We start from the raw sequence: 57671 nt of genomic DNA, 5'->3' as shown, positions 1-57671 counted from the left end.
GGTCGCGGCGATCTGTTGGCACTGAGCCGATTCCACGGCTAAACCACGGCGGTCACCACCTTGTCCAAGGCTCCGTCCTTGACGTCCGCGACGAGAACTTTCAGCTGTGCCAAGCTCATCTGCACTCGCTGCCCGAAGTCGTCGGTCAGGACGACGCGACGCTCCGGCGGGGCTGCGTCGTCGAGGAACAGCTCCGGGCAGCCGCAGTCGCAGTTGCCGCAGAACGTGGTCACGTGCCGCAGATCTCCTGATGCGGCAAAGGTTTCGGACATTTTCGCTCCTGTCTGATCGGGTCGGGTCGGGAACTGCCACCATCCGGATAGTCGTCGGGGAAGGGCGAAAGGTTCCCAAGTCACCCGAAGGAGTGGCGACGGAAAACCAGGCGTACGATGGAAATCAGTCCGCCTTCCCGGCGTCGGCACTGCCACCGCCTTTGTGCCCGTCCTGGAATCCGGAGAACCATGTCCACGCAGACCGCCGCCCCCGCGGCGACCCCGACCCGTCACCTCGATCTCGCAGTCGGCGGGATGACCTGTGCCGCTTGCGCGGCGCGCGTCGAGCGTTCCCTCGGCAAGCTCGACGGCGTGCGCGCCACGGTGAACTACGCGACCGAACGCGCGACCGTCCACTATCCGCCCGACCTTGACCCCGCCTCGCTGATCGCGACGATCGAGCGGGCGGGCTACACCGCGGCTGTCCGCGGCGAAACAAGCCCGGAAAACCGCGACGCGCGGGTTCGCGACCTGCGCCGCAGGTTGATCGTCACCGCTGTGCTGGCTGTCCCATTGGGCAACCTGTCGATCACGCTGGCGCTGGTGCCGTCGTTGCGATTCCCGTTGTGGGAGCTGGTGTGCCTGCTGCTCGCGACGCCGGTCGTGTTCTGGTCGGCCGCACCGTTCCATCGCGCCGCACTGCGCAATCTGCGGCATCGATCGTCCAGTATGGACACTCTCGTCTCCTTGGGCGTGCTGGCGTCCTACCTGTGGTCGGCGGCTTCGGTGCTGATCGGCTCGGGCGGAGAGGCGGGCTACTGGATCGGGTTCGGCGCCACCGCGCCGGGCGCGGATTCGGTGTACCTCGATGTCGCGGCCGGAGTGACGACGTTCCTGCTCGCTGGCAGGTACTTCGAGGCACGGTCCCGGCGAGGCGCGGCGGACCTGCTCGGTGCGCTGGACGCGCTGGCGGCTAAGGATGTGCGGATTCTCCGCGCGGACGGCGAAGTGCTGGTCGGGATCGGCGAGCTGGCGGCCGGCGACCGGTTCGTGGTCCGGCCGGGGGAGAAGATCGCCGCTGACGGAACCGTCGACGATGGTCTGTCCACAGTGGATGTCAGCGCCATCACCGGAGAACCGGTTCCGGCGGGGGTCGGGCGGGGAAACCGGGTGATCGGCGGGAGCATCAACCTGAACGGCCGGCTGGTGGTGCGTGCCGAGGCCGTCGGAGCGCGGTCGCAGCTGGCACAGATGAGCGCGCTGGCCGAGCGGGCGCAGGAGCGGAAAGCGGCGGTGCAGCGGCTGGCCGACCGGGTGTGCGCGGTGTTCGTCCCGGTGGTTTCGGCGCTCGCGGTGCTCACGCTGGCGGGGTGGTTGCTCACCGGGAACCCGGTGCGGGACGCGTTCGGGGCGGCGGTGTCGGTGCTGATCATCGCGTGTCCGTGCGCGTTGGGGCTCGCGACGCCGACTGCGTTGATGGTCGGCGTCGGAAGGGGTGCGCAGCTGGGGATTTTGGTGAAGGGTCCGGATGCGCTCGAGGCGAGTCGTACAGTCGACACCGTCGTCTTGGACAAGACCGGGACGGTGACTCAGGGGCGGATGACTCTCGTCGAGGCTCGGGCGTTCGGGTCGTTCTCGTCGGCGGAAGTGCTTCGCCTGGCGGCCGCGGTGGAAGCTTCGTCAGAACACCCGATTGCCGCAGCGATTGTCGCCGGCGGGCCGGAGGTGATTCCGGCCGCTGCGGACTTCGAGGCATTGCCGGGGCTGGGTGCGCGCGGCGTGGTCGAGGGAACGGCGGTGGTGGTCGGGCGACCGAGGTTGCTGGTCGACGGAGGTGTTTCGGTTGGCCCGGAGGTCGAGGCTGCGGTGGCGTCGGCGGAGGCTGACGGAGCGACGGTCGTGGTCGTGTCGGTGGCCGACGAGGTCGCGGGGATGCTCGTAGTGCGGGACGAGGTGAAGCCGTCGGCGCGGGCGGCGGTCGCGCAGTTGCATCGGCTGGGGTTGAAAACGGTGCTGCTGACCGGCGACAACGAGGTGACGGCCCAGGCGGTAGCCGCGGAGGTCGGGATTCCTGAAGTGCTCGCCGGAGTGTTGCCGAGCGAGAAGGCGGCGGCCGTGTCTGCGTTGCAGCGCAAGGGACATCGGGTGGCGATGGTCGGCGACGGGGTGAACGACGCTCCGGCGCTGGCGACCGCTGATCTCGGGCTGGCCGTCGCGGAGGGAACCGACCTCGCCTTGCGCTCGGCCGACATCATCCTGGTCCGCGACGATCTGTCGGTGCTGCCGGACGCGATCCGTCTCGCGCAGCGGACGTTGCGCACGATCCGCGGCAATCTGGTCTGGGCGTTCGGATACAACGTGGCCGCGTTGCCGCTCGCCGCGTGCGGACTGCTGAACCCGCTGATCGCCGGGGCGGCAATGTCGCTGTCGTCGGTGCTGGTGGTGGCCAACAGCTTGCGGTTGCGGAACTTCGAGCCCGGCCGCTGAGCCGGAGGTGGTCGGGATCACCCTGGCCGTCGCTCACTCGATTAGGTTAGGTTTGCCTAATCAGTCGGCGACGGAGGGTGAGGTGTGCGGTGACGCGGGACGCGGAAGCCGGGATCGAAGGGCGGGTCGCGCTGGTCACCGGCGGCGCCCGCGGGATCGGGGCGGCCGTCGTGGAGGCGCTCGCCCGGGCCGGTGCCGTGGTGGCCGCGGTCGACATTGACGAGGAGGGGTTGCGGGACGTCGCCGCGCGGGACTACGGCGCGGGGATGGCTCGGGCGGATGCCGTGGGTGCTTCGGGTGGCGAGACGCTTGGCGTTGCCGCGCGTACGTCTGCGGCGGGGCTGGCCGGGGGTGTTCCGGACGGTGGGATGCTTGGCGGTGTCGCGCGCACGTCGGGAGCGGACTCCGGGGGTGCCCTGGATGACGAGGTGCTTGGCGATGCCGCGCCCACCTCCGGACCGGAGTTGGCAGGGGCGGATGCCGGGGGAGCTTCGGACAGCGCGGCGTTTGGCGATGCCGCGCGCGCGTCGGGAGGGGGGCTGGCTGAGGTGGACGCCCGGGGTGCTTCCGACAACGGGGCGTTTGGCGATGCCGCGCGCGGTTCTGCCGTGGCGGGAAAAACGGATGAGCGACTTTCGGGATCTGCTGCGGCGGGGAATCTCGTGCGCGGCGGCGTCGCGGGAAGCTCGGCGGAGGAGAGCGCGCCAGAGGGCGCTTTTGGCGCGCAGGCTTCGGGGAGCGCGTCGGAAGGAGACTCCTCAACCGGCGATGTCGCGCGAGCTTCGGCTGATGTGCCAACGGATGGGTCCGCACGCGGTGATGTCGCAGGACAGTCGGCGGCTGGCGCGCTCGGGGGCAGTGGTGCCGCGTCGGCAACGAACGGTGCTGATGTGGCGCGGGCTCGTTCGGGTGGCGACGTCGGACTGCCAGGCGGCAGGGCCGGGCGGGTGGTGCCGTTCGTGGCGGATGTCGGGGACCCGGAGGCGATCGCCCGGGTAGTGGCGGACGTCGAGCGAGAGTTGGGGCCGATCGGGATCGGGGTGTCGGTCGCGGGGGTGTTGCGGCCCGGGTCGGTCGGCGAGACCAGCGACGAGGACTGGGCGGCGACGTTCGCGGTCAACTCGACCGGGGTTTTCACTGTGCTGCGCGAGATCTCCCGGCGCATGCAGCCGCGGGGGAGCGGGGCGCTCGTCACGGTGGGGTCGAATGCGGCTGGTGTCCCGCGGACCGGGATGGCTGCTTATGCGGCTTCGAAGGCGGCGGCGACCATGCTTACCCGCTGTCTCGGGCTGGAACTCGCGGGTTCGGGGATTCGGTGCAACATCGTCTCGCCAGGATCGACCGACACGGACATGCAGCGTCTACTGTGGACGGACGATTCCGGTGAAGCTCGCGTGATCGCGGGGAATCCGGAGCAGTTCCGCGTCGGGATTCCGCTGGGGCGGATCGCCGACCCGGCGGATATCGCGGACGCCGTCTTGTTCCTCGCGTCCGATCGGGCGCGGCACATCACCATGCAGAACCTCTACGTCGACGGCGGGGCCACGCTTCGCGCGTGACCCGAGTCGACCCGCCGGGCGGCTTTTCCTTTTCGTCCGGATACGTTAGTGTCCATTAGGTTAGGCTAACCGAACAGTCAAGGTCTGGACCTTGTGCAAGGAACGGACAGGGCGGCTCGGCCGCCTGCGCGTGTGCGAAAGGGAATTCACCTCGTGTCCTCACCTGCTCCGGCCCGTCCGCGACCGGTCCACCGGGCGGCGGATCTCCTGGCCGCGTACCTGCCGGGGTCGTTCTACTACTCGTCGGCCCGCGGGGTGTTGCTCGCCGACGGGGTGCATTCACATGTCCGCGGCGTACCTGGCAACCGGGCCTCGGCGGCGGCTGAGGCGTTGGAAGCCGCGGTGCTGGCGGGGGTTGCCGATCCGGTTGTGGTGGGAGCTATCGGTTTTCGGCCGGATTCTGGGTGCAGCTTGATCGTCCCTGCGGTGGTGCGCCGGGCCGAGGCTCCGGGTGACGGGGACGCGCTGGCCGCGGAGGCGGGCGTGGGCAGTCGCACGGAGTTGGCTGGCGGGGTTTCCGGCCCTGCTGAAGGGAATCGCGCGCCGAGGTCCGTCGGGGGCTCGGGTTTCGCCGGGGGCGAGGCTGGCGATCAAGCGGGGCTGAACGGTGATCTGGGGCCGGGCGGTGGGGTGGAGTCCGCCGGAAACCAGGACGACCAGCGCGGCAGTTCTCATCCAGCCGACACCGAAACGTCAAGCTCCTGGACCGTAGTGCCCCAACCAGCCCCCGAGGTCTACGCCGAAAGTGTCCGCCGGGCGGTCGACCTCATCGCCGACGGGGATCTCCAGAAGGTCGTCCTTGCTCGGGCGTTGGATCTTGTTGGGGAGCAAGGCGTCTCCGTCCAGCAACTGCTCCGCAACCTCGTCGTGGCTGACCCCGCGGCACACGCCTTTGCCGTCGACGTCAGCGCGCCGGGAGACGCGGCGCCGCGGACGCTCGTCGGGGCCAGTCCGGAGTTGCTGGTGTCCCGCAAGGGCGACGTCGTGACCGCGAATCCGCTTGCCGGGTCGCGGCGGCGGACGGGGGACCCCGCGCAGGACGGGCAAGCGATTGCCGGGCTGCGAGTGTCCGAAAAGGACCTCAACGAACATGCCCTCGTCGCGGCGCAGGTCGCGGAGGTGCTGGGCCGGTACTGCACTGAACTGGACGTTCCGGAAGAGCCGGAAGTGATTGGCACGCCTACGATGTGGCACCTCTCCACCCGGATCACCGGACGGGTCGGTCCGGGCGGGCCGTCGTCGCTGGAGTTGGCCGAGGCATTGCATCCGACGCCTGCGGTGTGCGGCGTGCCGGTCGATCTGGCGCGCGACACGATCGCGCAGCTCGAGCCTGAGGACCGCGGGTATTACGCGGGGCTCGTCGGCTGGACCGACCTCGCGGGGGACGGCGAATGGGTCGTCACGATCCGGTGCGCCGAGGTGGCCGACAAGACTGCGCGGCTGTTCGCGGGGGCGGGCATCGTCGCTGGGTCTGATCCGGCCGCGGAATTGGCCGAGACCAGCGCGAAGTTCGGGACGCTCCTGCGTGCGCTGGGTGCGGAGGGGATCGCGTGAGCCGGTGGCCGGAAGAAACCGCGGCTAGGTATCGGGCCAGCGGGTATTGGCGGGGGCAGACATTCGGGGCCCTGCTGACGTCGCTCAAGGCGGCGTACGCGGACCGGACGGCGGTTGTCGGCGATGAGCAACGCTGGACGTTCGCCGAGTTGGACGAGCGGGCGCATCGGCTGGCGGCGGGGTTCGTCGCGAACGGAATCAAACCCGGCGACCGGATCGTCGTGCAATTGCCGAATATTCCGGAGTTCGTGTCTGTCGTTTTTGGACTGTGGCGGGCCGGCGCGGTGCCGGTGTTCGCGTTGCCCGCGCATCGGGAAAGCGAGTTGCGGCACTTCGCGGAACAGAGCGAAGCAAAGGCGATCCTCGCCGTAAAAGAGCACGCTGGGCACGATCACGCGAAGATGGCGCGCGAGGTCGTGCAGCAGCAGCGGAAAGTCTTCGTCGTCGGGGAGCCGGAGTTCGAGGAGCTGGCAGCGACCGCACCGCAGGAGCTGCCGGATCCGGACCCGGAGGACGTAGCGTTCCTGCAGCTGTCCGGCGGAAGTACGGGCTTGCCGAAGCTGATTCCCCGTACGCACGACGATTATCTGTACAGCGTCCGGGAGAGCGCGCGGATCTGCGGACTAAAGAAGGAAAGCGTATATCTCGCGGCGTTGCCCGTCGCGCACAATTTCCCGCTCAGCTCACCAGGATTGCTCGGTGCATTGCACGCGGGAGCGGCCACGGTGCTGGCGCCGCGACCGGACGCCGACACCGCGTTCCGGCTGATCGAGACCGAAGGGGTCACGATCAGCGGGGTAGTCCCGCCGTTGGCGGCGGCCTGGGTGCAGGCGGCGGTGCGTACCGAGCGGGATCTGTCCTCTTTGGACGTACTGCTGGTCGGCGGCGCGAAATGCGGCCGGGAACTCGCGGAACGCATCGGTCCAGCGCTCGGCTGCCGGCTGCAGCAGGTGTTCGGCATGGCCGAGGGCCTCGTTTGCTACACCCGGCTGGACGATCCGGAAGACCTCGTCCTGAGCACGCAGGGACGGCCGATCTCGCCGGACGACGAGGTGCGCGTCGTGAATCCGGACGATCCGCTGGCGAAGTCGGACGACCTCGTCGAGCCCGGCGAAATCGGTGCGCTGCTCACCCGCGGGCCGTACACGATCCGCGGGTACTACAACGCGGCCGAGCACAACAAGACCGCGTTCACCGAGGACGGGTTTTACCGCACTGGCGATTTGGTGCGGCAAAGGGAATCCGGGCATCTCGAAGTCGTCGGGCGGGCGAAGGAGCAGATCAACCGCGGCGGCGAAAAGGTCGCGGCGGAAGAGGTCGAGAACCACCTGATGGCGCATCCGGGCGTGCTCGACGCGGCGGTCGTCGCGGTGCCCGACGAGTACCTGGGCGAGCGGACCTGCGCGTACGTCGTGCCAGTCGACGGGGAGCAGCCGAGCGCGGCGGAACTGCGCCGGTTCGTGCGCGGGCGCGGGATAGCCGCGTTCAAGGTGCCGGATCTGGTGGAGGTGGTCGGGGAGTTCCCGGTCACCGGCGTGGGCAAGACCAGCAAACGCGAACTGCGGGCGGCGCTGGCCGCCCTGGCGAAGGAGAGGTGAGGCGTGTCCCTGCCGAAGATCCGGGCGTACCCGCTGCCGACGGCGGCGGACCTGCCCGCGGGGCGGGTCGGCTGGCGGCCCGACCCGGCGCGGGCGGCTCTGCTCGTGCACGACGTCCAGCGGTATTTCCTTGCCCCGTATGAGGGTTCGCCGATTCCGGAGATGGTGGCGAACATCGCGAAGCTCGCCGGGCAGGCCCGTCAAAACGGCGTCCCGGTGTTCTACACCGCGCAGCCGGGCAAGCAGCCCGCCGCCGATCGCGGGCTGCTGACCGAGTTCTGGGGCGACGGCATCGGCGCGGTGATCGACGACGACCCGCGCGCCGCGGACATCGTCGACGAGCTGGCCCCGCGACCGGGCGACACCGTGCTGGACAAATGGCGGTACAGCGCCTTCCAGCGCAGCACTTTCCGCGAGCAGCTCGGCGACCGCGACCAGCTGCTGATCACCGGCGTCTACGCGCATATCGGCTGCCAGACCACCGCGGTCGAGGCGTTCATGCGCGACGTTCGGCCGTTCCTGATCAGCGACGCGGTCGCCGACTTCGACCGCTCCCGGCACGACCAGGCGTGCGAGTACGTCGCGCAACGCTGCGGCGTCGTCACCACCACTGCCGACGCGCTCGCCGCGCTGTCGGCGCCGATTCCCGCAGGAGCACCTCGATGAGCACTCCCGGACTGACTGCCGGCCAGGTCAACGCGGACGTCGCCGAACTGCTCGGCTGCGGCCTCGACGAGCTGACCCCGGACACCGATCTCGCCGACCTCGGCCTCGATTCGATGCGGATCATGAGCCTGGTCGAGAAGTGGCGCGGCGCGGGCGCGGCGCAGCTGGAGTTCGCCGACCTGGCCGAAGACCCGCGGCTCGGGCACTGGACGAAGCTGCTCACCGGCGGCGCGCAGTGAGCCGGGACGCGCACCGGCACCGCCACACCGCCCGGATCGCGGAGGTCCGCGCGGGCCGCCAGGCCGAGAAAGTGCCGTACCCCATCCGGATCCGGCGCGCGGAGGTCGTGCGGACAAGCGCGGTCGGTGCCGGGCTGCTGCGCGTGACGCTCGGCGGGCCGGGCACGGCCGGGTTCGAGGCGCATTCGCCGGACGAGCACGTGAAGATCCTCTTCCCGGACGCGGACGGCGAGTTGCGGCTGCCCGAAGCGAACGGTGACCTGCTCCGCTGGCCGAAGCCTTCGCCGGTTTCGCGCGAGTACACCGTCCGCCGCTACGACCCGGCGTCCGGCGAGCTGGACCTCGACGTCGCCCTGCACGACGGCGGTCTCGGCTCGGACTGGGCGCGCGCGGTGCGGCCGGGCGAGGCCGTGCACGTCGCCGGTCCGCCGGGCGGGCTGATCGTGCCGCACAACTACGACCGCTACCTGCTCGCCGGCGACATCACTGCGTTGCCCGCATTGGCGCGTTGGCTGGAGGAACTGCCGCGGACCGCGGTGGGCTGGGCGTTCGCCGAGGTCGCCGATGCGAGCGAGCAGATCGACCTCGACGCTCCGGAGGGCGTCGAAGTCCACTGGCTGCATCGCGGCCCTGGCAACCCGCCCGGCAGCGTCGAGCTTCTCGCCGACGCCGTGCGTGAAGTCAAAGTGCCCGACGGCGAACGGCTTTACGCGTGGATCGCCGGAGAAGCGGGCGCGATCAAGCCGTTGCGGCGCTGGCTGCGCGACGACCTCGGGCTCGCCTGCGAGGACTACGACGTGACCGGCTACTGGAAACGCGGCGTCGCGGACTTCGACGACGAGCACGACCACTAACGCCTCGTGAGTGTTTATGCCGGTTAGAACCGGCATAAACACTCACGACCCCCCACCTGCCCGCACCGATCCGCACTACCTGAGGACCCTCGCATGACCACCAGAAAGACCCGTCTCGCCGCCGCCGCGCTCGCGGTCGCCCTCACCGTCACCGGCTGCGGTTCCGGCGACGCGCAGAGCGGCGGCGGGAGCGACGCCCCGACCCGTGCGTTCGCCGCCGACAACGGCGAGATCAAGATCCCGGTCAAGCCGAAGCGCGTGATCGCGACCGGTTACGCCGTCCCCGCGCTGCTCGAGGCGAAGGCTCCGCTCGTCGGGATCTCGACGTGGAAGCGCGGTCTGCCGATGATGACCACCGAGGACCGCAAGAAGTACGACGAATTGCCGAAGGTCGCGGGCGAGCAGGCCGCCGAGACGAACTACGAGGCCATCGCGCAGGCCGATCCGGACCTGATCGTGATCGGCGTGCCGAAGCCGGTGCTCGCGGACATCGACGTCAAGCGGCTGCAGGAGATCGCGCCGGTCGTGGCGATCGGGCCGTCGGTGCCGTCGGCGTGGCGGGAGCTTTCGCGCAAGCAGTCCGATGCGGCGGGCGCGCTGGCCGGGTTCGACGCCGCGCGCCAGGAGTACGAGACGAAGGCGAAGCAGCTCGCGGACAAGTACAAAACCGTTCTGCCGCAGCTGAAACTGGGCCACGTCGGTGCGTACGGCGAGGTCGCGAAGGGCAACTTCCAGCGCGAGTTCGACAATTCCTGGGGCACCAACATCGCCCAGGACCTCGGCGCGAAGTACTACGGCCAGGTGAAGGTCAAAGGCGGCGGCTCGAAGGACGTCAGCGAGTACCCGTCGATCGAGGAGCTGCCGACCGCGTTCGCGCAGGCAGACGCGATCACGTACTCGGTGAAGCCGGACGGCTCGATTCCGCCCGCGGTGAAGTACGTGCTCGATTCGCCGCTGTGGAAGGAACTTCCCGCGGTGAAGGCGGGCAAGACGTTCGCCTTCCGCTACACCGAAGCGGCCACCTACCGGGCGGCGATGAAGACGCTGGACGCGGTGGACCAGGCGTTCGCGCCGCTGCTGAAGAAGTGACCGTGCGCAGCCGGACCGCGCTGCTGGCCGCCGCCGTCGTCCTGCTGGCGGCGGTGGCCGTGGTCAGCGTGGGCGTCGGCGCGCACGGCATCGCGCCGGCGGAGGTCCTCCAAGCCATTTTCGGCCACGGTGATCCGGCCGATCAGGCGGTGGTGCGCGACGTGCGGGCACCGCGTGCGCTGCTGGCGGTCGGCGTCGGCGCGGCGCTGGCGGTTGCCGGGGTGCTCGTCCAGGTGTTGTCGCGCAACCCGTTGGCCGAACCCGGTGTGCTCGGCGTGACCGCTGGGGCCGGGTTCGCCATCACCATCGGTTCCGCGCTCGGCATCGCAGTCTCCGAATCGGGGGAGCTGCTGTTCGCGGTCCTCGGTGCGGTGCTGGCGACCCTGCTGGTTTATGCGGTCGGCCGGCGGTCACCGTTGCGGATGGTGCTGACCGGCACCGCGCTGACCTTCGTGCTCAGCGGCGTTTCGCTCGGCCTGCGGCTGCTGTTGCCGGACACCTTCGACCGGTACCGGTTCTGGGCGGTCGGTTCGCTGGCCGGACGGGAACAGGCTCCGCTGACGGTTCCGTTGGTCGTGATCGCGGTGAGCGTGATCGCCGCATTCCTGTTGAGCCGTCAGCTGAACGCACTCGCGCTGGGTGACACCGTCGCGCACACTCTCGGCGCGCGCGTGGCCCGAATCCGTGCGGTGACCCTGTTGCTGATCACTTTGCTGGCCGGAGCGGCGACAGCGGTGGCCGGGCCGATTCTGTTCGTCGGCCTGATCGTGCCGCATCTCGCTCGGCGCGCGGCGGGTGCTTCGGTGCCGTGGCTGACCGCGTTCGCGGTGGTGCTGGGCCCGATTCTGCTGCTGGTGTCGGACATCGGCTCGCGCGTGCTGCTGCCGACCGGTGAGGTGCCGGTCGCGATCGTGACGGCGTTCGTCGGCGGTCCGGTGCTGATCTGGGCGGTCCGCAAGTACGGGACGGCCGCGCTGTGACCGCGTTCGTGTTCCGCCGCGGGCGGGTTTCGCTGCGGGTCGAACGTCGGACGGTCGTCCTCGTCGCCGTGCTCGGCGTCGTTCTCGCCGGGCTCGCGTTGCTGGGGCTTTGCTACGGCGCGGCCTGGGCGAGCCCGGCGCGGGTGTTCGCCGCGCTCGGCGGATCCGGCGGCGGGCCGGGCGTGGTGATCCGCGAATGGCGGCTGCCGCGCGTGGCGGCCGGGCTCGTGTTCGGTGCCGCGCTCGGGCTGGCCGGGGCGATTTTCCAGAACGTCACGCGGAATCCGCTCGGCAGCCCGGACGTGATCGGCCTCGATTCCGGGGCCTACACCGGCGCGTTGATCGCGATGACGGTGCTGTCCGGGTCTCCGGCGCAGCTGACGTTCGCGTCGGTGCTCGGCGGGCTGGTCACCGCGGCCGCGGTCTACCTGCTGTCGATGGGCGGCAGCCGGTCCGGGTTGCGGCTGATCGTCATCGGGATCGCGATCAACGCGATGCTGACCGCGTTGAACTCGTGGATCGTGCTGCGCGCCGACCTGGAAGTGGCGATCGCCGCGGTCGGCTGGAGTGCCGGTTCGCTCAACGGCATCGGCTGGAGCGACGTCGCGGTGCCGTTCGGCGTGCTGGCCGTGCTGTTCGCGGTGCTGCTGACTCGTGCGCCCGCGCTGCACCAAGCGGCGCTCGGCACGGAACTCGCGGTGACGACGGGCGTCCGGCACGAATCCCTGCGGCTGCAGCTGGTCGTGATCGGCGTCGCCTGCACGGCGACGGTCACCGCGGTGGCCGGGCCGATCGCGTTCGTCGCGCTCGCCGCCCCGCAGATCGGTCGCCGGCTCGCCCGTGCGCCCGGCATTCCGCTGCTGCCCGCCGCGCTGACCGGCGCGGTGCTGCTCGCGGGGGCCGATCTCGCCGCGCAGATGCTGCTCGCCCCGGTGTCGCTGCCGGTCGGCGTGGTCAGCACGGCGATCGGCGGCTGCTACCTGATCTGGCTGCTCACCAAGGAGGTGCGGCGGAAGTGACCGCCCGCTTGACCGCGCGGGACCTCACCCTGCGCTACGGCGACCGCGTCGTCTCGACGCAGTTGCAGCTCGACGTGCCCGACCGCGCGTTCACCGCGGTGGTCGGCCCGAACGCGTGCGGCAAATCGACATTGCTGCGCGCCTTCGTCCGGCTGCTCCGTCCGTCCGGTGGCGGAGTGACCTTCGACGGCCGCGAGGTCGGGGCGTATCCGGCCAAGGCGCTGGCGCGGGAACTCGGCTTCCTGCCGCAGGATCCGTCCGCGCCGGAGGACGTCCGCGTCCGGCAGCTGGTCGCGCGCGGCCGGTTCCCGCACCAGTCGCTGCTGTCGTCGTGGTCGGCCGACGACGAGACGGCGGTGGTCGGCGCGATGACCGCGGCCGGGGTCGCCGGGCTGGCCGACCGTCCGGTGCAGGAGCTGTCCGGCGGGCAGCGGCAGCGGGTGTGGATCGCGGTCGTGCTCGCGCAGCGCACGCCGTACCTGCTGCTCGACGAGCCGACGTCGTTCCTCGACATCGCGCACCAGTACCAGGTGCTGGAACTGCTGAAACGGCTGCGCGACGAGGGCACCACGGTGATCGCGGTGCTGCACGACATCAATCAGGCCTGCCGCTACGCCGACCACGTGGTCGCCCTGCGCGACGGCCGGATCGTCGCCGAGGGCGCGCCCGGCGACGTCGTGGACGCCGCGCTGATCAAGGAAGTCTTCGACCTGCCGAGCGTCGTGGTGCCCGATCCGGTCACCGGGACGCCGATGGTCGTGCCGTCGCTCTGACCCCAGGAGTCACCTGTTGAGCACCGCACTTGCCACCCTCGAGCTGACCAGCGCCCAGCTGGGCATCTGGAACGCGCAGCGGCTGGAACCAGACTCGCCGTATTACGTGGTCGGGGACGTTATCGAGATCTTCGGCGGCGAGCCGGTCGACCTCGCGGCGCTCGCCGAGGCGATCCGGGCGACCACCGAGGAGGCCGAAAGCCTGCGCCTGCGGGTGCTCGTCACTCCGGACGGCCCTCGGCAAACCGTGTCCACCGAGCCGGTTCCGTTGCCGGAAGTCGTTGACCTGCAAGGGGAAGCGGATCCAGTGGCGGCCGCGCACGCGCGGGTCGCGGCGGAGCGGCAGCGGGTGGCCGAGGCGTGCCGCGGGATGCTGGACCGGGCGTTGTTCTCGCACGTGATCCTCCGGCTTTCCGACACCGAGGTGTGGTTTACCCAGCTGGGCCACCATTTGGTGTTCGACGGGTACACCGCGGCGATGCTCGCCCGGCGCACGGCCGCCCGCTACACCGCGGCGGTGCGGGGCGAAGAGGTGCCGCCGTCGACGTTCGGCCGGTTCGCGGATCTGGTGGACGCCGACCGCGCGTACCGGATGAGCGAGCGGTTCGCGCAGGACCGCGAGTACTGGTGCGATCGGTTCACCCCGATGCCGGAGCTGGCCGAGGACGCGAGCGCGGCCGGGCTGCCCGAAGCGACGTTCACCGCGCGCGCCGAACTCACCGCGGACGAGGTTGCCGGGCTCCGCGAGCTGGGTTCCCGGGCGAAGACGACCTGGGGTGACGCGCTGATCGCGTGTTACGCGGCGTTTCTGCATCGGGTGCTCGGGACGGCGGACGTCGTGTTCGCGGTGCCGTTGATGTGCCGGGTGGGTGCGGCGTTGCGTACTCCGGCGATGGCGGTCAACGTGCTGCCGTTGCGGGTTCGCGTGCAGCCGGGCGACCGTCCGGAGGAGCTGACCGCGCGGGTCGCGGAGGCGCTGCGGGAAATGCGCGCGCACCAGCGGTACCGAGGCGAGAACCTGCCGCAGGATCTGGCGGTGCCCGGCGCGGGTGCGTTGCTGCACGGCCGTGGGATCAACCTCAAGGCGTTCGACTTGGAGCTGACGTTCGGCGAGGCGCGCGGGACGATGCGGAACGTCGCGGGCGGGCCGCCGGAGGACATGGGGCTCAGCGTCCTGCCGACGGCTGGCGGCGGGCTGTTGCTCGGGTTCGAGGTCGACGCCCGGTCGCAGGATCAGGCTGGTGTCGATGCGCAGCTCGCGGCGTTGAAGGCGTTGCTCTCGGCGTTCACCGGGGCGGACGCTCCGGTGGTCGGCGGGGTGGACCTGGTTCCGGACGTCGACGCCTTGCTCGCCGAGTGGTCGACTCCCGCCATTGCCGCGCCAGAGGTCCGTGAAGGGCTCCTTGAGGGAATCAGATTCCCTCAAGGAGTCCTTCACGGACAGACTGCACTGGTCTGCGGCGACGAGCGGCTCACCGGCGACGAGGTGCTGGGCCGGGTGCACCGGCTGGCGCGGGCGTTGCGGGCGCGGGGCGTCGGCGCGGACGACGTGGTGGCGCTGGCGTTGCCCCGGTCGGTCGATCTGGTGGTGGCGCTCCTGGCGGTTCTCGACGCTGGGGCCGCGTTCTTGCCACTGGACTTGGCGCATCCGGCGGAACGGTTGCGCTCGCTGGTCGCCGAGGTGACCCCGAAGCTCGTCGTGACGGACTCGGATCTGCTCCCGGACGTACCGCAGCTTCGGTTGGACGATCCGGCGGTACGGGACGAGATCGCCGGGTACTCGGCGGCGGATCTGTCCGATGTGGACCGTCATCCGGAACACCTCGCGTACGTCATCTTCACCTCAGGTTCTACCGGGCGGCCCAAGGGAGTGCTGGTCCGGTCCGGCGGGCTGGAGACGTTGCTGCGGAACCATCGCGCGACCACCGTCGCCGAGACTGCGCAGGGGCGGCGGCTCCGGGTGGCGCACACATACTCGTTCGCCTTCGACTCGGCGATCGAGCAGTTGCTGTGGATGCTGTGCGGGCACGAATTGCACGTCTACGACACGGAAACCGCGCGCGATGTCGACGCGCTGCATGCCGCTTTCCTGCGCGACCGGATCGACGTCATCGACACGACGCCGTCGATGGCCGCGCCGTTGCTGGACGCGGGTTCGCTCGACCCGGCGTTGCTGGTGCTCGGCGGCGAGGCGACGCCTCCGGCGTTATGGCAGCGGATCGCGTCGTCCGGCATCCGGGCGCGCAACATTTACGGCCCGACTGAGGCCACTGTGGACGGTGCGAGCGCGGTGATCACCGGGGACGAACCGGTGATCGGGTTCGCGGTGCCGGGCACGCGGGCGTACGTGCTCGACGCCGCGCTGCGGCCGGTGCTGCCGGGCAGTCGCGGGGAGTTGTACCTCGCCGGGCCGCATCTGGCTCGCGGTTACCTCGGCCGTCCGGGCGGAACGGCGGAACGCTTCGTCGCCGATCCGTTCGGGCCGCCGGGGGAGCGGATGTATCGCACCGGCGACGTCGTGCGCTGGGCGCCCGGTCGTGGGCTGGAGTATCTGGGGCGGCGCGACGGGCAGGTCAAGATTCGCGGCCACCGGGTCGAATTGGGCGAGGTCGAGGGTGCGCTCGGCGCGGTGCCGGGAGTGCGGGCTGCTGCCGCGGCGGTGCGCGGGCCGCGGCTGATCGGGTATGTCGTCGGCGCTGGGCTGGTGGCGGATGACGTCCGCGCGACACTCGCGCAGCGGTTGCCGGAGGCGATGGTTCCAGCGGCAGTCGTGGTGCTGGACGAACTTCCGGTGACCAGCAACGGGAAACTCGACCGGGCCGCGCTGCCCGCACCTGCGGCGGCAGACGGCGGACGCGAGCCGCGGACCGAGCGGGAACGGTTGCTGTGCGCCGCGATCGGCGAGGTAATCGGCGTGGAGCGAGTCGCGGTCGACGACGATTTCTTCGCTCTGGGCGGTGACAGCATCACAGCGATCAGCGTGAGCAGTCGCTTGCGGACGCACGGGTTGGATCTGCGGCCGCGGGATTTGCTGGCGCGGCGCAGTTTCGCGGCCTTGGCGGCGGCGAGCCGGGATCTGTCCGAACCGGACAGTGAACCGGACGAGCCGATCGGCGAGGTTCCGGCACCGCCGATCGTGCGGACGTTGTTCGACCTGAATCCCGATCTGGACGCGATCGCCGGCTATGCACAGTGGACAGTGCTTCGAGTCGGCGGCCCGGTGCCCGGCTTGGTCGAAGGCGTTCAGACGATTCTCGATCACCACGACGTGTTGCGGCTTCGCGTCGAATCCGATGGCTCGTTGGTGATCCGCCCGCGCGGAGCAGTCGCGGCGTCGGTCAGCGAGGCGACCGGGAATCCGGCCGAGGTGGCGGAGCGGCTGGCGTCCGAATTGGACCCACGCGCCGGTGCGATGCTGAGGGTCGCGCTGGTGGGGGACCAGTTGGTGATCGTCGTGCACCACCTGGCGATCGACGGGGTTTCGTGGCGGATCCTGCTGCCTGATCTGCAGACGGCGTGCGAGGGCGGGGTGCTCGAACCCGTGCGCAATTCCTGGCGACGGCATGCCCTGGCGCTCGCCGAACAGGGCGCGAACGGTGCGCGGCGCGGCGAACTCGAATACTGGCGGTCGACGCAGAAGAGCAAGCTCGACCCGATGCGAGATACCGTTGCCACTGCACAACGTTCGGTCACCGTCGCCACCGAAGAGGAAAGCACGGCGATCCTCACGACGCTGCCCGCCGCCTACCGCGCAGGTGTCGACGAGGTGCTGCTCGCCGCCCTCGTGCTGACGCTGCGCGGCAACGAGGACGCGATGACCGTCACGATGGAAGGCCACGGCCGCGAAGGCTTGGACCTTGCCCGCACCGTCGGCTGGTTCACCGCCGAATACCCGGTCCGCATCGAACTGTCTGGAGTGGACACTCTCGATCGGTTGCTGCGCACGGTAAAGGAAGCGCGCCGAGCAGTGCCGGACGGCGGGATCGGCTTCGGCGTCCTCCGGTATCTCGACCCCGGTGCTGAGTTCGTGCCCGAAATGCCGGACGTTCTCCTCAACTACCTCGGCCGGTTCACCCCGCTGTCCGGCGGCTGGCAGCTGCCGGACGAGGATCCGTTCGCGGTCATCGAGCCGCCCGCGAAGGCGCTGGAACAGGTCCTGGCGCTGAACTGTTTCGTCCGCGAGGAAGGCGTCCCGCGGATCACCGTCGAATGGACCGCCGCGAGCCGGGTACTGCCGCCGGAAGAGGTCGAGCGTCTGCAAGAAGCGTGGACCGCTGCGCTGGCTACGTTGGCAGTGCATGCGCGGGAGAACGTCGGCGGGCTCACCCCGTCGGACCTTCCGCTGGTCACCATCACCCAGGACGACATCGACGCCCTCGAAAAGCAAGGTCCGATCGCCGATGTCCTGCCCGCGACACCGCTGCAGGCCGGGCTGTCGTTCCACACACTGACTCGCGGCGGGCCGGACGTCTACACCGTGCAGGCGGTCACCCGGCTGGAAGGGAAGCTCGATCCGGACCGGATGCGAGCCGCCGCCGAAGAGTTGCTGCGGCGGCACCCGGCGCTGCGCGTCCACCTGCACACCACGGCGGCAGGCGACGTCGTGCAGGTCGTGCCTGCCAACGTGCATCTCGACTGGCGGTACGTCGAACACCCGGTGAACGCCGACGACGAATGCGCGGCCGAGCTGGCCCGGCCGTTCGACCCAGCGGTGCCGCCGCTGATCCGGTTTCTGCTGCTCACCCTTGGCCTGGCCGAACACCGGCTGGTGCTGACAATCCATCACGCACTGCTCGACGGCTGGTCGATGCCGCTCGTCGGCCGTGCCCTGCTGGCCACCTACGCCGAGCTGAACGGTGGACCAGCCGCTCCGGTCGCGCCGCCGCTCGCCGAGTATCACCGCGTGCTGGCCGCTCGCGATCACGACGCCGCAGTCGAGGCATGGCAGACCGCGTTGGCTGGGCTGGAAGAAGGGACTCGTCTCGCCCCGTCGACCACGGAGTCCACTTCAGACCGTCCACAACGGACCTGGGTGGGACTCGGCGCGGAGTTCAGCGAACAGTTGCGCCTTTTCGCCCGGGAACGCGGTGTGACGTCGACGGCGGTGTTCCAGACCGCGTGGGGCGTTCTGCTGGCTCGGCTCACCGGACGCCAGGACGTGGTGTTCGGCTGCCCGGTGTCCGGCCGTCCGTCCGACGTTCCGGGCGTGGAAGCGATGATCGGCCAGTTCGGCACGACCATCCCGGTGCGGGTGTCCTTCGCTCTGTCCGATCCGGCCGCCGCAGTGCTGGCGCGAGTGCAGGACGAGAACGCACGGCTCACCGACCACCATCATCTCGGCCTGCCGGACATCCAGCGCGCGGCGGGCGTCGGCGATCTGTTCGACACGATGCTGGTCATGGAGAACTTCCCGCTCTCCAGCCGGAACCGCGAACCGCTCGCGCCTGGGCTCGACCTCGCTGGCGTCGACATCACCGACGCGACTCATTACCCGCTGACGGTGATCGTGCTGCCCGGCGACGAGATCTCGATCGGCCTCGGCTATCAGCCGCACGCCTTCGACGAGTCGACGGTGAAGGCTTACGGCCGCTGGCTGACGACGCTGCTGCACGAGATCGTGGCGAATCCGCAGCAACCGGTCGCGCGGCTGCGTTCTCTTGGCACAGAAGAGGAAGCAGCTCTGCTTCAGCAAGGAGCCGGGCCTGAGCCTCGGCGGGAAGCCGGTACCTGCCTGGCGGAATTCGCCCGTTGGGTGCGGGAAACTCCGGACGCCGAAGCCGTGGTGTGCCGGGATCGTCGGCTGACCTACGCGGAACTGGACCGGAAGGCGAACCAGCTCGCCCACGCGTTGCGCGCCGCTGGCGTGCACGAGCAGGACCCGGTCGCGGTGCTGCTGGAACGGGACATCGATCTGGTCGTCGCGCTGTTCGGCGTGCTCAAGGCCGGGGCGGTGCACGTGCCGATGGACCCGACCTACCCGGCGGAACGCCTGGCGCATCTGGTGCAAGACAGCGCGCCTGCTGCCGTGGTGTCCACTTCGGACCCGGGCTTCGGCATTCCGGTGATCGATCCATTTGTCCTGAGTGGACGGTCTACTTGGGACGACATAGACCCGTCGCCGGAATCGCTGGCCTATGTCATCTACACATCCGGCACCACCGGAAAACCCAAGGGCGTCGCGATCACGCACCGCGGCATTCCGAGTCTGGTGGCGCTGCAGGAGGACATCGTCGGCATCCGGCACGGCGAGCGGTACCTGCACTTCGCGTCCACGAGCTTCGACGTGTCGTACTGGCAGTTCTTCCTGCCGCTGCTGTCCGGCGGCACCTCGGTGATCGCGCCGGAGGAGGTCCGCGGTTCCGGCGACGACCTGCTCGCCTACGCTGCCGAACACCGCGTCACCGGGCTGAACCTGCTGCCGTCGTTCCTGTCCGCGATGCCGGACGACGCGATGGTGGACCCGGAGGTGTTCTTCGTGGTCGGCGCCGAACGGCTCGACCCGGAGCTGGCGCACCGCTGGGGCGACCGGCGGGCGCTGTTCAACGCTTACGGCCCGACCGAGGTCACGATCAACTCCGTGACCTGGGCGTACTCCGCCGACGACCCCGGGCCGCTGCCGATCGGCCGGCCGGACCCGCAGGTGCGGGCGTATGTGCTGGACGCGGGACTGCGGCCGGTCGGGAGCGGCGTCACCGGCGAGCTGTATCTCGCCGGCCCGAAGCTCGCGCGCGGCTATGTGAACCGGCCGGGGCAGACCGCGGAGCGGTTCGTGGCCGACCCGTTCGGCGCGCCCGGCGACCGGATGTACCGCACCGGCGACCTCGTGCGCTGGCGGCCGGACGGGCAGTTGGTGTTCCTCGGCCGCGCCGACCAGCAGGTCAAACTGCGCGGGTTCCGGATCGAGCCGGGCGAGATCGAATCGGCGCTGGCACGGCATCCGGACGTGCGGGCCGCGGTCGTGCTCGTGCGCGAGGACCGGCCGAGGGGCCGGCGGCTCGTCGGCTACGTCGTGCCGGTCGACGGCGCGGACCCGGATCCGGCCGCGCTGCGCGAGTATCTGGCCGCTGAGCTGCCTGCGCACATGGTGCCGTCGGCGGTGCTCTCGCTGGAGCGGCTGCCGCTCGGGCCCAGCGGCAAGCTCGATCGGGCCGCGTTGCCCGCGCCCGGTCCGCGCACCGTCGCGGCGGCTCGCCAACCGGCCCCGGGGGCGGAAACCTTGCTGCTGCAAGTGGTTCGAGAGCTGCTCGGCCCGGACGTCACGATCGACGACGGGTTCCTCGACGCTGGCGGCGACAGCATCGCGTCGCTCCGGCTGGTCGCGCGCGCTCGACGGGAGGGGCTGCACCTGACCGCGCGGGATGTGTTCGAGGGCGGCACGATCGCTGGGATCGCTGCCCGCTGCGGTGACAGGACCGTGGTGGTGTCGCCGGATCTCACGCCAGCGGTCGGCGATGCGCCGCTGACGCCCGTCATGCGTGAGCTGCTGGAACGCGCTGGTTCGGACGCGGACGGGTTCTGCCAGTGGGTCGAGGTGTGCGTGCCGTCCGGCGGCGACGTGCCGAAGTGGCGGACGGCGCTCGACGCGGTGCTTGAACGGCACGACATGCTGCGTTCGCACTTGGCGGGCGAGGTGCTGCGCGTCCCGGAACCTGGCGCGGTGACCGGGGCGGACGTGCTGATGGTCGTCCCGGCGGGCGAGGACGCGGATCTTCGGGCGCTCCTGGACGACCAGATCGCGGCGGTCCGGTCTGCGATGAACCCGCGGACCGGACCGATGCTGCGTGCGGTGTGGGTGGATGCCGGGCCCGCGCGTCCGGGGCGGCTCGCGCTGGTCGCACACCATCTCGTCGTGGACGCGGTGTCGTGGCGGATCCTGCTCGACGACCTTGAGCAGGCTTATCTCGGCCACCAGCTGCCGGAACGCGGGCCGTCGTTCCTCGGCTGGGCTCGCGCGTTGGCGGCTGCTAAACCGGCGCGGCAGGCGGAAAGTCCACACTGGCAACGGGTTTCGGCATCCTCCCGTCCGGTTAGCGGGACCGCGCGGCACCACGAGATCGAGGTGTCGGAGGAGATCACGCAGGCGGTGCTGACGACGTTGCCGGGCGCGTACCGGACCGGCCCCGATGCCGTGCTGCTTACCGCTTTCGCACGGGCTTGGCGCGGCTCGGAGTTGCTCGTCGCGTTGGAGAGCCACGGCCGTCCGGATCACACGCCGGACTTCGCCGGAGCGGTCGACCTGTCGCGGACGGTCGGCTGGTTCACCGCGATGTACCCGGCGCGGATCACCTCGCCAGAAGGGGAGACGGCGATCGCCTCCGTCCGCGATCAGCTCCGCGCCGCTGGCGACGGGCTCGGGTACGGAATCCTCGGCGGAACCTCGACGGGGGCAGACGTCAGCTGGAACTACCTCGGCCGGTTCGAGGCGGCACCGCAGGCGGAGACGCCGTGGCAGCGCCCGCCGGACGCCGATCCGCTCGGCTCCGCCGGAGCACCGCCCGGGCACGCGCTGATGGTGAACGCGATGGTGCGCGACGACCGACTGGCGGTGCGGTTCACCTGGCCGTCCTCGGAGTTCAGTGCGGACGAGGTCGCCGCGTTGGGTGCGGCGTTCCAGGAGGAACTCGCTGCGCTGGCCGCGTCGGTACCGGCTGGCGAGCTGCTGCCGTTGACGCCGCTACAGGAGCTGATCCTGCGCGAGTCGCGGGCGGCGGATGAGGATCCGTACCCGGTTCAGGCGGCGTTTTCGCTGGCCGGAGCACTGGACGTACGCGCGTTGGCGGCTGCGGCGAACGCCTTGGTGCGGCGGCATCCAAACCTGAGCGCGGTCTTCCCGGCCGGGCACGAGGTGCAGGTGCTGCCCACGGAACCTCAGGTCGGCTTCCGTGTGCGCGAAGTTGCCGAGGACGTCGAGCGGTTGCTCGCGGAAGACCTCGCCGAGCCGTTCGATCTCAGTGCGGGTCCGTTGCTGCGGGTCACTGTGCTCCGGCACGGCCCGGACCGGCATGAACTCGTGCTGACCAGCCATCACCTGCTGTCGGACGGCTGGTCTGCACCGCGGATCCTGGCCGAGTTGTTCGCGGGGTATTCCGGCGAGTCGCTGCCGGAGGCCGTGCCGGTGTCGCGGTACACGCGGTGGCTCGCGGCGCGGGACCACGCGGTCAGCGGGCATGCTTGGCGAACGGAATTGGCCGATCTGCCGTCGCGGAAACTCCTGAGTGGACAGCCCGCGGCGGTCGAGCCGGAACTGTTCACTGTGGACGCTCCGCTGGTCGCCGAGCTGACTCAAGCTGGTGCCAAACACGGCGTCACGGCGGGGACATTGCTGCAGGGCGCGTGGGCGGCGGTGCTCGCGGCTCGGGCCGGGGTCGACGATGTCGCTTTCGGGGCGATGGTGTCCGGGCGGACGTCCGAAGTGGACGGTGTCGAGGAAATCCTCGGCCTGCTCGCCAATACTGTTCCGGTGCGGGTCCGGTTTGCCGGAACGGTGGGGGAGACCATGAGGAAAACTCAAGCGCGGCAACAGGAACTGCTCACGCATCAGCACGTCGGCCTCGCTGAACTGGCCGCACTGACTGGGCGAGAGCGGCTGTTCGACAGCCTCGTCGTGTTCGAGAACTACCCGGTGGACCCGGCGAAACTGCGCGAACCGGCCCCGGGGCTGACAACCACCGGGACCCGGTTCCGCGAGCGCACGCACTACCCGATGACGGTGACCGTAGTGCCCGAACTCGCAGGCGGCTGGTCCGGCGTATTCGGTTACCAGGCCGGGGTTCTGACGGCTGCGGAAGCCCGGTCGCTGGTCGCGGACCTGCTGCGATTCCTGGCCGAGCTTCCCTCGCGATTGGACGAGGACGCGGGCGAGTGGCTGCGGTGAGCCTGTGGCGGACCGCGTTCGTGCTCGTGCTGGGCACGTTCATGGCGACGCTCGACAGCACGATCGTCTCGGTCGGCGTCGAGACGCTGACGCAGCGGTTCGACGCGTCTGTCACTGAGGTCCAATGGGTCACCACGGCATACCTGCTCGCGGTGGTGGCCGCGGTGCCCGCGTCGGGCTGGCTGGCCGCACGGTTCGGCGGACGGCGGACCTGGCTGACCGCGGTGGTCGGGTTCGTGCTGGCGTCGCTGTTGTGCGGGCTGGCGAGTTCACTGCCGATGCTGGTCGCGTTCCGCGTGCTGCAGGGGCTCGCTGGCGGGTTGCTGCCGCCTACCGGGCAGGCGTTGCTGGCGCGGGCCGCCGGGCCGGAGCGGATCGGACGGCTGATCAGCGTCGTCGGCGTGGTGCCGTTGCTGTCGCCGGTGCTGGGTCCGCTGGCGAGCGGGGCGATTCTCAACCTCGCGGACTGGCCCTGGCTGTTTTATGTCAACTTGCCGGTCGGCGTGGTCGCGGTGCTGCTCGGACTGCGGTATGTCACGGCGGACCAGCCGACGGACCCGCGCGAGCCGTTCGATTTCCGTGGTGCGGCTTTGCTTTCGCCAGGCCTGGCCGCGGTGGTGTTCGGGCTCACCGGCTTCTCCGACGGATCTCCGAAGCTGGCTTCCTCGGCGGCCGTCGTGGTGGGTTTGCTGATGCTGGCCGCGTTTGTCCGGCACGGGCTGCGAGTGCGGGCACCGTTGTTGGATCCGCGATTGTTCACTCGACCACCTTTCGGCGCTGCCGCGTTGGCGCTGGTGGTACTGGGTGCGTCGGTATTCGGGACGATGTTCCTGCTGCCGCTGTATCTGCGTCGCGGTGCCGGATTGGATGCGTGGGACACCGGGTTGCTCTTGGTGCCACAGGGAATCGGCGCGGCTGCGGGATCGGTGCTGGTGCATCGCATAGTGGATCGGGTGGCGCCGCGGACGCTGGTGTTGTCCGGGATCGGGCTGGTCGCGCTGGGAACGGCGGCGTTCACTCGGCTGGGCCCGGAACTTCCGGATGTCGTGTTGGTCGTTTCGTTGTTGCTGCGGGGATTCGGGGCGGCGATGATCAGTGCGCCGGTGCTGGCATTGGTGTATCGCAGCCTGGAGAAAACGCAGCTGCCGAAAGCGGCTGGCGCGCTGAATTTGCTGAACACGCTCGGTGGTTCGGTTGGGACCGCTGTACTTGCGTTGGTGTTGCAAAACCGGTTGGCCGCAAGGGGTGTCGACGTCGCGGCGGCCTTCGCGGACACGTTCTGGTGGGTGCTCGGACTGGTCGTGGTGGCGGCTGCCGGGGCGGCGAAGCTGCCTAAGGAAAGGAGCCGTTAGATGCAGGACACGTTGCCCAGCCCGGTGGAGGTGACCGCGGGGCTCGCGCCCGACATCGCGCGGCACCGCGAAACGGCCTCGGCGGTGCTGGCCCGGCGCGATCCGCGGCTGCTGGTGATCGCGGGACCGTGCTCGGTGCACGATCCGGAGGCGGCGCTGGAGTACGCTGGGCTGCTGGCCGGTGCGGCGGCTCGATATTCCGACGATCTTGTACTGGTTTTGCGGGCCTACTTGGAAAAACCGCGTTCGGTCACCGGTTGGACCGGGTTCCTGCCGGACCCGACGCTGGACGGCAAAGGCGACCTCGCCACGGGCGTCCGGCTGGGCCGCCAGTTCCTGCTCGACGCGGCGGCGACGGGACTGCCGCTGGCGTACGAGTTCGTGCATCCGGTGCTGGCGCCGTATGTCGCGGACACGGTGAGCTGGGGCGCCATCGGCGCGCGGACGGTGGCCAGCCAGCCGCACCGGCAGCTGGCGTCGTGGCTGCCGATGCCGGTGGGGATGAAGAATTGCGTGTCCGGACGGCTGGGACCCGCGGTGGACGCGATCCGCGCGGCCGGGGCGGCGCACGCGTTTCCGGGGCTCGGCGTGGACGGGCGGATGAAAACCTTGCGCAGCAGCGGGAATCCGGACGCGCACCTGGTTCTTCGCGGGGGCCCGGTGCCGAATTACGACGCGGCGTCGGTCGCCGAGGCGATGGCGGTGCTGGGGGAGGCCGGGTTGCCGCGAAGAGCGGTGGTCGATGCCTCGCACGGGAACAGCGGGAAGGACCACAACCGGCAGCCGGGGGTGATCGCCGACGTGGCGGGGCAGATTCGCGACGGGGCCGCGGTCGCCGGGGTGATGATCGAGTCGTATTTGCGTGACGGGGCACAGGATCCGGAGCGGGTGCCCGCTGATCCGGCGGTGAGCCGGACGGATCCTTGTCTCGGGTGGGAGCGGACTGTTCCGTTGCTGGAGTCGCTGGCGCTGGCCAGCCGGGCGCGGGGTGCTCGGGTCGCGGGCAGGTCGTGAGGGGAACCCTGAGGGACTCTGAGTCCGTGAAGGTTCCCCTCACGGACGGCTAAGGCAGCAGGTTTGCGCGGCGGGCGGCGTTGACCGCTTGGAGGCGGGTCTTCGCGTCCAGCTTCCGCATCGCGTTGCGCAGGTAGCTCTTCACCGTTTCCGGACCCACCCCGAGCGCCTCCGCGATGTCCGCGTTGGTCTGCCCGGCTGCCGCGCCGGCCAGGACGTCCAGTTCGCGCGCCGACAGCGTCGGTTGCGGACCTTCGGGAGTGCCGCCAGCCAGTGAGCGGCAGACGGCGTCGAGGCGATCGCGCAGGTCCGGGTCGTCGAGCGCCGCGGCGATGCGGCGGAGTTCGGCGTGGCTTTCCCGCACCGTTTCGCGGTCGGCCGGGTCGCCGGGTGCAGCCTCGGGGGCGGGCGCGAGCAGCTCTAGCCGACGGCGTACCTCGGCGCGGATCGCCAGCTCCTGCTCCAGATCACGGGCCACTTCGACCATCGCGGTGACCGAGCGGTCGCCGAACCGGACATGTTCGCGGACGGCCCCGTAGAGGACCGCCCGGACGGTGCGGGACACGATCACCGGCACCGCCATCACCGAGCGCACGCCCTCGGCCTGCACGGCACGGTCGAAGTGGTGGCTGATCGCTTCGCTGGTGTAGTAGTCCGGCAGCACCACCGGTTTCCGCACGCCGATCGCGCGCCCGCCCAGGCCTTTGCCCTCCGCGACGACGAGGCCGAGCAGTGACGTCGTCGAGTTCCCGACCAGTTCGGTCATCCGCAGATGGCGACCGTCCGTGACCACGCCGCCGAAGGACAGCGGGACCTGCGCGGCTCCGCGCAGCCGGACCAGCGCGCGACGGATCTCCGCGACGTCCTCGGCCGGGCCGGGATCGGTGACGGGCATCGGGCGTCACCCCTTTTCGGGGGTAGTGGGCCTGCTGACGTGCGGTGATAGTACCGCCGACACCGGCCAACGACGACCGTGGAGCACGCTGTGAGCCCTGAGCGGACCACCTTCGACCTGCTGCAGACCTACGCCGCGCCGGACGCGGACGCGACCCGTTTGCTGTGCGGACGCCATCCGGCCGACGCCGTCGCGTTCACTCTCGTAGAGGCCGACCTCAGCAGCCGCGACCTCACGTACGGCCAGCTCGAGGCCGCTTCCGCCCGGTTCGCCGCCGCGCTGGCCGCGCACGGCGTGCGCCCTGGCGACCGGGTCGCGACGCTCATGGGCAAGTCCGCTGAGTTGGTCACCGCGTTGCTCGCGATCTGGCGGCTCGGCGCGGTCCATGTGCCGTTGTTCACCGCGTTCGCGCCGCCCGCGATCGCCCAGCGGATCGTCGGCAACGGAACGCGCGTGGTCGTGGTCGACGCTGGTCAGCGCGCCAAGCTCGACCCCAGCGAGGACCTGCCCGCCGACCCGTCGCGGATCATCGTGACGACCGGCGAAACGTCCGGCACCGACCTGTCGTTCGAGGCGTTGCTGGACGAGCCGCACCCGCTGCCCGACCCGGTCGCGGTCGGCGGCGACGGCACGCTGGTCGAGATCTTCACCTCCGGCACCACTGGCACCCCGAAGGCCGTGCCGGTGCCGCTGCGCGGACTCGCCGGGATCCACTCCTACCAGCAGTTCGGCCTCGACCAGACCGACGAAGACGTCTTCTGGAACGCCGCCGACCCGGGCTGGGCGTACGGGCTGTACTTCGCCTTGCTCGGCCCGCTCGCGACCGGACGGCGCAGCCTGCTGCTGCACGCCGGGTTCAGCCCCGAACTGACCTGGCAGGTGCTCGAACGCTTCGGCGTCACCAACTTCACCGCCGGTCCCACGGTGTACCGCGCGCTGCGCAGTTCGGGCCTGCCGGTGCCGACCGGCCTGCGGCTGCGGCACTGCTCGTCGGCGGGCGAGCCGCTGACGCCGGACGTCGTGACCTGGGCCGAGGAGGTGCTCGGCTGCCCGGTGCGCGACCACTACGGCCAGACCGAAACCGGCATGGTCGTCGGCAATGCCTGGCATCCAGCCCTGATCGCGCCGGTCAAGACCGGTTCGATGGGACGGCCGCTGCCCGGGTTCGCCGTCGAGGTCCTGAAGGCGGGCAGCGACGAACTCGCGGAGATCGGCGAGACCGGCCGCGTCGCGATCGACGTGCCGGCCAGCCCGCTGATGCCGTTCTCCGGCTACCGCGACGCCCCCGAGCGGACCGCGGAACGCTTCAGCGCCGACGGCCGCTGGTACTACACCGGCGACATCGCCGCCCGTGACCGCGACGGCTACCTGACTTTCGGTTCCCGGGACGACGACGTCATTCTGATGGCGGGCTACCGGATCGGCCCGTTCGAGGTGGAAAGCGCGCTGACGCAGCACGAGGCCGTCGCGGAAGCCGCGGTGATCGGCGCGCCGGACGAACTGCGCGGGGAGCTGGTGGTGGCCTACGTCGTGCTGAACCCCGGCGTCGAGGGGTCGGACGAGCTGGTGGACGAGCTGAAGCAGACCGTCAAAACCCGCCTGGCCGCGCATGTTTATCCGCGCCGGGTCCACTTCGTGGCGGAACTGCCGAAGACCCCGAGCGGCAAGATCCAGCGCTTCGCGTTGCGGGGACGGGAACTGAGCACCGCTTCGAGCTGAGATTTCCCGCGGCCGGTGCCACACTGGCCCGATGCCGCCTGATCTGCACGACCGGGTCGCCCTCGTCGCGGGGGCGACCCGGGGCGCCGGGCGGGGCATCGCCGCCGCGCTCGGCGAGGCCGGGGCGACGGTGATCTGTACTGGACGCAGCAGCCCGAGTGGAGTTCGACGTTCGGACTACGACCGGCCGGAGACTGTCGAGGAGACCGCTTCGCTGGTCTCCCGGTTGGGCGGTGTCGGAGTTCCGTTCGTTGCTGACCATTTGGACCATGACGATGTCCGTCGGCTGGCATCGTTCGTTGAGTCTGCATACGGTCGGCTTCACTTGCTGGTTAACGACATCTGGGGTGCGGAGCGGCTCAAAGGCGGCCCGGCGGACTGGAATACGCCGGTGTGGGAGCATGACCTTGATGCCGGGTTGCGGATTCTTCGGCTGGGTGTGGAGACGCATCTTGTCACGTCGCATTTCCTGCTGCCGTTGGTGATTTGCGAGCCTGGCGGGTTGGTGGTCGAGGTTACCGACGGGACTTTGGCGCATAATGCGTCGCGCTATCGGATTTCGGTGTTTTACGACCTGGCCAAGGCTTCGGTGAATCGGCTGGCGTTTTCGCAGGGGCATGAGCTTGCCGCATATGGAGGCACGGCGGTTGCGGTGACGCCGGGGTGGCTGCGGTCGGAGATGATGCTCGACGCTTACGGGGTTAGGGAGGAGAATTGGCGCTCGGCGTTGGAATCCGGGGCTCCGCCGGGGTTCGCTGAGTCGGAGTCGCCGCGGTACGTGGGTCGCGGAGTGGCGGCGATGGCGGCGGATCCGTTGCGGGACAGGTGGAATCAGCGGTCGGTGAGTTCGGCGGAGTTGGCGCGGGAGTACGGGGTGACGGATGTGGACGGGCGGCAGCCGGACAGCTGGCGCTAGCGGTATTCCTTGTGGGGGAGCCATTTCCCGTCTCCCAGGTGGGTCGACGGCACCCGGAAGTTCGGCTCCTCGTAATCAAGGTCCATGCGGAGGATGTTGTTCGCGCCGGTGTGGTTGAGAACTTCCCAGATGACCTCGACCATTCCGCCGGGGTGTTCGTTCCACTCGGACATGCCGCGATCCCAGAAGACCACCGGCCAGTGGTTCGGGTCTTCGGGACTGGTTCGCCAGAAGAACACGCCGCCGCCGGTGTCGTTGGCCCAGGGGAGGAGACCGCCGGGTTCGGGGAACAGCCGGTAGTCCGTGCCTTCGAGCTTGCCGCTCCGGGAGCCGGAGAAGGACTCGAGCACGCTGTGGATTTCGTCCCGGACGAACTTGGCCAGGTCGACGCGAGCGTCTATGGGATTGTCGAAGTTGACGGCGCCGCGGAAGCAGCCTGACGGGAACCGGGTCATCAGGTCTTTGCAGTCGTCGGGGAAGCGGATGCCGACGGCCTGTTCGACCTCGGCCCAGTCCCGGCCTCGGCGGATTCCTCCGGTCCAGCCGGAAGCTTGGGCGATCTCCTCGATCGATCGTCGTGCGGTCACCGGTACTCCGCGTGCGGGATCCAGCCGCGCGGTTCGCCGGCGTACGTGGACGGGACGCGGAAGATCGGTTCTTCGCCGTCCAGGTCGCGGCGGAGGAGATTGTCGCCGCCGGGCCGCGTCAGGACTTCCCAGATCATTTCGACGACCCCGCCGTCGTATTCGAACCATTCGCGGAAGTCCGCGCTGTAGTAGGCGATCAGCCGCTGGTTCGGGTCGGCGGGCTCGGTCAGCCAGCAGAACATGCCGCCCTGATGGTCCCCACCCCAGGGGAGCAGCCCGGCAGGCTCGGGGAACGAGGCGTAGCCGGTGTCGCGCAGGTATCCCAGACTCTCGTCGCCGAGGGTCGCGATGACTCTCCATACCTTGTCGCGGGCGAATGCCTCCAGGTCGACGCGGGCGTCGATCGGGTTTTCGAAGGAGACGGCGTCGCGGAAGAAGCCTGACGGGAAGCGGGAGAGCATCGCCTTGTAGTCGTCGGGGAGGGTGACGCCGAGTTTTCGTTCGACGTCGGCCCATTCTCGGCCTTGGCGGATTCCTCCGGTCCATCCGGAGGCTTGGGCGAGTTCGTCGATCGAGTGTCTGTTCATGGCGTCTTCCCGGATGAAGTCACTGGTATTCCTTGTGGGGCAGCCATCGCCCGTTTCCCAGGTGGGTCGACGGGACCCGGAAGATGCGCGGCAGGTCTTCGGGCGGCCGCCTGAAGATGTTGCCTTCGCCAGTGGTGGTCAGGGCTTCCCGGAGGATTTCGGTGATCGGGCCGGGCGTTCGCGCCATTCGTCCGTACTCTGGCTGTGGTCGGCGATTCGCACTGATTCGGGTCTGCCGGTTCGGTGATCCAGCAGAACATCCCGCCTTGCCCGCCGCCCTAGGGCCGGATTCCGAAGACGTGCTCCCGGAGGAACTTCGGTAGTCCGTGCGCGCGTCGATCGGATTGGCCACTACGATCGCGTCGCGGAATGCCCCGGACGGGAATCGGGAGAACAATTCCTTGTAGTCGTCCGGAAGCACCGTGCCGAGATCCTGTTCGACGGTACTCCAGTCCCGGCCCGGCTGGATGCCGCCGGTCCATCCGGTGATTTCGACGATCTCCTCGATCGGTAGGCTCACCTGCGCATCCTATCGGAATTCGATCACCGGCAGGACTGCGCTGAACGGAGCAATCAAGAACCCTCGAGCTGAGGCAGGCGACGCACCACCGCCGCGTACTCCGCCGCGATCCGCGAGACGATCTCCGCTGCCGGAAGGACTTCCGTGATCAGCCCAGCCGACTGACCGGCCTCGACCTTTCCCGAAACGACATCACCGTGCAGGGCGGCGTCCTTCAACGACGATGCCTGGAAAACCTTCTGCCGCAAGGTCTCCTCGGCTCCGGAAGCTTCCAGTTCCGCCATTCGCGCGGTGAATTCGTTCGACAGCGCACGGATCACCCCCAACCCACGCCCCACAGTCCGGGTGTCGTCAACCTCCGCGGCAACCACTGCCTCCTGATAGGACGGATGCACGGTCGCTTCGGAACTCGCCAGGAATCGCGTTCCGAATTGAGCCGCACCAGCGCCCAAGGCCAGCATCGCGGCCAACCCGGCGCCATCGGCGACCCCGCCTGAAGCGATCGCCGGAACATTCGGCACTGCGGAGACCACGGCACGGACTAAGACCTGCGTGGTGACCATCCCGGGCGGCGGATGTCCGCCAGCCTCGGCGCCGACTACCACCAAGCCGTCGACACCGGCGGCAGCAGCTTTCAAGGCGTGCGAGACTCCGGCGACAACGTGCAGGCACCGGGTCCCGACCGCGTGGAATCGGTCCAGGTATCGGCGTGGGCCGCCTTGGGAGGCGATCAGCACCGGCGGGCGGCGGGAGAGCAGGAGGTCGATGACCTCGTCCGCGCCAGCCCGGTACAGGGGCAGGTTCACGGCCCATGGACGGTCGGTTCCGGTGGCCATTTCGTCCAGCACCCGGGATAGGTCGGGCAGGCGCATCGGGCCTGCGGCGACGACGCCAAGGCCGCCAGAATTGCTGACGGCCAAAGGCAAAGCGGACGACGACGAAGCCCACGACATTCCGGCTTGGATGATGGGCAGGTCCAGGCCCAGCAAATCGGTGACAGAAGTACGCAGCCGCGTCATGAGTTCTCCAGCAGAGCCCGGGCGTAGCGAGCCAGGTGGTTCTTCTGCACCTTGGCACTGGCGGTCATGCCGATGGCCTCGAAGCCGTCCACGATGCGCAGGTGTCGCGGGACTTTGAACCCGGCCAACCGCTCTTTCGCCCACAAGAGCAGGTCTTCTTCCGAAATGCCCGGCGAAGTTAGGACGACAAAGGCGAAGGGCACTTCGATCAAGCGCTCGTCGGGGACTCCGACGACCGCGGCTTGGCGGACGGCGGGGTGCCGGTGCAGCACATCCTCGACATCCGCGGGCGCGACATTTTCCCCGCCGACCCGGATGATTTCCTTGGTGCGGCCGGTGAAATGGAACCGGCCGGAGTCGTCCAGCAGGCCGACGTCTCCGGTGGACAGCCAGCCGTCGGCGTCGACGGTTTCGGCGGTGCGGTCCGGATCGTCGAGGTAGCCTTGCATGACGTTCCACCCCCGGACCAGCACTGAACCCGGTTCGCCGGGGGCGCAGTCGCGGGTGTCGTCCAGGGAGCGGATCCGGATTTCCACGCCTGGTTCGGGAGCCATGGCTCCCGAAGCGCGGATCTCTTCCGGTTCCCACCAAGCGGATTGGGCGACGTTGGGGGAGGCTTCGGAAAGTCCGTACCCGGCAACGCATTCGCGCGCGCCGAGTTCGTCGATGACCCGGCGCACGACGGTCGGGGACGCGGCGACCCACGCACCGCGCAGGGAGAGGCGGCGGTGCGGGCGGTCGGGGTGGTTGAGCAGGAGGAGGGCGATGGTGTCGTTGCCGGAGAAGTGCGTGCACCGCTCGATCTCTAAGAGCCGCAACGCTTCCGCAGGTTCGAACTTCGGCATCGTCACCAGGGTGGTGGCGTGTTGCAGGGAGGACAACACAGACAGGGTGCTTCCGGCGACGTGGAAGAACGGGCGCGCCGAGTGGAACCGGTCGCCGGGGCGTAAACCTAGGCGGGCGCCGGAAAAGAAGGCGTCGGCGCACATGCTGCGGTGGGTCAGAAGGACGCCCTTCGGACGTGACGTCGTGCCGGAGGTGTATTGCACGAGAAGGAGATCGTCCGGAGTGGCAATGGGTTCGGCAGGAGAACCGGCGGCCAGGAAATCAGTCCAGCTGTCTTGGCCCAGGATGATGGTCCGCTTCAAAGAAGGCAGAGTCGCGCAGCCGGGTTCGATACCGGCCTGGGAAAACAGCGCGGGGAAATCGACGTTCAGCACCCGTTCGGCGGCGAACAGCGTGCTGACGCCAGCGTGAGCGAGCGTGTAGTGCACCTCGTCCGCGGTGAAACGGGTGTTGACGGGGACGACCAGCGCGCCCAGGGAGCCCAAAGCCAGGAAAAGCGTTACCCACTCGGGGGTGTTGCCCAGGCAGAGCCCGACCCGGGAGCCCCGGCCGATCCCCGAAGCGGCCAGGGCTCCGCGTACTCGGGCGACGTCGGAAGCCAGCTCCCGGTAGGTGATCCGGGCGTCGGCGGTGACGACGGCCTCGACGTCGGGAGCCAGCAGGGCAGCCCGGGCGAGGGCGTCCTGCACGGTGAGCGGGCAGGCGGTGCGCAGGTCGGTCATCGGGTCTCTCCAGTGAACCGGGCGACGCCGTCGCGCCAGCTGCCGTCGGCGAGGTTCTGCTCGATGGCGGACATTTCGATCCGGATGCCGCGGTCCAGGTCGGTTTCCGAACCCAGGTCGACAGCCCGTTTGGTCAGGGCGATCGCGCCGGGCGGGGCGGCGGCGACGGCGGTGGCGACCTCGGTTCCGGCGGCGGCCAGGTCGGGGACGACGCGGTTGACCAGGCCGAGCGAGGCGGCGTCGACAGCGGACAACGGCGTGTTGGTGAACAGCAGTTCCTTGGCCCGGCGTTTCCCGATGGCTCGCTGAAGCCGTTGGGTAGCGCCGACGGTGCCCCAATGTGGTTCAGGGAAGCGAAAAACGGTGCCCGAGGCGGCAAGAGCGAAGTCGGCGGCGAGAGTGATTTCCCCGCCGGAGCCGACGACGGTTCCGTGCACCAACGCGACGACCGGACAGCGGCAGGCCTCGATCGCCGCGTAGGCCGCGAAGGACGCGACTCGGCGGCGGCGGACCCAGGCGGCGTCCTTGCCGGTCCGTTCCTTCAGATCGGCACCGGCGCAGAAGACCGGCCCGGCACCGCTGAGCAGCACAACCCGGGCGTCTGAGATATCAACGGCGTCGAAGGCTTCCTTCAGGGCATGGCACATCGCGAGGTCCACGGCATTGCGCGCGGACGGGCGGGCCAGTTCGACGCGGGCGATTCCGTCGGTGACGTCCAGCGTCACGCGTTCGTTCATCAGAGCACTCCCGCGGCCCGCAGGCCCTCGATCTCGCTGTCCGACAGTCCCGCCAGGTCGCGCAGCACGGCGTCAGTGTCCGCGCCCAGCACTGGAGGTGTACCCGGTGCTGGAGCTTCTCCGGCAGTCTCGCGCAACGGAGTGCGCAGCGCTGGGAACGAGCCTTCGACGGGATGCGTGAACTCGCCGACGACGCCTCGCGCGATGGCGTGCGGATCGGCCAGCGCCTCCCGGACAGAACGCACCGCGCCAGCGGGTACATCGGCCGCCTGCAGTTCTTTGACCAGTTGGTCCCGGTCGTGCTGGGCGATGGCACCGCGCAATGCCTTCATGACGCGGGCGCGGTGTTCGACGCGCCCCGCGTTGTGCTGCAGCGAAGGGTCAGCGGACAAAGTGGACAATCCGAGCACGGTGCACAGCGGCCCCCAGTGCTGGTCGCTGCCGCTGATGTGCAGCCATTCGCCGTCCCCGGCCTGGAACGCGGCCGACGGCACCCGGCCGGGATGTTCGGTCCCGGTGCGGACGGGGTCCTCGCCGAGCGCGAACAGCCGGGCTGCGTTCAAGGCGTGCAGGCTGAGCTGGACGTCCATCATCGCCACGTCCAGGTGCCTTCCGCGACCGTCCGCGGAGCGCCCGGCGAGCCCGGTCAGCACCGCGATCACCACCCACAGCCCGGACGTCAGGTCCGCCACCGGCACCCCGGTTTTCGCGGGCGGACCAGCGGGATCGCCGGTCATCGCCATCACGCCGGACAGCGCCTGGAACACCGTGTCGTAGCCCTTGCGGTGCGCGTCCGGCCCGGTCTGGCCGAAGCCGGTCGCGGACACCAGCACGAGGCCCGGGTTGTCCGCGGACAGTTCGGCGTAGCCGAGCCCGAGGCGATCGAGCGTGCCGGGCAGGAAGTTCTCCACGACGACGTCGGCGCGCGCGGCCAGCTTCCGGACGACGTCGCGGCCGCGCGGGTCCTTCAAATCCACAGTGACCGATTGCTTGCCGCGGTTGAAGGCGAAGAAGTACGCGCTTTCCCCGTGCGGCAGCCGGGGTTCGAAGCTGCGGGTCTCGTCGCCGGAGCCGGGGCGTTCGACCTTGATCACCGTCGCGCCGAGTTCGGCGAGGATCTGGGTGGCCAGCGGCGCGGCGAGGACCCGGGAAAGGTCCAGCACCGTGACCCCGGCGAGCGGGCCGGTCATGAGCGGAACCCGCGCATCAGGGCGTTGACGTCCTGACCGGCACGCATCGCGGCGTCCGTCGGCAGATCCGCGACGCGGTAGAAGAGGTCCTTGGCAGCGGCGAGCGCGCGGGGCTCCACCGAGGCCCAGCGCTGCGCGATCGCGAGCGCGGCGGGCACGATCTCGGAAGGTTCGACCACCTGATTCACCAATCCAGAAGACGAGGCTTCCGCGGCGGTGAGCAGCCGACCGGTGCTGACCAGCTCGAACGCGAGCTTGCGGCCGAGATGCCGGACCAGTCCGGTCATCACTAGCGCGGGAACGATCGAATGCTTCAGCTCGGGGTAGCCGAACTTCAGATCCGACCCGGCGACCACCAGGTCCGCCCCGATCGCCAGCCCGGCACCGCCGCCGACAGCCGCCCCGCGCACCGCGCTGACCACCGGCACCGGCAGCTGCTGCATGCGCGTCTGAAGCCGGGCGGTGAGCGCGGCGCGTTCGAGAACGGCCTCCGGCTGGTCCGGGGTGAGCGACGAGAACTCGTTCAAATCGGCCCCGGCGCAGAACCCACGCCCAGCCCCGGTCAAAACGACGGCACGGACGCTCGGGTCTCGGCCAGCTTCATCGAGAGCGGTGTCGAGCGCGCGGGTGAGCGCGGTGTCGAGCGCGTTGAGTTTGTCCGGTCGGTTCAGCGTAAGAACGCGCACGGCGTCGTGGTTTTCGGTCAGCAGCACAGGTTTCTCCCCAAAGAAAGGTCAGGCGGGCGCGAAGCCGGCGCGGGCGACCATGCTGTACAGCGGTCGGCCGAGCGCTTCTTCGCAGGCCGCGGACGCCGCGGCGAGCTGGTCGAGATCGAGGCCGGTGTCGACGCCCATCGCGGCGAACAAGCTGGCCAAGTCCTCTGTGCACACGTTGCCGGTGAGCCCGGCCCCGTAGCCGATTTTCGCGGGATGCCCGCCGACGCCGCCCATCGCGGAATCGAAATGCCGGCACCCGGCTTCCAAAGCGGCGACGGCGTTCGCGATCCCGGTTCCGCGCGTGTTGTGCAGGTGCGCGACCAGTGACAGGTTCGGGTTTTCGCGGGACAGCCGGGTGTACAGCGCGCGCACCGAGCCAGGGGTCGCGACGCCGGTGGTGTCGCCGAGAGTCACCAGGCTCGCGCCGAGATCGGCGAAGCGCGCGACGTCTTCGGCCACCCGGCCCGGGTCGACCTTGCCCTCGAACGGGCAGCCGAACGCTACCGACACCACGCCGACCAGGCGAAACCGTCCGTCGGCGAGCTTGACCATCTCGGTCACGCGCTCCCATTGCCCGGCGCGCGTGGTGCGCAGGTTCCGTTCGGTGTGCGCCTCGGTGGCCGACACCAGCAGGCTCAGTTCCTCGGCCCCATGTCCGGCTTCGCGGTCGGCGAGCGCGCGTTCGACGGCGCGCGGGTTCGGGCAGGTCGCCTTGAACGCGACGCCCGGGCTCCGGTCGATCCCGGCGAGCACCTCGGAGGCGTCGGAGAACCCGGGCACCCGCGCGGGGTGGCTGTAGCTGGTCGCCTCGATCCGGCGGAAACCGGTGCGCGCGAAGGAGTTCAGCAGCGCGATCTTCGTCGCGGTCGGCACGGGCTCCGGCTCGTGCTGCAGCCCGTCGCGGGCGAAGCACTCGCAGATCGTGACGGCGTCGGGCATCCTGGTCCCACCTCCTCGTCGGTGGTTCCAGAACTACGCGAGAGTGTTGATAAAGTCAACACTACTCGGCGGCCGGGTGAGCCCGCTCACTCTCCTCGACGGCCAGCGCGTGCTCGGCCAGTTTGTCCAGTGCGCGGTCCAGCACCCGGGCCTCTTCGCCGGTGAGGGTGGCGAGGAAGTCCGCGTCGCGTTCGTTGGCGGCGGTGATCAGGCCGCGGTACACCCGGGTGCCCTCGGCGGTCAACGCCAGCTGCGACGTGCGCCCGGACCCGGCCGTGCGGTTCACCAGCCCGCGGTCGGTCAGCCTGCTGACCACACGGCTCATCTGCGCTTTGTCCAGTCCGGCGCGGCGGGCGAGCCGGTTGAGCGTGAGCGTCGGGTCGGCAGCGATGAGCGCGATCGCGCGCCATTCGCCGAGGCTCACGTCGAAGTCGCGGCGGTAGCGCACCGCGGCGCTGCGCGACATCGCCGACGACGTGCGCGAGAGCCGGTAGGACAGCAGTCCGGAGATGGGGACCAGGTCGTGTCCGTCTGCGCGTTCGGCCATGGCCGGACATCGTAGCCGTTACCCGAGGGGTGTTGACAAACTCAACACTCGATGCGGAGACTGCCACTCGCCCGATCCGGACGAAGGAGTCTCAGCCGTGGCCGAACCATCCGCTGTCACCGGCGCTCCGGCAGCCGCCGCCGTCGACCGCAAAGCGACCTACCGCACGATCGCCCGGCGCGTCATGCCGTTGCTGGTGCTGTGTTACGTCGTGAGCTACATCGACCGCACCAACATCGGGATCGCGCAGCAGGGCCTCAAACGCGATCTCGGCTTCGGTCCCGCGGTGTACGGGCTCGGCGTCACGCTGTTCTTCGTCGGCTTCATTCTCTTCGAAGTCCCGAGCAACGCGCTGCTCGCTCGCATCGGCGCGCGCAAGACGCTCGCGCGGATCATGGCCACCTGGGGCGTGATGACCGTGGTGACCCTGTTCGTGCACAACGAAATCATGTTCTACGCCGCGCGCTTCCTGCTCGGGGTCGCCGAAGCCGGGTTCTTCCCCGGCGCGCTGTATCTGCTGTCGCTGTGGTTCCCGTCGTCGCGGCGGACGCGGATGACGGCGGTGTTCTTCGTCGGCATCCCGGTTTCCGGTGCGCTCGGTTCCGTGATGTCGGGCTGGATCATGCACTCGCTCGGCGGCGTCGGCGGGCTCGCGGACTGGCAGTGGCTGTTCCTGATCGAGGGCATCCCGCCGATCCTGCTGGCCGGGCTCGTGTGGTTCTTCGTCACCGACGGCCCGGACCAGGCGAAGTGGCTCACCGCGGAACAGAAGGCGGCGGTGCGCGCCGACCTCGAAGCGGACCGGCGCGACAAGGGCCCGGCGACGGAGAAGCACGGCGGCCTGCTGCTCGCCCTGCGCGACCCGAAGGTCTGGATTCTCGGGCTCTGCGCGTGCGGCGCGTACACGCTGGCGAACGCGGTCTCGTACTGGACGCCGCGGATCATCGCCAACGCCGGCGTCGGCAACGTGCTGAACCTCGGCTTCTTCTCGGCGATCCCGCCGCTGCTCGGCATCGTGGTGATGCTGCTGGTCGGCCGGCACTCCGACCGCACCCTGGAGCGCCGCTGGCACGCGGCGACGAGCTGGATCGTGGCGGCGTTCGCGATGCTGGCGATCTCGGTGTCCGGCGGCAGCGTCGTGGTGGTCATCCTGCTGCTCGCGGTGATGGCGGCTGCGCACTATTCGGGGCTGACGGTGTTCTATTCGATCCCGTCGATCTACCTGAACGACCGGGCGGCGGCCACCGGGATCGCGGTCGTGACGTCGATGGGTTCGTTCGCCGCCGCCGCTTCGCCGTCGTTGCTCGGGTTCATCGAATCCTCGACCGGAAGCCTGTCGCTGGGTCTGCAGATCAGCGCGGGCATCGTCCTGCTGGCCGTCGTGGTGCTGCTCGTCGGCGTCCGGCCCGGCGATCTTCGCGAACGGCGGCGCTGACCCTCCAAAGTGTGCTGTTGCGCACGCGCTCGCCCGTTTGACCTCGGCGGACTGCCCGGCCGGTCTTCTCTCTCATCGCTCTCACAGGGAACCCGGAGTAGACCGGGTGCCGCCGGAGGGAGGAGCGGTGATCGATGGAGCGCGCGAACGGGCACTGGGCCGAGCGGATCGGCGTGGTCGCGCTGGTCGCGGTCCTGCTGGGCGGGGCCGTTTACGGATGGGCCGAGCTGCGCGCGCTGCTGTCCGGGGTCACGACGTCCACCGCTCTCGACGGGCAGGCCCGGCCGGGCGGGGACACGAACATCCTCGTCATGGGTCTCGATTCGCGGCTCGACGAGCGGGGCGAACCGCTGCCCGCCGAGCTGTACGAGCAGCTGCACGCGGGAGACCAGCACGTCGGCGGCTACCACACCGACGTACTGATGCTGCTGCACGTCCCGGCCGACGGGGGACATCCGACGGTCATCTCCATTCCGCGCGACGACTACACCGATCTCGCCGGCTGTCCGGACGGGGTGTGCAAGGGCAAGATCAAGGAGGCTTACGGGTACGCGTTCGCCGCGGAGTCCCAACGCCTTGCCGCGCAAGGCGTCACCGGGAAGGCGGCTCGCGAACAGAGGTCCCGGGACGCCGGCCGCGCGGCAGAAGTCGCGACGGTGCGCCAGTTCCTCGGAGGGGTCGCGGTGGACCATTTCGTCGAGGTCACCCTCGTCGCGTTCTTCCAGCTCGCCCAGGTCGTGCAGCCGATCACGGTCTGTTTGACCGGGAACACGCACGACAGCTACTCGGGAGCGGATTTCCCGGGCGGGCAGCAGCAGATTTCCGCGGAGCAGGCGCTGGCGTTCGTGCGGCAGCGGCGCGATCCGCGGCACGAGTTCACCGACCTGGACCGGGAACGGCGCCAGCAAGCGTTTCTCGTTTCGCTGGCGCATCAGCTGAAAGAAGGCCGGGTGTTCGGCGACCCGGTGAAGCTCGGCAGGCTGGTTTCGGTCGCGAAGCAGAACGTCGCGATCGATTCCGGGCTCGATCTCAATGCCCTCGCGCGGCAGGCGGAAACATTCGCCGGCGGGGATCTGACGTTGGCGTCGCTTCCGGTCGAAAAGTTCGAAAGAGACGCACGGGGCGAAGACGTCAACATTGTCGATCCGGTGAAAATCCGCGCCGCCGCGGCCCGGTTGCTTGGCCGGACGGTCCCGCCGCCGCCCACCGCGACGGCCGGGCCCGCAGTCGACGTGGTGAACGCGAGCGGCCGCGAGGGCGCGGCCGCTCGGGTGCTGAAGACGCTCCCGTCGCGGGGATACCGCGCCGGGCGCACGTCCAACGCACGGCACACGCATCGAACTGTAGTCCGCTATGGGCGCGGGGATTCCGCGTCCGCGGCGAAGCTCGTCGCCTCGCTCGGCGGCGGGTACGGCGTGGGCTACGACGGCGCGCTGGCCGCGGGGGAGCTGAAACTGGTGCTCGGCACTGATTTCCGGGAAAAGGCCGACCAGGTGGACCCGGTCCCGGTCGCCCCGGTTTCGCCCGCCGACGAATTGTCCGGAGGCGGGGTGCCCTGCGTGCGGTGAACGGGAGAAGCGCAACGATCCTGTGAACCCGTTGAGAACTAATTCCGAAATTAACTCTCCCGAGTGACATCGGCGGTGATGTGCCCGCTAATGTCCGGGATCGGGTGACGAGCCGCACAGCCGCGGCTGGGGGATTGCCCGAAATCTGATCTTGTTCCGATTCCAGTGTCCGATAACGGCGCTGGTGCTTCAACCCGGTCTCACGCCGCCCATTGTTGAGTGGCGAACGGCCGGTTTCGTGAGTCCTGTTCTTCTGGAAAGAGGTTTTCCTGTGACGCTGGACGCGGATCGGGCGCGCACAGTCGCGCCCGAGAGGCTCGCCGAAGAGGCGACGGCGGTTTACCGGGCGGGTCCGACACCTGCCGCGCGCACGCTTTACGACGTTTTCGCCGAAACGGTGCGCCGGCATCCGGACGCGCTCGCGCTGGACGACGGCACCACGCGGGCGACATACCGCGATTTCGCCGCGCAGGTCGAAGAACTCGCCGGACGCCTTCGCGCGGCTGGGGTCGTGCCGGGCGACCGGGTCGGCATCCGGATGACTTCCGGCACAGCGGCGCTGTACCGCAGCATTCTCGCCGTTCTTTCCACTGGCGCGGCCTACGTTCCGGTCGACGCCGACGATCCGGCCGACCGCGCCGAAACGGTGTGGGCCGAGGCGCAAGTGAGCCTGGTCCTGAGCGACGCGGGCTTGCCGCCCTCGCGCGGACCGCAGTGGCCGCGAGTCCGTCCGCAGCCGCAGGATGACGCCTGGATCATCTTCACTTCTGGCTCCACTGGCAAGCCGAAGGGCGTCGCGGTCACGCATCGCGCCGCCGCGGCCTTTGTGGACGCTGAGGCCCGGTTGTTCTGCCGGGCACGGCCGCTTGGTCCGGGCGACCGCGTGCTGGCCGGGCTGAGTGTCGCGTTTGACGCGTCGTGCGAGGAAATGTGGCTGGCCTGGCGGCACGGCGCGTGCCTCGTCCCGGCTCCGCGCTCGCTCGTCCGCGCGGGTGCCGACCTCGGGCCGTGGCTGGTCGAACGCGGCGTCACGGTCGTGTCGACGGTGCCGACGCTCGCCGCACTGTGGCCAGTGGACACTCTGGCCGGCGTCCGGCTGCTCATCCTCGGTGGCGAAGCGTGCCCGCCGGAAGTCGTGACGCGCTTCGACGACGGCAAAAGGGAAATCTGGAACACTTACGGCCCAACGGAAACCACGGTCGTCGCGTGCGCGCAACGGCTGCGCGCTGGCGAACCGGTGCGGATCGGGCTGCCGCTCGACGGCTGGGAACTCGCGGTCGTCGACCCGGAGGACCCGGCGGGCATCCCGGTGCCGTGGGGCCGCAGCGGCGAGCTGGTGATCGGCGGCGTCGGGCTCGCCCGGTACCTGGACGCGGCGAAGGACGCGCAGAAGTTCGTGCCGCTGCCGGGCCTCGGGTGGAGCCGCGCTTATCGCAGTGGCGACCTGGTGCGCGCGGTGCCGGAGGGGCTGGAGTTCGTCGGCCGCGCGGACGGCCAGGTCAAGATCGGCGGACGGCGCGTCGAACTGGGCGAGATCGACGCCGCGCTGCGTGCGCTGCCGGGTGTCGCCGCAGCCGCGACGGTGGTGCGTCGCACGGACAGCGGTGCGCAGGTGCTGGTCGGTTACGTGGTGCCGGAAGGCGAGAGCCTCGATCGCACGGCCGCGCGCAGTCTTCTGCGAGACCGGCTCCCGGCGGCTTTGGTGCCACGACTGGCGTTGGTGCCGGATCTGCCGGTGCGCGCGTCGGGCAAGCTCGACCGTGACGCGTTGCCGTGGCCGCTGGAGGAACCGACCGCCGCGCCGGTGGTGCCGTCCGATCCGAAGCTGGCGTGGCTGTTGCAGGTGTGGAGCGAACACCTCGGCACCGCCGCTGGGCCGGACGACGACTTCTTCGACCTCGGCGGGTCGAGCGTGACCGCCGCGCGGCTGGTTTCCGTGCTGCGCGAGCGGTATCCGACCGCGGCAGTGTCCGATGTGTACTCCTGCCCGACGCCGCGCGAGCTGTACGAACGCGTCGCCGGAGCGCAGGTCGAAACTGTTGCCGTGGAGGAGCCGCAGGTTCCCGCGGCCCGGGGCAGCGGATGGTGGCAGGCCGGGGTGCAGCTGGTTTTGCTGGCTCTGTCCGGAATGCGGTGGCTGCTGTCGGTGTCGCTGCTCGGCTCGCTCGTTGCTCTGGTGCTGCCGTTGCAGTGGTTGCCGCGGATGTCGTGGTGGGTCCTCGTGCCCGCGTGGCTGGTCCTGCTGAGCCCGCCGGGACGGATGCTGCTCGCCGCGGGCGGCGTGCGATTGCTGCGCGGAAAGCTCGCGCCAGGGGAGTACCGGCGCGGCGGCATCGTCCACATGCGACTGTGGACCGCCGAACGGTTCGCTGGCGTGGTCGGTCCGCCGGGAGTCGCCGGAACGCCGCTTGCCGCGCCTTATGCCCGGCTGCTCGGCAATCGGGTCGGCCGGGGAGTGGATCTGCACTCGCCGCCGCCGGTGGGCGGTCTGGCGGACTTCGGCGACGGATGCGCGATCGAGCCCGAGGCCGACCTGGCCGGGTGGTGGCTGGACGGTGCGGTGCTGCGGATCGGCCGCGTCCGGGTCGGCGCCGGCGCCCGGGTCGGCGGTCGCAGCACGCTGCTGCCGGGCACGGATCTCGGCACTGGATCGGTGCTCCTGCCGGGTTCGACACTCGACACTCGCGTGCCGGACGGCGCGGTCTGGGGCGGTTCTCCGGCCGGACCTTCGGGTGAGCGCCCGCCGCGGCCGACCGTGGCGGCACCGCGGGCGAAGCGGTACTCGCTGGCCTTCGCACTCGGTGGCACGCTGCGGTCGCTGTTCATGTTCGTGTCCGCGATTCCGCTGATCGTGGTCGCGCTGCTGCGGGTCCCGGCGGCGGACGACCCGCGCACCGCCGCGCTGGCGATCCTGCCGTGGACGCCGTTGCTCGTCTTCGCCGGAATCGTGTTGTACGCCTTGACGATCGTCCTGCTCGTGCGGCTGGCCAGCCTGGCCGTGCGGTCGGGTACCTATCCGGTGCTCAGCCGTGCGGGCTGGGCGGCCTGGTTCGTGCACGAACTGCTGGAAATCGCGCGGCGGCAGTTGTTCCCGCTCTATGCCGCGCTGGCGACTCCAGTCTGGATGCGACTGCTGGGCGCGCGGATCGGTCGCGGCGTCGAACTGTCCACTGTGCTCAGTCTGCCGTCGCTGCTTCGGGTGCGGGACGGCGCTTTCCTTGCCGACGACGTCCTCGCTGCACCGTACGAACTCGACCGCGGCTGGGTCCGGCTGGGCGTTTCGGAGGTCGGGGAACGCGCGTTCGTCGGCAACTCCGCAGTCGTCGGCCCGGACCGGACGCTCGGCTCAGGCGCGCTCGTCGGCGTCCTGTCCGATACCCCGGCGGACGTCCCCGATGGCACGTCCTGGCTCGGCCGGCCCGCGCTGGAGCTGCGGCGGACGGCCGACACCGTCGACCCCGCCCGCACTTTCGCGCCTCCGCGCCGATTGATGCTGGCGCGCGCGTTGGTCGAGTCCTGCCGGATCGCGCCGCTGCTGATCGCGGGCCTTCTCGGACTCGCCGTGTCCACAGTGCTGGCCGGAGTGGACATCGCGGACGGTTTCTGGGTCGCCGCCGCCATCGCGCCCGCGGTGTTCGTCTCGGCCGGTCTCTTCGCCGCGCTGCTGACGACGCTGATGAAATGGACGCTGGTCGGCCGATTCCGCCCGGGCCGGCATCCATTGTGGAGCGCGTTCGTGTGGCGGAACGAGCTGTACGACACGTTCGTCGAGACGCTTGCGGTGCCGTGGTTCGCCGGGTCGTTCCTCGGCACGCCGGTGCTGAACTGGTGGCTGCGGACCCTCGGCGCCCGCATCGGCCGCGGGGTCTGGTGCGAGAGCTACTGGCTTCCGGAAACGGACCTCATCCAGCTCGGCGACGGCGCCGTGGTGAACCGCGGCTGCGTGCTGCAGACGCACCTGTTCCACGACCGCGTCATGCGACTGGACCCGGTTCGCCTCGGCCCCGGCGCGACGCTCGGCCCGCGCGCGTTCCAGCTGCCGGGCAGCGGGGTTTCCGACGGCGCGACGGTGGGCTCGGGGTCGCTGGTGATGGCGGGGGAGACGGTTCCGCCGCGCACCCGCTGGCGCGGCACGCCGGTCCGTCCCTGGCGGTGAAGCCCGGTGGGCGGTTCTGCCGAGCAGAGCCGCCCACTAGCCTGGGTGCACTATGGACTACCGGAAACTGTTCGGCGACATCCGCCTGCGCCCGGGTCTCTACGGACTGGACGGCAGTTATCACGACTACTGCACGTTCCTCCACGGCGTCGACTTCGGCAACGACAGGCAGCTGCTCACCGGCTTCAGGGAGTCGCTCGTCGTGCGCGCCGGCGCCGGCGACAACCTCACCTGGGACTCGCTGGTGCTGCACCTCGCGTTCCCGGATCGCACCGAAGGCTGGCGCGACGAAGCCGCCGGGGCTGGTCGGCAGACCGTGAACGACCTGCTCTTCTCCCTGCTGGACGAATTCCTCGAGAAGCGGTCCGAGCGCGGCGGCACGGCGGCGATCTTCGACGAATACCTGACCTGGCTCAAAGCTCAGCCCTGGCATCATCGGTGAGCCCCCGCGACCCCGAACCGTCGTAACTCAGCCAGACCCCGGCGGCCGGACCTGGTTATGCCGGAGAAGTTGCGTACCCGCCGCCCCGCTGGCGAGCGCGTCCTCGACCTCCGCGGCGGTAAGCCCAGCCGCGGCAAGAACCTCCCGCGTATCTGCTCCCGGAGACCGAGGCGACTCAGCGGCACAACCAGGCGTACGGCCGAGCTTCACCGGCACCCCGACGCCGCGGTACCCGTCTCGCTCGACCACCATTTCCCGGTGCCGCACCTGCGGAGCGTTCATCGCCTCCGCGATGTCGTGCACCGGAGACGCCGGAACTCCCCTCGCCAGCAACAACTCGGCCAACGAATCCCGCTTATACTGTCCGATCAGGACACCAAGCTCGGCCCGCAACGCACCCACATTGCGGACCCGGTCCGCATTCGAAGCAAACCGCGGATCGGAAGCCAGTCCAGGTGCACCCAGCACCTCGACAAGCGCCGCGAACTGCCGGTCATTCCCCGCGCCGACAAAGAAGAGCCCGTCCGCCGTCGAAAAAGTCTCGTACGGCGCGATCGACGGATGCGCCGAACCAGTCCGCTGCGGCACCGCGCCGTCAGCGAGCCAGGCCGCGGAATGCGGATGCAGCAAGCTGATCACGGTGTCCAGCAACGAACAATCGACCAGCTGCCCGAGCCCGGACCGCTCCCGTTCGTGCAAGGCCAGCAGAATCCCGGAAAACCCGAGCACTCCGGTCACCACGTCGACGACCGGCACTCCGATCCGCAACGGCGGCCCGTCGGCCTCGCCGTTCACGCTCATCAACCCGCCGTATGCCTGCAGCACCGCGTCATACCCCGGCAGCCCGCCGAGCGGTCCGTCGGTACCGAAACCCGTGATGCGGCAATGGATCAACGCCGGATACTCCGCCCGGATCGTCTCGTCCGGCCAGCCCCAGCGCGCGAGCGTGCCCGCTTTGAAGTTCTCCACCACGACGTCCGCGCCAGCGAGCAGCGTTCCGAGCAGGGAACGACCGTCCGAACCGGACAGATCCAGCACGATGTTCTTCTTGCCCCGGTTGAGATTCGCGTAGTAGGCACTGGTGCCTTCCGAAAGGAACGGCGGCCCCCAGCCCCGGGTCTCGTCCCCGGCGGGCGATTCGACCTTGATCACCTCGGCGCCGTGGTCGGCCAGCATCTGCGTGCAGTACGGCCCGGCCAGCACCCGCGACAGGTCCAGCACCCGCAGCCCGTCGAGCGCGCCCATCAGTACGACCTCGGCAGCCCGAGCACGTGCTGGGACACGTAGTTCAGCACCATTTCCTGGCTGATCGGCGCGAGCCGCAGCAGCCGCGCCTCCCGGAAGTAGCGCTCCACGTGGTACTCCCGCGCGTAGCCCATTCCGCCGTGCGTTTGGATCGCCTGGTCGGCGGCCTGGAACCCGGCGTCCGCGCACAGCCATTTCGCCATGTTCGCCTCCTTGCCGCAGGACAGGCCGTTGTCGTAGCGCCAGGCGGCGTTGCGCGCCATCAGTTCCGCCGCGTCGAGCCGGGTCGCGGCCTCGGCCAGCGGGAACGCCAGTCCCTGATTCTGCCCGATCGGACGGCCGAACACCTGCCGTTCCCCGGCATAGCGAACTGCCCGCCGCAGTGCCGCCCGCCCGATGCCGAGCGCCTCGTGCGCGAGCAGGATGCGTTCCGGGTTGAGCCCGTCGAGCAGGTACCGGAAGCCCTTGCCCTCCTCGCCGACGCGCGCCGATTCCGGCACCCGCAGGCCGTCGATCAGCACCTCGTAGGACGACACCGCGTTGCGGCCGAGCTTGGGGATCGCGCGCAATTGCACCGCGTCGGATTCGATGTCCACGACGAACAGGGACATGCCGTCGGTCGGCTTCTCCACCTCGTCGCGCGGCGTGGTGCGGGCGATCAGCACCATCTTCTGCGACTGGCCCGCCTTGGTGATCCAGACCTTCCGGCCGTTCACCACGTAGGAATCGCCGTCGCGGCGGGCGAAGGTGGAGATGCGGGTGGTGTCGGTGCCCGCGTCCGGTTCGGTCACGCCGAAGCAGACGTGCAGCGAACCGTCGACCGCGCCGGGCAGGATCTCCTGGCGCATTTCCTCGCTGCCGTGCTTGACGATCGTGTTGAGCCCGAAGATCGTCAGGTGCATCGTGCTGCACCCGTTCATCCCGGCCCCGGACGCGGCCACTTCTTCCAGCAGCAACGCGGCTTCGAGGATGCCGAGCCCGCCGCCGCCGTACTGCTCCGGGATCGCCATGCCGAGCCAGCCCGCCGAGGCGAACGCGTCGTAGAACTCGCGCGGGAACTCCGAACGTTCGTCTCGTTCGGCCCAGTACTCGTCGGGGAACCGGGCGGCCAGCTCGCGCACGGCGCGCCGGATGTCCTCCTGGTCTCGGGTCAGCTGGAAGTCCACAGTGCTGCTCTCCATCATGCGCATATAAGAACGCCGAGTTCGGATATACGTTCAACGTAAGGCGACGCTCGCCTCGGGTCAAGCGTCGTTCTGGGTGGATGTCGCGATAGGGTTCGTATCTACGAACGCAGGGGAGGCTGCCGTGACCGAGTCGACTGCCAAGGCGCACCGGACGGTCGGGCGCGTCACCAGCATCCTGGAGTGCGTCGCGCGGCAGCCCGGGATGCGGCTGCACGAGCTGTCGGTGGCCCTCGACGCGCCGAAATCCTCGGTGTTCGGCCTGGTCAAGGGGTTGGTGTCGACCGGCTACCTGATCGAGGCCGACGGCGCCTATCAGCTCGGTCCCGCGCTGGGGAACCTGCTCACCGGCGGCCTGCCCGGCATCGCGACCGCGGCCCGGCCCGCGCTGGAGGAACTGCGCCGCCGGTTCGGCGAGACGGTCATGCTCGGCGCCGCGGTCGGGGATTCGCTGATCTACGTGGACGCGGTCGAATCCGAGCAGCCCATCCGCTACTCCGCGCCGCTGCGCACCCGACGGCCGCTGTATCCGCCGAGCGCGGGCAAGATCTTCCTCGCGCACTGGCCGGCGCGCAGGCGCGAGGCGTACCTCAAGTCGGTGCTCCCCGATACCGATCGCGTGCAGGCCGCGCTGGAAGAACTCGACACCGTCCGCGCCAAGGGCGTCGCGCTCAACCGCGGCGAAACGCTGCCCGACGTGAGCGCGGCGGCGCGGCCGATCCTGGTCGACGGAGAGGTCGTCGCGGCGATCGCGGTCGCGGGTCCGACCACGCGGATTTCCGAACGACTGCCCGAGATCGGCGACGCGCTGGCCGACATCACGGCGGCAGTCGTGAAGCGCTGGGAAGCCTCGCGCCAAAGCTGACTGCTCGTGAGTGTTTATGCCGGTTCTAACCGGCATAAACACTCACGAGACCCGGCCCCGTCCCCCTTGACCGGTGTGTTCGCGGTCTCCTGACATCCGGATATACGCATCAAGCGTTCCCAAATACGCACGCAACGGCGCGCGCCGGCTGGCTTCCGCTCGCCCGTGCCCCAGTTCCGGAGAGCAGGACCATGCCCAGTGTTGTGGACGACAGCGTCGGAACGACCCGGAAAGCCCCGCGCGGAGTCGGGGTGGCGGTGGTCGTCGGCTCCGCGCTCGAGTGGTTCGACTTCTACCTCTACGCGTCGATGGCCGCGTTGGTGTTCGGCCACGTGTTCTTCCCGCCCGGCGACGACGCCGCCGCGACGATGGCCTCGGTCGCGACCTTCGCGGTCGGCTTCCTGGCCCGGCCGATCGGCGGCATCGTGTTCGGCGCGCTCGGCGACCGGATCGGCCGGAAGAAGGTGCTGTCGTGGACCTTCGTGCTGATGGGCGTTTCCTCGGCGGGGATTGGCTTGCTGCCCAGTTACGCGAGCGCCGGGCTTCTCGCGCCGGTACTGCTCGTGGTGCTGCGGCTGTTGCAAGGACTGGGTGCCGGGGCGGAATTCGGCGGCGCGATCGCGGTCGCCTACGAGCACGCTGACCCGCGCAAACGCGGTCGCCAAGGTTCGTGGCCCGCGCTGGGCGTGAACGTGGGGCTGCTCGTCTCCTCGCTCGCCGTCGCCGGACTGACCACTTTGGACAAAGAATTCCTGCACGGTTTCGGCTGGCGGATTCCGTTCCTGGCCAGCTTCCTGCTCGTCGGCGTCGGGCTGTGGGTGCGCCGCCGGGTGCCGGAGACGCCGGAGTTCGAGAACCTGGTGCGGAGCAAGAAAAACCGGCCGCGCGGCTGGGCGAACCGGCCGCTGGTGAAGCTGTTCCGCAGCGACTGGCGCGCGCTGGCGGTGGTCATGGTGATCACCATCGGCTACAACGGCGTCAGCTATGTGTTCAAGACCTTCTCGCTCGCCTACCTGACGAATTTCCGTGGCATACCGGCGAATATCGGTGCGCTGGGGATCAGCATCGCGAGCGCGACGGCGATCGTGACGGTGCCGATCGCCGGATGGATCAGCGACCGCGTCGGGGCGAAGAAGGTCGTGGTCGCCGGCGCGGTGGCGACGGGATTGCTGGCGTTCCCGTTCTTCTGGCTGCTCGACACCGGTACCAGCTGGTTCATCTGGCTCGGCCTCGTGCTGGCCACCGGCATCGTGGTTCCGGCGATGCTTTCGGCACAGGGCGCGTTCCTGGCCAAGCAATTCCCGGCAGAGGTCCGCTCGACCGGTCTCGGCACCGGGCGCGAGGTCGGGGGAGCGGTGTCCGGCGGGCTCGCGCCGCTGGCCGCGCTGGCGATCGTGGAAGCGTCCGCGACGCACGCGACCTGGGGAGTTTCCCTGCTGTTCGTCGCGGGTGCGTTGTGCATCGGGTTCGGGGCGCTGGCCGATCAGAGCCGCGGCGCACTCAACTGAGCCGCGGCCGCCGGGACCACAGAGCGGTGCACGACCGGGGTCGTGCACCGCTGACTGTGTCCAGGAGGCGATTTCGCGCGGATCGCCGAACTGCGCCGGTTCCGGGAAGGCACCAGGCGTCGGTGCAGGCCAGGCCGCAGCGCTCAGCTCGTCACCGAAGTCCGGTCCCGCAAGGCAATGCCCACCAGCGAGTTGCTACGCGACGCTGAGCTGCGTTTCCAACGCCTGGTCGCCCTGTGCGTTTTCGCTTCCGCTCGGCTCGCTTTGCACGCGGTCCTTGGCGACGCCGTCGCTCTCGAGCGCGGTCGAAATCGCCTGTGCGCGCTCCTCGGAAAGCTTCTTCGCCTTGTCCGCGTCCGGGTAGCCGGCGTGGGTCACGACCTTCAGCTTGACATCGTTGCCCTGCATGGCTTTCGCGACCGCGGCCAGGCCTTCCTTGGCCTTGCCGGTCAATTCCGCCTTCTCCGGCTCGAACTTGATCGGCGAGGCCTGCGAGGCCTGCTGGATCGCGGCGGTGACCGCCTGTGCGGCCGGCCCGTTCTGCCCGGCGGCCCCGTTCTGGCCAGGCGCCCCGTTCTCGCCGGACGCGGCGTTCTGCCCGGACGCGCCGTTCTGCCCGGACTGGGCGGCTCCGCTGGACTGGGCGCTGTTCTGCCCGGACGCTCCGGATCCGGACGAGTCGTTCGATCCGCCCGACCCGCACGCGCTGACCAGCGCGACGACGGCTGCGGCCCCGACGACCGCCTTGACGAGTGCCCTCTGCATGGGAATTGTGCTCCTTCGGCTGGGTTCGCCGGGATCTGAACACGGGGCCACAGCGGCGGCAACCGCGGCTCACCCGGACATCGCGCCGAGCGATCGCGCGGTTTCGCGCCGTCAGCAGGGCGAGGGCGGCGGCTCGCGGCCTCACCCGCCCGGGCTGACATCCACCCGGGTGAGGGACCCGGGAGGTCCACAAAGGACAGTAAGATCGGGGCGCGCCGGTCGCTGTATAACGTCCTATTCAGCTCGGATCGGGACATTTCGCCCGGCCGTGCCGACGGCGGACCGGAGGCGCGCGTCCCGTCCGATCCGGCACTGAGCGGCCCCGGACCGGCCGCGGATTCCAGGGGTGCATCTCAGGGTGTTCCCCGATGCCGGGCGGTCACAGCCGCCAGCATGCTGATCGATGTGACCCTCATAACGCGGAAGAGCAGCGCGACGGCGCCCGCGATCGCCGCCGCGGCCTTGGCTTTTTCGCTGGTGCCGATCCTCCTGCTGCACGTGGTGGCGGCGGGCACGATCGACCCGGTCCGCGACGTCATCAGCGACTACGTCTTCCCTCCCGGCGGGGCGGTGCTCCTGGCGGCGGCCTCGCTCGGGCTGGCCGGGGCGTCGCTGGCGGTCCGGCACGCGCTGCTCCGGCAGGGGCTGCCGAAACACGGCCCGGAGTCGGTGCTGATCGCGCTGTGGGTGGCGGGACTGGTCATCGCGACGTTCTTCCCGACTGATCCGACCGGCGTGGAAACGTCGTTTTCCGGTGCGGTGCACCGATATGCGGGCGCGGCGATGTTCGTGTGCCTGCCGCTGGCGGGCTGGTTGCTGGCGCGCCGGCGTCCGGAAGCGAAGGCGGTGCGCTGGCTTTCCTTGGCGTCCGGCGCCGCCTCGCTCGCCTTTCTGCTGGCGCACGTGCCCTTGCTGGAGCAGTCCGTGCCCGAGTTCCTGGGGTTGTTCGAACGTTTGCTGTACGCACTGCTCTACGCACAACTCTTCGCCGTCACCGCGATGGCGCGAGCCGAGGTGGCCTCATGACGATCATCGCCATCGCGCTTGCTGTGCTCGGCGCGGTTTTCTTTTCCACCGGCGCACTTCTGCAGCACGGGGTGGTCACCGGGCTGCCGGGCCGACCGCGGATCGGCGAGCTGATCCGGGCGCCGCGCTGGCTCGGCGGCCTGGCGCTGCTGGGGTCGGGGGCGGGCGTGCACGCGGTCGCGTTGGGGATGGCTCCGCTGACTGTCGTGCAGCCGGTCGGGGTGATTGCCGTTGCGATTACCGCGATTCTCGACCGGCGGCGGCGGGATCTGCCCGCGGTCGCGGTCACCATGCTCGGCGTCGGGACGTTCGTGACCGTCGCCGCGGGCAGCACCACGAGCACCGCGGTCGGTGCCGACGCGCAAACGCGGGCGGCGTTGCTGGTGCTGGGGGCCATGGCGCTGCTGACTTTGATCGGCGCGATTTCTTCTCGCCCGTCGGTCCGCGGGCTGTGTTTCGGCGCGGCCGGCGGCGCTGCGTACGGCTTCGTCTCGGTATTGATGCGAGCGGTTTCCCTTGAAATACAAGAGGGCACCGTCGACTTCAGCACCGCGGTGTCGGTCGCCGCCATGGTGACGGCGCTGCTGGCCGGCGGCTGGCTCGTGCAACTGTCCTACCGGTGCGGTCCGCCGCACCTCGCCGTCGCGTGCCTGACCGTCGTGGATCCGCTGGTAGCGGTGGGTCTCGGCGCCGGGGTGCTCGGCGAAGCCACCCACCTCGACGCCACGGCGACCGCGGTCGCGCTGACCGCGGCGGTCCTGGCGGTCGGCGGCGTCGCGGTGTTGAGCCGCAGCAGTTCTTCTCCTGTCCATTCCACCAGATCGGAGCACCCTGTGAACGACGACCGGGCTTTGCGCATCGTGGTCGCCGCCGAAACCTATCCGCCGGACGTCAACGGCGCGGCGCAGTTCGCGTACCGGCTGTCCAACGGCCTCGCCGGCCGCGGGCACGAGGTGCACGTGATCAGTGTCGCCCCGGACGGCCCGGCGCGCACCGAAAGAGCTGGCGACGTTGTGGTGCACCGGGTCCGGTCGCATCGCACCCCGTTCCACCGGACCTTCCGGATCGGCCTGCCATGGGAGGTGAGCAAGGACGTCGCTGCGCTGCTGGAGGAGTTGCAGCCGGATCTTGTGCACGTCCAGGCGCATTTCGTGGTCGGCCGGTACGTCCTGAAGCATGCCGCCGCGATGGGCATTCCGGGAGTGGCGACGAACCACTTCATGCCGGAGAACCTCTTCGGTCACGTGCGCGTGCCGACGTGGCTGCGCGGTGCGGCTTCGCGGTGGGCGTGGCGGGACTTGACGCGAGTGTTCTCGACGGCCCGCGTGGTCACCGCGCCGACGCCGCGTGCGGTGGAACTGTTGCACGACAACGGTTTCCCGGAGCGAGCCATTCCAGTGTCGTGCGGCATCGACATCGACCGCTACCGGTTGCGCAAGGTTTCGCGGACGTCCGACGATCCGACGGTGTTGTTCGTCGGGCGGCTTGACGAAGAGAAGCGCGTCGACGAGCTGTTGCGCGCGGTGGCGCTCGTGCCCGGGTTGCGCGCGGAGATCGTCGGCGACGGTTCGTGCCGGACGGGCTGGGAGAAGCTGGCCGACGAACTCGGGATCGCCGACCGGGTGCGATTCCGCGGGTTTGTGTCCGAAGAGGACTTGCTGGACGCCTACGCGGCCGCGGATCTCTTCTGCATGCCCGGCATCGCCGAACTGCAGAGCCTCGCGACGATGGAGGCGATGGCGGCCGGGAAGCCGGTGGTGGTCGCGGACGCGATGGCGTTGCCGCACCTGTGCCGTCCGGGCTACAACGGCTGGCTGTTCGAGCCGGGCAACGTGGGGCAACTGGCCGAGCGGCTGCACGCGGTCGTCGCCGACCCGGCGACGCTGGCGCGGATGGGGGCGGCGAGCGGCAAGATGATCGCCGGGCACGCGCTGGAGTCCAGTTTGGATTCTTTCGAAGCCTGCTACGCCGAGGCGATGGGCCGGGTCGCGGCGGTGCCCGCGGGTCAAGCCGCCTGAGACTTCTGGGGGAACTGGGGTGCTGGGGGGTGGCCGGGTTCGTCGGACGAAGGGGAGGGATCCGACGAACCCGGCCGGGTTTCAGGGGCTCAGCCGAGCGTGATCGCGTAGAGCTGGACGCGCGGGTCGTTCGGCAGGCTCACCGACTGGACGGTCTTGGCTCCGTCCACTGTGGAGGCAATGCCGAACAGCCGCACCGGCGGACCGTCGACCCCGCTGCCCGCCTTGATACGGTGCGCCATGTCGAGCACGACGGTAGTGCCGGACGGGGTCGAGCCAGCCCAGTCGCCGAAGGTCACCGGAAGGTCCGCGCTGGATCCGTCGCTGTAGTGCACGGTCAGCGAGGTGGACACCGGACCGTTGTGCGACGAGCCGATCAGCTGGACCGCCTGGTGCTTTCCGGCGGGCAGCAGCAGCGATTGCCCGCGTGCTTCCACGAAGTTCGCCGCAGTGCCGGTGGGGTCGGGAGCTGCGTACGTAACTCCATTGTGGACGAAGGTACCGGCTGACGGCATCAGGTCCGCGTCGTAACTCCAGCCGCTGCCGTCGAAGTTGCCTTCCGTGGACGCCGCGACGGTCGCAGTCCCGTCGTGATTGCGGTCGTGGCTGAGATGGACCGCGCACTGCGTTCCGGACGTCGTCGCGCACACCGTCGGTTGCCGGACCTCGATGTTCGCGGTGCGGGTGACGGTATTCGCTCCCGGCCCGGATGCCTTGAGCTGCACCGAATACGGGCCGACTGGCGTGTTCGCCGGAACGGTCACGGTGACCGGCGCGGTCTTCTGCGTCGGCAGCCGGAAGGACCACAACAACTGCAGCGGATCGGTCTGCACCCGCCAGCCGGACGGGGCTGACGCGGTCACGAAGACCGGCTGTGCTCCGGGGTTCTGGCCGAGCACGTCCAGGTTCAAGTGGACAGTCTGTGCCGAGGATTGCTGCGGCAGCACGACGGAACTCGGCCGCAGCGTCGCGTCCACATGTCGACGGAGGTCACCGGTCGCCTTGTTCACCGACGGCGGTTCCGTGCCCGGCTGCGTGCCCCAGTTCGACGGCGTCGCGCCGACTTGGTAGGCGAGCTTGCCGCCGTGCGCGACCGCGGACCAGTCGAGCCAGGTCTGCCGGACGTCCCGCCCGTTGAGCGAAACGGTTTGCACGTAACGGTTCGTGTCGCTCGCACCCGGCGCGGTGACAGTGAGCGTGCCGCCTTGCTTGCCCTCGTACTGTCCGATCCGGACAGTCGCCGATTCGAACTGCGGGCTGGACACGGCGAGGAAGTTCGCGCCGCTCATCGTCGGGTACAGGCCGAGCGAGGAGAAGACGTACCAGGCGGACATCGTGCCGAGGTCGTCGTTGCCGGTCATGCCGTCCGGGCCGGTGGTGAACAACGTCATCGCCGCGCGGACGACGGTCGCGGTCTTCGCCGGGGCACCGACCCAGTTGTACATGTATGGCGAAAGGAGATCGGGTTCGTTGTTGGGGTTGTAGGTGGCCTTGGCGTAGTAGTCGTACGGGCTGGCGATCCAGTCCTTGCGCGCGGTGCCCGCCGGGTCCTTGAGCAGGTTGTCGTAGGCGAAGAAGGAGTCGAGCCGCTTCTCGGTCGCCTGCTTGCCGCCCATCAGCGAGGTGAGCCCGGCCGGATCCTGCGGGACCAGCCACTGGTACTGGTAGGCGCCGCCCTCGTGGAACTGGTGGTCGGCGTCGACCGGGTTGTACGGCGTCAGCCAGGTGCCGTCCGTGGTGCGCGGACGGAACTGCTTGTCGGCGGCGTTCCAGACGTTGCGGTACCACTGGCCGCGATCGGCGAACATGCGCGCGTCGGCCTGGTGGCCCAAGCCCTTGGCCATCAACGCGAGCGCGGCGTCGGCGGCGGAGTACTCCATGGTCGCCGAGGTCGGATGCTCGCAGTCGTTGTCGCCGCCCTTGGCCGCGCAGTCCTTGCCGAGCGTGAGACCGCTCGGGATATAGCCGCGGTCGTTGTAGTAATTCACGCCGGAGCGGCCGTTGTACGGCGAATCAGCGGGCGGTGTGCTCGTGGCGTTCTTCTTGAGCAGCCCGTACGCCTCGTCCTCGTGCCCGGCCAGCAAGCCCTTCGACCAGGCCTCGACCAAGAACGGCGTTACTGGATCGCCGGTCATGATGTTGGTTTCGCTGCCCGCCAGCGCCCATCTCGGCAGCCAGCCGCCGTCGCGGCCGATCGCGACCACGGAGAGCGCGACATCCCGGGCTACCTGCGGTTCCAGCATTTCGAGCAGCTGGTTCTGCGGGCGATAGGTGTCCCAGAGGGAGAAGTTCTGATACGGCGTGTAGCCGTTGGCACGGTGGACCTTGCCGTCGAAACCGGCATAGTCGCCGCTGATGTCGCCAGCCAGGTTCGGATGCAGTTGCGCGTGATAGAGCGAGGTGTAGAACGCGGTCTGTCGTTCGGTGGTGCCGCCGCTGATGTTGATCGCGCCGAGCCGGTCCGCCCACTGCTTGCGCAATGCGGCGCGGGTGGCGTCGAAGTCGTAGCTGTCGCTGGTCTCCGCGGTGAGGTTTTCGCGCGCGCCAGCGAGACCGGTGTAGGAGAGCCCCACCTTGAGGACGACGTCGTGGTCAGCGGCAGCGTCGAAGCTGACCCACGCGCCGTTGCCGCCGGTGCCCGCGGCGTCGCGGCTGCCCGCGCTGCGGGTGTTGCCGCGCCAGGTGCCGTAGGAGGCGAACGGGCGGTCAAAGGTCGCGGTGAAGTAGACGGTGTGCTCGTCGTGTCCGGCGCAGAACCCGCCCGCGCGCACGCGACCCTCCAGGGTCCGGTCGCCGACGACGTGGATTTCGGAATCCTTCACGGACTGGTTCGCCTGGCCGGTGTTGAACAGCACGTTGGCCTGGCCGGTCGACGGGAAGGTGTAGCGCTGCCAGCCGGTGCGCGGAGTGGCGGTGAGTTCGGCGTTGACGCCGTACTTCTTCAACCCGACGCGGTAGTAGCCGGGCTCGGCCTTCTCGTCGTCGTGGCTGTACTCGGATTTGTAGGAGTTCTTGTCGACGGAGTCGACGGCCCCGGTGGTCGGCATGACCGGCAGCTCGCCCATGACGCCGCAGCCGACGCCGGAGAGGTGCGTCTGGCTGAAGCCGTAGATCGAATTCTGCTGGTAGTCGTAGCCGCCTTGGCCGCCGGTGTCCGGGCTGACCTGGACCATGCCGAAGGGCGCGCTGGCCCCGGGGAAGGTGTTGCCGAAGTTCTGCGTGCCGACGAACGGGTTGACCAGCGACACCGGATCCGCCGCGGCCGTGCTCGCGGTGGCGGCGCCGGTCGTGCCGGACACCAGCCCGGCCACCACGAGGCCCGCCGCAGCGATCGCGGCCACCCGTCTCTTCTGCGACCACATGGACGCGCTACCTCCAGGGCTGACAACGTTGTCATCGTGCGAGCCGGTGCGGAGGCGACCGGCTGGTGAGCAGCTTGTCATCCCGTCGCGGCTTTGAGAAGGCCGACAACGGGACAGCTTCCGGGCCGCGTTCCGTGCGGGGGACCCTGATTCCCGCAGGGGGTCAGGGTTCGTAAGGGTTCCTCTCGCGAAACCGTGGTGCGGTTGGGGCCCCGCACCCCGAAGTTTGATTGTGCTGACGGTCTGGGGGTGCTTGTCAAGGCGGGAAAGATGCCTTGACAAGCACCCCCAGACCGCAGGGAGGCTTCGTATCGGGGTGCAGGGCAGGGGCTGGGTGCCTCGATCGTTGGGTGCGCGGGTGCCTGTTCGGATCGTGGTCCGTGAGGGTTCCCCTCACGGAATCAGAGTTCCCCAGGGGGCTCCTCACGGCCAGTCGCGGTCCGTGAGGGTTCCCCTCACGGATTCAGAGTCCCTCAGGGTTCCCCTCACGGCTCGCCAACTCTGGCAATCGCAGCACCGCCCGTGCTCCGCCGCCGGGCGGGTTTTCGAACTCCAGCTCGGCGCCCAGCACCCGCGCCTGTGCGACCGCGATCGTCAATCCCAGCCCGTGCCCGCCGCCGCGTGCGTCCGCGCCGGTCCGGAACCGGGCGGGCCCTTCCCGAATCAGCACCTCCGGATATCCCGGCCCCCGGTCGCTGACCGTCACGCACCGGCCGGCCACCTCGACCGTCACTGGCGCGGCCCCGTGTTTCGCCGCGTTCGACAGCAGGTTCGCCAGGATCCGCTCCAACCGCCGGGGATCCGTCCACACCCGGACCGCGACCGGAGCGACCGCGTCCGGCACCCGGCGGCGCACGAACTCCGCCAGGTCGATCTCCGCCAGATCC

The 57671-nt window shown here is 69.7% G+C and carries 41 protein-coding genes and 1 pseudogene (1 of these 42 only partly in view); 25 read left to right on the top strand and 17 right to left on the bottom strand.

The genetic code is table 11. From position 1 onward, the window contains the following. Positions 1 to 38: 38 nt before the first annotated feature. Positions 39 to 272: a hypothetical protein gene (locus tag D0D37_RS08170; RefSeq protein WP_116199915.1), complete on the bottom strand. Its 234-nt coding sequence runs from the start codon at positions 270 to 272 to the stop codon at positions 39 to 41. 189 nt (positions 273 to 461) lie between these two features. Between D0D37_RS08170 and D0D37_RS08165 the strand changes: the two genes are divergently transcribed. The 15 genes and pseudogenes from D0D37_RS08165 to D0D37_RS08095 all read left to right on the top strand — a co-directional run bounded on the left by D0D37_RS08165 (position 462) and on the right by D0D37_RS08095 (position 25270). Continuing rightward, positions 462 to 2699: a heavy metal translocating P-type ATPase gene (locus D0D37_RS08165; RefSeq protein WP_116199914.1), complete on the top strand. Its 2238-nt coding sequence runs from the start codon at positions 462 to 464 to the stop codon at positions 2697 to 2699. Between the two features lie 77 nt (positions 2700 to 2776). Beyond that, positions 2777 to 2935: pseudogene (locus tag D0D37_RS08160) on the top strand (SDR family NAD(P)-dependent oxidoreductase); the annotation flags it as partial. A 555-nt stretch (positions 2936 to 3490) separates the two neighbouring features. Beyond that, positions 3491 to 4258, top strand: coding sequence for a 2,3-dihydro-2,3-dihydroxybenzoate dehydrogenase (locus D0D37_RS08155; RefSeq protein ID WP_116199936.1), 768 nt, complete (start codon positions 3491 to 3493; stop codon positions 4256 to 4258). Between the two features lie 153 nt (positions 4259 to 4411). Beyond that, positions 4412 to 5812, top strand: a complete 1401-nt coding sequence (locus tag D0D37_RS08150; RefSeq protein WP_244223430.1) for an isochorismate synthase — start codon at positions 4412 to 4414, stop codon at positions 5810 to 5812. Beyond that, positions 5809 to 7410: a (2,3-dihydroxybenzoyl)adenylate synthase gene (locus D0D37_RS08145; protein WP_116199913.1), complete on the top strand. Its 1602-nt coding sequence runs from the start codon at positions 5809 to 5811 to the stop codon at positions 7408 to 7410. Before D0D37_RS08150 ends, D0D37_RS08145 begins: the two co-directional genes overlap by 4 nt. Before the next feature lie 3 nt (positions 7411 to 7413). Continuing rightward, positions 7414 to 8076 carry an isochorismatase family protein gene (locus D0D37_RS08140; RefSeq protein WP_116199912.1) on the top strand — a complete coding sequence of 221 codons (663 nt, stop codon included), beginning with the start codon at positions 7414 to 7416 and terminating at the stop codon, positions 8074 to 8076. Next, positions 8073 to 8315: a phosphopantetheine-binding protein gene (locus tag D0D37_RS08135; RefSeq protein WP_116199911.1), complete on the top strand. Its 243-nt coding sequence runs from the start codon at positions 8073 to 8075 to the stop codon at positions 8313 to 8315. Before D0D37_RS08140 ends, D0D37_RS08135 begins: the two co-directional genes overlap by 4 nt. Next, positions 8312 to 9169 (top strand): siderophore-interacting protein, encoded by an 858-nt coding sequence (locus D0D37_RS08130; protein WP_116199910.1) that lies wholly within the window; start codon positions 8312 to 8314, stop codon positions 9167 to 9169. Before D0D37_RS08135 ends, D0D37_RS08130 begins: the two co-directional genes overlap by 4 nt. Positions 9170 to 9262: 93 nt before the next feature. Beyond that, the gene (locus D0D37_RS08125) at positions 9263 to 10258 is read left to right on the top strand and encodes an ABC transporter substrate-binding protein (protein WP_116199909.1); all 996 of its coding nucleotides are present in this window, start codon (positions 9263 to 9265) and stop codon (positions 10256 to 10258) included. 2 nt (positions 10259 to 10260) lie between these two features. Further along, positions 10261 to 11238, top strand: a complete 978-nt coding sequence (locus tag D0D37_RS08120; RefSeq protein ID WP_425266907.1) for a FecCD family ABC transporter permease — start codon at positions 10261 to 10263, stop codon at positions 11236 to 11238. Next, positions 11235 to 12257: a FecCD family ABC transporter permease gene (locus D0D37_RS08115; protein WP_116199907.1), complete on the top strand. Its 1023-nt coding sequence runs from the start codon at positions 11235 to 11237 to the stop codon at positions 12255 to 12257. Before D0D37_RS08120 ends, D0D37_RS08115 begins: the two co-directional genes overlap by 4 nt. Further along, the gene (locus D0D37_RS08110) at positions 12254 to 13030 is read left to right on the top strand and encodes an ABC transporter ATP-binding protein (RefSeq protein ID WP_116199906.1); all 777 of its coding nucleotides are present in this window, start codon (positions 12254 to 12256) and stop codon (positions 13028 to 13030) included. The genes D0D37_RS08115 and D0D37_RS08110 overlap by 4 nt, the downstream gene beginning before the upstream one ends. Before the next feature lie 16 nt (positions 13031 to 13046). After that, positions 13047 to 22904 (top strand): non-ribosomal peptide synthetase, encoded by a 9858-nt coding sequence (locus D0D37_RS08105; RefSeq protein WP_244223429.1) that lies wholly within the window; start codon positions 13047 to 13049, stop codon positions 22902 to 22904. Positions 22905 to 22945: 41 nt separating this feature from the next. Next, positions 22946 to 24256: a DHA2 family efflux MFS transporter permease subunit gene (locus D0D37_RS08100; RefSeq protein ID WP_116199934.1), complete on the top strand. Its 1311-nt coding sequence runs from the start codon at positions 22946 to 22948 to the stop codon at positions 24254 to 24256. Beyond that, positions 24257 to 25270, top strand: a complete 1014-nt coding sequence (locus D0D37_RS08095) for a 3-deoxy-7-phosphoheptulonate synthase (protein WP_116199904.1) — start codon at positions 24257 to 24259, stop codon at positions 25268 to 25270. A gap of 49 nt (positions 25271 to 25319) precedes the next feature. On the opposite strand, the gene D0D37_RS08090 is transcribed toward D0D37_RS08095, so the two are convergent. Beyond that, on the bottom strand, positions 25320 to 26165 hold the full coding sequence (locus tag D0D37_RS08090; RefSeq protein WP_116199903.1) for a LuxR C-terminal-related transcriptional regulator: 846 nt from the start codon (positions 26163 to 26165) through the stop codon (positions 25320 to 25322). Between the two features lie 90 nt (positions 26166 to 26255). On the opposite strand from D0D37_RS08090, the gene D0D37_RS08085 reads away from it, so the two are divergent. Together D0D37_RS08085 and D0D37_RS08080 are read left to right on the top strand one after the other, a co-directional pair. Next, on the top strand, positions 26256 to 27884 hold the full coding sequence (locus D0D37_RS08085) for an AMP-binding protein (protein WP_116199902.1): 1629 nt from the start codon (positions 26256 to 26258) through the stop codon (positions 27882 to 27884). A 31-nt stretch (positions 27885 to 27915) separates the two neighbouring features. Next, positions 27916 to 28800 carry an SDR family oxidoreductase gene (locus D0D37_RS08080; RefSeq protein ID WP_116199901.1) on the top strand — a complete coding sequence of 295 codons (885 nt, stop codon included), beginning with the start codon at positions 27916 to 27918 and terminating at the stop codon, positions 28798 to 28800. Here the strand turns inward: D0D37_RS08080 and D0D37_RS08075 are convergent. The 10 genes from D0D37_RS08075 to D0D37_RS08030 form a co-directional block, all read right to left on the bottom strand. Continuing rightward, positions 28797 to 29387 carry an SMI1/KNR4 family protein gene (locus D0D37_RS08075; protein WP_162834123.1) on the bottom strand — a complete coding sequence of 197 codons (591 nt, stop codon included), beginning with the start codon at positions 29385 to 29387 and terminating at the stop codon, positions 28797 to 28799. The two genes, D0D37_RS08080 and D0D37_RS08075, sit on opposite strands and share 4 nt — an antisense overlap. Then, complete coding sequence (locus D0D37_RS08070; protein ID WP_116199899.1) at positions 29384 to 29974, bottom strand: SMI1/KNR4 family protein; 591 nt, start codon at positions 29972 to 29974, stop codon at positions 29384 to 29386. The genes D0D37_RS08075 and D0D37_RS08070 overlap by 4 nt, the downstream gene beginning before the upstream one ends. Positions 29975 to 29993: 19 nt before the next feature. Further along, positions 29994 to 30494: a hypothetical protein gene (locus tag D0D37_RS08065; RefSeq protein ID WP_116199898.1), complete on the bottom strand. Its 501-nt coding sequence runs from the start codon at positions 30492 to 30494 to the stop codon at positions 29994 to 29996. Between the two features lie 53 nt (positions 30495 to 30547). Next, complete coding sequence (locus tag D0D37_RS08060) at positions 30548 to 31513, bottom strand: NAD(P)H-dependent flavin oxidoreductase (RefSeq protein ID WP_116199897.1); 966 nt, start codon at positions 31511 to 31513, stop codon at positions 30548 to 30550. Next, complete coding sequence (locus D0D37_RS08055; protein WP_116199896.1) at positions 31510 to 33081, bottom strand: AMP-binding protein; 1572 nt, start codon at positions 33079 to 33081, stop codon at positions 31510 to 31512. Before D0D37_RS08055 ends, D0D37_RS08060 begins: the two co-directional genes overlap by 4 nt. Then, positions 33078 to 33818 carry an enoyl-CoA hydratase/isomerase family protein gene (locus D0D37_RS08050; protein ID WP_116199895.1) on the bottom strand — a complete coding sequence of 247 codons (741 nt, stop codon included), beginning with the start codon at positions 33816 to 33818 and terminating at the stop codon, positions 33078 to 33080. Before D0D37_RS08050 ends, D0D37_RS08055 begins: the two co-directional genes overlap by 4 nt. Continuing rightward, a complete protein-coding gene (locus D0D37_RS08045; RefSeq protein ID WP_116199894.1) occupies positions 33818 to 35008 on the bottom strand; it encodes a CaiB/BaiF CoA transferase family protein in 1191 nt (396 codons plus the stop codon). Before D0D37_RS08045 ends, D0D37_RS08050 begins: the two co-directional genes overlap by 1 nt. Next, positions 35005 to 35721 carry an enoyl-CoA hydratase/isomerase family protein gene (locus tag D0D37_RS08040; RefSeq protein WP_116199893.1) on the bottom strand — a complete coding sequence of 239 codons (717 nt, stop codon included), beginning with the start codon at positions 35719 to 35721 and terminating at the stop codon, positions 35005 to 35007. The genes D0D37_RS08045 and D0D37_RS08040 overlap by 4 nt, the downstream gene beginning before the upstream one ends. 21 nt (positions 35722 to 35742) lie before the next feature. Then, positions 35743 to 36663, bottom strand: a complete 921-nt coding sequence (locus tag D0D37_RS08035) for a hydroxymethylglutaryl-CoA lyase (protein WP_116199892.1) — start codon at positions 36661 to 36663, stop codon at positions 35743 to 35745. 61 nt (positions 36664 to 36724) lie between these two features. Further along, positions 36725 to 37210 (bottom strand): MarR family winged helix-turn-helix transcriptional regulator, encoded by a 486-nt coding sequence (locus tag D0D37_RS08030; RefSeq protein ID WP_037819777.1) that lies wholly within the window; start codon positions 37208 to 37210, stop codon positions 36725 to 36727. Between the two features lie 97 nt (positions 37211 to 37307). Between D0D37_RS08030 and D0D37_RS08025 the strand changes: the two genes are divergently transcribed. The 4 genes from D0D37_RS08025 (at position 37308) to D0D37_RS08010 (ending at position 44811) form a co-directional block, all read left to right on the top strand. Continuing rightward, a complete protein-coding gene (locus D0D37_RS08025; RefSeq protein WP_116199891.1) occupies positions 37308 to 38645 on the top strand; it encodes an MFS transporter in 1338 nt (445 codons plus the stop codon). A 134-nt stretch (positions 38646 to 38779) separates the two neighbouring features. Next, positions 38780 to 40213: an LCP family protein gene (locus D0D37_RS08020; RefSeq protein ID WP_116199890.1), complete on the top strand. Its 1434-nt coding sequence runs from the start codon at positions 38780 to 38782 to the stop codon at positions 40211 to 40213. Between the two features lie 271 nt (positions 40214 to 40484). Next, positions 40485 to 44369 carry a Pls/PosA family non-ribosomal peptide synthetase gene (locus D0D37_RS08015; protein WP_167493507.1) on the top strand — a complete coding sequence of 1295 codons (3885 nt, stop codon included), beginning with the start codon at positions 40485 to 40487 and terminating at the stop codon, positions 44367 to 44369. A 52-nt stretch (positions 44370 to 44421) separates the two neighbouring features. Then, positions 44422 to 44811, top strand: coding sequence for a hypothetical protein (locus D0D37_RS08010; RefSeq protein WP_116199888.1), 390 nt, complete (start codon positions 44422 to 44424; stop codon positions 44809 to 44811). Positions 44812 to 44838: 27 nt separating this feature from the next. Here the strand turns inward: D0D37_RS08010 and D0D37_RS08005 are convergent, their stop codons facing one another. Beyond that, positions 44839 to 46056, bottom strand: coding sequence for a CaiB/BaiF CoA transferase family protein (locus D0D37_RS08005; protein ID WP_116199887.1), 1218 nt, complete (start codon positions 46054 to 46056; stop codon positions 44839 to 44841). Then, a complete protein-coding gene (locus tag D0D37_RS08000) occupies positions 46056 to 47240 on the bottom strand; it encodes an acyl-CoA dehydrogenase family protein (protein ID WP_244223428.1) in 1185 nt (394 codons plus the stop codon). The genes D0D37_RS08005 and D0D37_RS08000 overlap by 1 nt, the downstream gene beginning before the upstream one ends. A gap of 124 nt (positions 47241 to 47364) precedes the next feature. On the opposite strand from D0D37_RS08000, the gene D0D37_RS07995 reads away from it, so the two are divergent. Next, complete coding sequence (locus D0D37_RS07995; protein WP_116199886.1) at positions 47365 to 48105, top strand: IclR family transcriptional regulator; 741 nt, start codon at positions 47365 to 47367, stop codon at positions 48103 to 48105. Between the two features lie 191 nt (positions 48106 to 48296). Beyond that, positions 48297 to 49613: an MFS transporter gene (locus D0D37_RS07990; RefSeq protein WP_116199885.1), complete on the top strand. Its 1317-nt coding sequence runs from the start codon at positions 48297 to 48299 to the stop codon at positions 49611 to 49613. 195 nt (positions 49614 to 49808) lie between these two features. On the opposite strand, the gene D0D37_RS07985 is transcribed toward D0D37_RS07990, so the two are convergent. Next, positions 49809 to 50378 carry an OmpA family protein gene (locus tag D0D37_RS07985; protein ID WP_116199884.1) on the bottom strand — a complete coding sequence of 190 codons (570 nt, stop codon included), beginning with the start codon at positions 50376 to 50378 and terminating at the stop codon, positions 49809 to 49811. A gap of 393 nt (positions 50379 to 50771) precedes the next feature. On the opposite strand from D0D37_RS07985, the gene D0D37_RS07980 reads away from it, so the two are divergent. Both D0D37_RS07980 and D0D37_RS07975 read left to right on the top strand, forming a co-directional pair. Next, positions 50772 to 51404 (top strand): DUF998 domain-containing protein, encoded by a 633-nt coding sequence (locus D0D37_RS07980; RefSeq protein ID WP_116199883.1) that lies wholly within the window; start codon positions 50772 to 50774, stop codon positions 51402 to 51404. Then, positions 51401 to 53422 carry a glycosyltransferase gene (locus tag D0D37_RS07975; protein ID WP_116199882.1) on the top strand — a complete coding sequence of 674 codons (2022 nt, stop codon included), beginning with the start codon at positions 51401 to 51403 and terminating at the stop codon, positions 53420 to 53422. Before D0D37_RS07980 ends, D0D37_RS07975 begins: the two co-directional genes overlap by 4 nt. An 89-nt stretch (positions 53423 to 53511) precedes the next feature. Here the strand turns inward: D0D37_RS07975 and D0D37_RS07970 are convergent, their stop codons facing one another. Both D0D37_RS07970 and D0D37_RS07965 read right to left on the bottom strand, forming a co-directional pair. Next, a complete protein-coding gene (locus tag D0D37_RS07970) occupies positions 53512 to 56784 on the bottom strand; it encodes a GH92 family glycosyl hydrolase (RefSeq protein ID WP_116199881.1) in 3273 nt (1090 codons plus the stop codon). A gap of 463 nt (positions 56785 to 57247) precedes the next feature. Continuing rightward, a protein-coding gene (locus tag D0D37_RS07965) for a sensor histidine kinase (RefSeq protein ID WP_208719852.1) crosses the window boundary here: on the bottom strand, positions 57248 to 57671 show its 3' end. It continues 779 nt past the right edge of the window; the window shows 424 of its 1203 coding nt (coding positions 780-1203); its start codon lies beyond the right edge, outside the window; it ends in the stop codon at positions 57248 to 57250.

Origin of the sequence: Amycolatopsis circi (assembly GCF_003385235.1) — a bacterium.
Classification (GTDB): domain Bacteria; phylum Actinomycetota; class Actinomycetes; order Mycobacteriales; family Pseudonocardiaceae; genus Amycolatopsis; species Amycolatopsis circi.
This window is presented reverse-complemented; position numbering and strand designations above follow the sequence as displayed.

What these genes read in the sequence shown, in the direction of transcription:
- D0D37_RS08060 (WP_116199897.1), bottom strand. Translation starts at nt 31,513, where the DNA reads ATGACGCGGCTGCGTACTTCTGTCACCGATTTGCTGGGCCTGGACCTG.
- D0D37_RS07975 (WP_116199882.1), top strand. Translation starts at nt 51,401, where the DNA reads ATGACGATCATCGCCATCGCGCTTGCTGTGCTCGGCGCGGTTTTCTTT.
- D0D37_RS08045 (WP_116199894.1), bottom strand. Translation starts at nt 35,008, where the DNA reads ATGACCGGCCCGCTCGCCGGGGTCACGGTGCTGGACCTTTCCCGGGTC.
- D0D37_RS07980 (WP_116199883.1), top strand. Translation starts at nt 50,772, where the DNA reads ATGCTGATCGATGTGACCCTCATAACGCGGAAGAGCAGCGCGACGGCG.
- D0D37_RS08050 (WP_116199895.1), bottom strand. Translation starts at nt 33,818, where the DNA reads ATGAACGAACGCGTGACGCTGGACGTCACCGACGGAATCGCCCGCGTC.
- D0D37_RS08010 (WP_116199888.1), top strand. Translation starts at nt 44,422, where the DNA reads ATGGACTACCGGAAACTGTTCGGCGACATCCGCCTGCGCCCGGGTCTC.
- D0D37_RS08000 (WP_244223428.1), bottom strand. Translation starts at nt 47,240, where the DNA reads ATGATGGAGAGCAGCACTGTGGACTTCCAGCTGACCCGAGACCAGGAG.
- D0D37_RS08070 (WP_116199899.1), bottom strand. Translation starts at nt 29,974, where the DNA reads ATGAACAGACACTCGATCGACGAACTCGCCCAAGCCTCCGGATGGACC.
- D0D37_RS07990 (WP_116199885.1), top strand. Translation starts at nt 48,297, where the DNA reads ATGCCCAGTGTTGTGGACGACAGCGTCGGAACGACCCGGAAAGCCCCG.
- D0D37_RS08165 (WP_116199914.1), top strand. Translation starts at nt 462, where the DNA reads ATGTCCACGCAGACCGCCGCCCCCGCGGCGACCCCGACCCGTCACCTC.
- D0D37_RS07985 (WP_116199884.1), bottom strand. Translation starts at nt 50,378, where the DNA reads ATGCAGAGGGCACTCGTCAAGGCGGTCGTCGGGGCCGCAGCCGTCGTC.
- D0D37_RS08020 (WP_116199890.1), top strand. Translation starts at nt 38,780, where the DNA reads ATGGAGCGCGCGAACGGGCACTGGGCCGAGCGGATCGGCGTGGTCGCG.
- D0D37_RS08080 (WP_116199901.1), top strand. Translation starts at nt 27,916, where the DNA reads ATGCCGCCTGATCTGCACGACCGGGTCGCCCTCGTCGCGGGGGCGACC.
- D0D37_RS08030 (WP_037819777.1), bottom strand. Translation starts at nt 37,210, where the DNA reads ATGGCCGAACGCGCAGACGGACACGACCTGGTCCCCATCTCCGGACTG.
- D0D37_RS08170 (WP_116199915.1), bottom strand. Translation starts at nt 272, where the DNA reads ATGTCCGAAACCTTTGCCGCATCAGGAGATCTGCGGCACGTGACCACG.
- D0D37_RS08100 (WP_116199934.1), top strand. Translation starts at nt 22,946, where the DNA reads ATGGCGACGCTCGACAGCACGATCGTCTCGGTCGGCGTCGAGACGCTG.
- D0D37_RS08090 (WP_116199903.1), bottom strand. Translation starts at nt 26,165, where the DNA reads ATGCCCGTCACCGATCCCGGCCCGGCCGAGGACGTCGCGGAGATCCGT.
- D0D37_RS08095 (WP_116199904.1), top strand. Translation starts at nt 24,257, where the DNA reads ATGCAGGACACGTTGCCCAGCCCGGTGGAGGTGACCGCGGGGCTCGCG.
- D0D37_RS07970 (WP_116199881.1), bottom strand. Translation starts at nt 56,784, where the DNA reads ATGTGGTCGCAGAAGAGACGGGTGGCCGCGATCGCTGCGGCGGGCCTC.
- D0D37_RS08135 (WP_116199911.1), top strand. Translation starts at nt 8,073, where the DNA reads ATGAGCACTCCCGGACTGACTGCCGGCCAGGTCAACGCGGACGTCGCC.
- D0D37_RS08005 (WP_116199887.1), bottom strand. Translation starts at nt 46,056, where the DNA reads ATGGGCGCGCTCGACGGGCTGCGGGTGCTGGACCTGTCGCGGGTGCTG.
- D0D37_RS08035 (WP_116199892.1), bottom strand. Translation starts at nt 36,663, where the DNA reads ATGCCCGACGCCGTCACGATCTGCGAGTGCTTCGCCCGCGACGGGCTG.
- D0D37_RS08125 (WP_116199909.1), top strand. Translation starts at nt 9,263, where the DNA reads ATGACCACCAGAAAGACCCGTCTCGCCGCCGCCGCGCTCGCGGTCGCC.
- D0D37_RS08055 (WP_116199896.1), bottom strand. Translation starts at nt 33,081, where the DNA reads ATGACCGACCTGCGCACCGCCTGCCCGCTCACCGTGCAGGACGCCCTC.